The following is a 57,671-nucleotide window of genomic DNA, read 5'->3' as shown; positions in this document are numbered from 1 at the left end:
ACGGCCGAGGAACAGGCTGTGCTGCTTGTCGGCAAACTCTTCGGCCAGCGTCTCGATCTGCTTGGCCAGCGCCAGGCTCTCTTTAATGCGCTGGGGCAGGGCGTGGAGCGCCTTGACCAGCTCGGCTTCGGCAGCCGCACTCAGGTTGCCGCGGCAGTGACCGACAGATGCCACCAGCATCAGCAGGCCAGCCAGCTGGGTGGTGAATGCCTTGGTGGAGGCAACGCCGATTTCGGCACCGGCACGGGTCATAAAGGCCAGCGCCGATTCACGCACCAGCGAGGAGCCCGGTACGTTGCAGATGGCCAGCGAGCTCATATAGCCGGACTCCTTGGCCAGACGCAGGGCGGCCAGGGTATCGGCGGTCTCACCGCTCTGGGAGAGGGTGATCAGCAGGCTGTTGGGGCGCACCACGGATTTGCGGTAGCGGAATTCGGAGGCGATCTCCACGTCGCAGGAGACGCCGGCGATCTCTTCAAACCAGTAGCGGGCAACCATGCCGGAGTGGTAGGAGGTGCCGCAGGCGACGATCTGTACGTGCTCCACCTTTTCGAAGATGGCGCGCGCGCCGTTGCCGAACGATTCGACCACCACGTGATCGCTGCCCAGACGCCCTTCAAGAGTGTTGGTGATCGCCTTGGGCTGCTCGTGGATCTCCTTGAGCATATAGTGGCGATATTCGCCCTTGTCACCGGCATCGTGGGAGATATCGGACTCTTTCTCCTCACGCTCAACCGGATTGCCGCTTACATCGAAAATGCGCACGTCGCGGCGAGTCACTTCGGCCACATCACCCTCTTCCAGGAAGATGAAGCGACGGGTTACCGGCAGCAGGGCCAGCTGGTCGGAAGCGATAAAGTTCTCGCCGATGCCGCGGCCAATCACCAGCGGCGAGCCGGAGCGGGCAACGACCACGCGGCTGTCGTCGCGGCAGTCCATCACCACGGTACCGTAGGCGCCGCGCAGCTGCTTCACCGCCTTTTGCATGGCAGCCAGCAGGGAATCGGCGGTTTTCAGCTCGTGATGCACCAGATGGGCGATCACCTCGGTATCGGTATCCGAGTTGAACTCGTAGCCCAGCCCCTTGAGGGTTTCACGCAGCTCTTCGTGGTTCTCGATGATGCCGTTGTGTACCACCACGATATGGTCGGAGACATGGGGATGGGCATTGCGCTCGGAGGGCTCGCCATGGGTTGCCCAGCGGGTGTGGGCGATGCCGGTACCACCGTGGACGGACTGCTCGTCGAGCGCCTTGGCCAGCTCGGCCACCTTGCCCAGACGGCGTACCCGCTGCAGCGGTTGGCTGGCGCTGAACACCGCCACACCGGCCGAGTCGTAACCGCGGTACTCGAGGCGGCGCAGCCCCTCTACCAGAATTTCAGCCACATCACGTTGGGCGACGGCCCCGACGATGCCACACATACACTTCTCCTTGAGATGCAAATCGTAAATTCGGTTGGATGGTTCAGAGCTCGATGTCAGCAAGTGACCGGGGCGCAGATAAGCGTCACCCCTTGGGCTTGAATCTGTTCTCTGGCCTCGCTGGCCAGCCCCTCGTCAGTCACCAGGGTGTGGATGCTTGACCAGGGCAGTTCGAGATTGGGGATCTTGCGGCCGATCTTCTCCGACTCGACCATGACGATGACCTCCCGCGACACCTCGGCCATCACCCGCGACAAGCCCACCAGCTCGTTGAAGGTGGTAGTGCCGCGATCCGGGTCGATGCCGTCAGCCCCGATAAAGAGCTGATCGAAGTCGTAGGAGCGCAGCACCTGCTCCGCCACCTGACCCTGAAAGGATTCGGAGTGGGGATCCCAGGTACCGCCGGTCATCAGCAGGGTAGGCTCGTTCTCCAGCTCGCGCAGGGCGCCCGCCACGTTGAGGGAGTTGGTCATCACGATGAGGCCGCGCTTGTTGCCAAGCAGCGGGATCATGGCGCTGGTGGTGCTGCCGCTGTCGATGATGACGCGGTTGTGGTCACGCAGCCGTTCGGCTGCCGCACGGGCAATCGCTAACTTTCGATTCGAAACTTGTTCGGGGTTCGACTCCACCACCATCTCGGAGGGGAGGGGGACGGCGCCACCGTAGCGACGCAGCAGCAGACCACCGGTCTCCAGCACGGCCAGATCTTTACGGATGGTCACTTCGGAGGTAGAAAAGTGTTTGGCGAGGGCGTCGACGCTCACTTCACCCTGCTCTTGTACCAGGGTCACTATGGTGTGTCGGCGTTGTTGAGTATTACGTTTGGTCATTTTTAAGTTTCGATTCGAAAGAACATCGAAATATTAGCCCCTTTTTCGGAAAAATAAAACAGCAAATAGGATCCGATTTGGTTCGATGCCAGAATGGGGTGCCAATTTGCGACGAGGATGCCATGCAAAAGAGAGTCATCTGGCTGGTGGAAGATGAGGCCAGCATCGCCGATACCCTGATTTATGCCCTGCAGACCGATGGCTTCGAGGTGGAGTGGTTCACTCTGGGCCAACAGCTGCTGAGCCGGTTGGCCCAGAGCCGGCCCGACTTTCTGATCCTCGATGTGGGGCTGCCCGACATCAGCGGCTTCGAGCTCTGCAAGCAGGTCAGAACGCTGACCGACACTCCCCTGATGTTCCTCACGGCCCGCAGCGAGGAGATTGATCGGCTGATCGGGCTGGAGATCGGCGCCGACGACTATGTGGCCAAACCCTTCTCACCACGGGAGGTGTGTGCCCGGGTGCGGGTCATCCTGCGCCGCAGCCAGCCCTCGGCCCAGCCAGCCCCGCTACTGGCACTGGATGAGGAGCGAGCCCGTATTCACTTTCGCGGTCAACCGCTGGCCCTCACCCGTTACGAATATCTGCTGCTCAAGACCCTGATGCAGGCGCCGGGCCGGGTCTACTCCCGCCAGCAGCTGATGGATCTGGTGTGGCAGGATGCCGAAGAGAGTCTGGATCGCACCGTCGATACCCACATCAAGACAATCCGCGCCAAGCTGCGCGAGCATGATCCCGAAGCCAACCTGATCCTCACCCACCGCGGACTGGGCTACAGCCTGGAGCTGGCATGAGACTCGGACTGCAACTGCTGTGCGGCCTGCTGCTGATCTTCGCGCTGGCCGCCTGGTTCGTGCTGGAGATCTTCGTCGAGGAGATCAAACCGGGGGTGCGCAGCGCCACCGAGGATACCCTGGTCGACATGACCCAGCTGCTGGCACCGCTGGCGCTCGATGATCTGCAAGAGAGCAATATGATGAACGGGCGGCTGGCCAGCGCCTTCGCCCGCCTCAACCAGAATCCCATCAATGCGATGATCGACGGCCACCTCAAACAGCAGGCGGAGTACCGCATCTATGTGACGGATCGGCAGGGGGTGGTGATTTACGACTCCGACGGCACGGATCTGGGCAAGGATTATTCCCGCTGGAACGATGTCTACCGCACCCTGCGCGGTCAGTATGGCGCCCGTAGCACCCGCACCGATCCCGACGATGCCGCCAGCTCGACCATGTATGTGGCGGCACCGCTGCGGGAGGGGACAGAGATCATCGGCTCCCTCACCGTCGCCAAACCCAATCGAACCCTGATGCCCGCCATCGAGCGGGGTGAACGGGAGCTGCTGCAGGCCGCCGGCCAGATGCTGTTCATCTCGCTATTGATCGGCAGTCTGCTGGTTTGGTGGCTCAACCGCTCCATCGGCAAACTGGTGCACTACGCCGAATCGGTCAGCAAGGGGGAAGCAGCGCCACTGCCGCAACTGCACACCGTCGAACTGGATCGGCTCGGCCACGCCCTTGAAACCATGCGCCACCAGCTCGATGGCAAGAGCTATATCGAGGGCTATGTCCACAGCCTGACCCACGAGCTGAAGAGCCCGCTGGCCGCCATTCGCGGGGCAGGGGAGATCCTGGCCGAAACGCCGCCGCCCGAGGTGGCCAGGCGCTTTATCGGCAACATCAATCAGGAGAGTGCCCGCATGCAGCAGCTGATCGAGCGGATGCTGCAGCTGGCGCGGCTGGAGTCGGGGCAGGGGCTGGATCGGCAAGCGGTAGAGCCAGCCGGGCTCGGCAAGCGGGCGCTCGATGCCCGCCAGATTATCGCCCAGCGCCGGCAGTTAGCGCTGGTGGCCGAGCTGGCCAGCGCGCCGAAACAGAAGTGGGACCCGCTGCTGGTGGAGCAGGCCATCGGCAACCTGCTGGACAACGCCATCGATTTTTCACCGGCTGGCGCCTGCGTCACTCTCAGCGGCATCCTGCAGGAGGATGGCTACTGTTTTCGGGTCACCGACAGCGGCCCCGGCATTCCCGACTACGCATTGCCACGGATCTTCGAGCGCTTCTACTCCCTGCCGCGCCCTGACAAGGGCAAGAGCAGTGGTCTCGGGCTCAGTTTTGCCCATGAGGTGGCCCACCAGCATGGCGGCCGTCTGACCCTTGCCAACCGACCGGAAGGGGGCGCCATCGCCGAACTCTGGCTGCCGCTCATCTAGCAACGGCCACTTCACATTCACCACACAGAGCGGCGCTATCCTGCCGCTCTTTCACTTATCAACCCAAGGAATCGCCCCATGTCTCGCCTGCTTCTTTCCGGCCTGCTGGCTACCGGTCTGCTCTGCGCAATGCCGGCCTCCGCCGCCAGCGGCTGCTTTCTCTATGCCGATGGCAACGGTCAGACCCTCTCCAGCGAAGGGGACTGCTCCAGCCAGCTGCCGCCCGCATCCACCTTCAAGATCCCGCTCGCGCTGATGGGTTACGACAGTGGCTTTCTGGTGAATGAAGAGCATCCGGCGCTGCCCTACAAGCCGAGCTATGACGGCTGGCTGCCCGCCTGGCGCGAAACCACTACCCCGCGCCGCTGGGAAACCTACTCGGTGGTCTGGTTCTCCCAGCAGATCACCGAGTGGCTGGGGATGGAGCGCTTCCAGCAATACGTCGACCGCTTCGACTACGGCAACCGGGATCTCTCAGGCAATCCGGGCAAGCATGACGGTCTGACTCAGGCCTGGCTCAGCTCCAGCCTCGCCATCAGTCCGGAGGAGCAGGCTCGCTTCCTCGGCAAGATGGTGAGCGGCAAGCTGCCGGTCTCGGCGCAGACCCTGCAATACACCGCCAATATCCTCAAGTTGAGCGAGATCGACGGCTGGCAGATCCACGGCAAGACCGGCATGGGCTACCCGAAGAAACTGGATGGCAGCCTCAACCGCGATCAGCAGATCGGCTGGTTCGTCGGCTGGGCCAGCAAACCGGGCAAGCAGCTCATCTTCGTCCATACCGTGGTGCAGAAACCGGGCAAGCAGTTCGCCTCGCTCAAGGCGAAAGAAGAGGTGCTGGCCGCCCTGCCGGCGCAACTCAAGAAGCTCTGATCCCCACATAACCTGACGACAGGGCTGGAGGCCAAAGCTTCGCAGCCCGCTCCGATCATCAGGGTCAGCCCGCCGACACCGGGCTGACCGCCATCCGCACAAGAGACAAAAATGAAATTATTCCTGTGGCTGCTCTGGCTTCCGGCCAGCATGGCGCTGGCCGCCTGCGACCTCTCCGATCGCCTGAGTCGGCAAGGGGGAGTCATCCATGATCGGCTCAACCAGCTCGAATGGCAGGCGTGCAGCCTGGGCAGCGAGTGGCAGGAGGGGAAAGGGTGCGTGGGCACACCGGCCCTGCTGACGCTGCTTGAAGCCAAGGATGAAGCGGCCCGCCTTGGCGAGGGGTGGCGACTCCCCACCATCGAGGAGCTCTTCACCCTGCTCGACGAAGATTGCCGGGCGCCGATGACAGACCCCAACTTCTTTCCGGACATCCATGACAACGGGGAAAATGCCGCTCCCTACTGGACATCCAGCACCATCGAGGAGATGCCGGAACTGGTCTACTACATCGACTTTATACACGGAGTGATCGATGGCCATACCGATCGCTTCGCGCAAGCCGCCCGGCTGGTGCGCTCCCGCCCCTGAACAATCCACGGCGCCTGATGGCGCCGTTTTGCTCAGTTCACAGCCACTTCACACAAGCCCATCACCACTTCACGCCAGACTGACAGACTCGCTCCACAGAACAAGGAGACGTGTCATGGTCAAACAGATATTCACCCACAAGATCTTTCTGCTGCTGTTGCTCAGCCTGCTACTGATGGTACCGGTGCAATCCATCATGGAGCTGAACCGGGAGCGGCAGATTTACCGCAATCAGGCGATCCAGAGCATCATGGCCAGCAGCAGTGGCCCGCAACGGCTGATGGGGCCGGTTATCGTGCAGCCCTATACCCGTTCGGTGACGGTCGAGCAGGATGGCAAGCGCTTCGTCCGTCAGGAGCAGACCTATCGCTACCTGCTGCCGGAACAGCTCGACGTGCAGGCCACCATGGAGGTGACCCCGCGCAAGCTCGGTATCTATCAGGCGCAGGTCTATCAGACCCGGCTCTCCCTCTCCGGCCGTTTGCCGACAACGGCTCAACTACAAGAGAGCACGCCGCTCGCCGGGGATGATGAGCTGGTGGCAGGCAAACCCTACCTGAGTCTGGTGCTCTCCGATGCCCGCGGCATCAACAGCGTGCCCGAGTTGCAGCTCGGCAAGCAGCGCACCCCCTTTGCTCCGGGAGCCCGCCTCGGCAGCACCCAGGCCGGGATCCATGCTCCTCTCGATAGCCTGCCGCAACATGATGGCACCTTCCATCTGGAGCTCAATCTGCAGGGGATGAACGAGCTGGAAGTGGTGCCGCTCGGGCGGGAAAGCAAGCTGCAACTGGCAGGCAACTGGCCCCACCCCAACTTTATCGGTGACTTCCTGCCGGCCAGTCGCAGCCTCAATCAGGAGGGGTTCAGCGCCAACTGGCAGACCAGCTGGTTCGCCACCGACATGGAGAGCCGCTTCAACCGGGCGATGAACGGTGGGGAGGGTGTGTTGCCGACCTTCAGCGTCAGTCTGGTGCAACCGGTGGATCACTATCAGCTCAACGAACGGGCGGCCAAATATGCCCTGCTCTTCATCGGTCTTACCTTTATCAGCTTCTTCATGTTCGAGCTGCTCAAAGGGCTGCGGGTTCACCCGATCCAGTACGCGCTGGTGGGCATGGGGCTGGCCATCTTCTATCTGGTGCTACTGGCCCTGACCGAGCACCTCGGCTTTGGCTGGGCCTATCTGGTGGCCGCGCTGGCCAGCGTGCTGCTCAACGGCTTCTACCTCAGCCATGTGCTGGGTGGCCGGAAGCAGGGGATCGGCTTTGCTGCGCTGCTCGGGCTGGTCTATGCCATTCTCTACAGCCTGCTGCAGGCCGAAGAGATAGCTCTGCTGCTCGGCGCCCTGCTGCTGTTCGCCACCTTGGCGCTGATCATGCTGCTGACCCGCAAGCTCGACTGGTATCAGGTGATGGGGCAACAGAGTGTCGAGTCCCGCCCAGCCGGACATGAAAATGACGACTGAGGGCACAACCTCCGTCAATCTCTGACCTAGACAACAAAGGCTTCAGTCGGTTCTTCTCGAAAACAGCGGAACCGGCTGGGCCTTTGTCCGCCAATTTCCTAGCATGCAATCATGTTCCACTGGCGGACGATCACATGAAAATGCATCCGGGCAGGATCCTGCTCTATTCCGGCTTGCTATGGGCTCAGGGAGCTCTGGCCGGTACCCTCACCATTCATCCCGAACCGGTCGACGACCTCTTGCACAATCCCGGCGTCGGTATCGAAGAGTTTCACAACAGCTGGGGTCATCCCCTCTCTCTGGCCGAACATCCGGTCAGCACGGTCGACTACTTCCGCTTCTACTGGAGCGAGCTGGAACCACGGGAGGGCGAATACAACTTTGCCCTGATCGACAGGGCCATCGATCAGGCACAGCACGCCACCCCGAAACAGTCGATCGCCCTCAGGGTCATGACCCTTGATGAGCCCTTCTCTGGCAGCAAGATTCCGGAGTGGCTCATCAACAAGGGGATTCGGGGAGAGTGGGTGAACAACCACCAGACCTTTGTGCCCGACTACAGCGACCCGCAGTTCCTCGCCCGTGCCACCCGGCTGTTTCAGGCGCTGGGCGCCCATTACGATGGCAACCAGGCGCTGAGTCATGTCGACATCGGCATGATAGGTTCATGGGGAGAGTGGCACATGAGCAACTTCCCCGGCCCGACGCTGGAGCAGCGCTACAGCAGCGAGCAGCTCAAACCCTATGTTGATCTGCAGATGGCCGCTTTTCCGCGAACCCCCAAGCTGATGCTGATTAACAACCTGCCCATGTTCGAGTATGCCGTGGGCAAGGGAGCCGGCTGGCGGGCAGACTGCCTCGGCGACTGGCACCACTTCTCCCAAAGCTGGAGCCACATGCGCAATGCCTACCCGGAACGACTGGCGAGCGCCCGCGCCGATGTGGCGAACTTCGATTCCAGCTGGCAGCGGGCACCGGTCAGTTTCGAGGTGTGCGGCAAGCTGAGCGAGTGGCCAGGCCAGCAGCAGTACACCATGGAGGAGGTCAAGGCCACCTTTGACTGGGCGCTGGCCCAACACGCCTCCACCATCAATCTCAAGTCGGATCCGGTTCCGCCCCAATATCGACCCATCGTCGACAATGCCCTGCGCAAGATGGGCTATCGCATCGTGCTGGACCAGCTGACCCTCAAGGGAACCATGAAGCCGGGGGCTCCCCTTGCCCTCAACGGTGACTGGCACAACGACGGGGTAGCGCCGGCCTATCGCAACTGGCCACTCACCTACCGGCTGGTCAACGAGGAAGGGCAGGTCGGCGCCATGCTGGTGACCCGCAACGACATGACCCGCTGGATCCCGGGCCTCAAGGCTACCACTCGCGACAGCCTGACCCTGCCGGGCCGGATGGCACGCGGTCACTACTATCTCGAGCTGGCCTTCATCGGTCAGGACAAGCAGCCCGCTTTGCAGCTCGGCATTGCCGGTCTGGAAGAGAGTGGCTGGTATCGTCTGGCCGAGATCGACATCCAGTAACGCAAGAGGGCTCCCGCAGGAGCCCTCTTTCATCACATCAGCACGCTCTTTTTGAACAGGTCCCACACCCCGAACGAGAAGTGCTTGAAAATGTCGATGCCAAGGGCCGACTTCACCAGATAGAGCAGCAGCACCATGCCGCAAATCGCCAGCAGCAACAGCAGGGTGGTCAGCAGCACCTTGAGGTGAAAGCGAAAGCCGCTTTCCCGCCCGCGGTGACGGCGATCCCGTCCCATCAGCACCACCAGATAGAAGCGCCAGCGACCGATGCCGAAGGCGCTGTTGACGTTGATGGCGTGCGACTTGCCATCACTCATCAGCCACAGCGCCTGCTCGATACCGTTGCGCTGGGTTTCACTCAGGCTCTCGGCCACCTCGGGGGAGAGGGCACGGTAGAAGCGGTCTATCGCCCCCTGCGGTTTCTGCGGTAATTGGCTCATTGGTTTTCTCCTGCGGGTAGGCCCAGAGCCTTGTTGTAGACCGCCATGGTCTGGCCGGCGATCCGCTGCCAGTCATACCGCTGCAGATAGTCGCTGTAATCGACCTTGCCGCGAGTCAGCTGGGCGTTGAGTCGCTCTGCCAGCGCACTCACATCGCCGACCGGGAAATAGCACTCCTGTTGCAGCGCCACCGCCAGATTGGCGGGAATGTCGCTCACCACCACCGGCAGGGAGAAGGAGAGCGCCTCCAGCAGGGCGATCGGCAACCCCTCGTGATAGGAGGGCATGGCAAACAAGGCGGCTTGTGAAAAGACGCTGATCAGCGCCTCGCCATTGAGGAAACCGGTGCGGATCACCCCCGGTGTTTCATCCGCTATCCGCTGCAAGCGCTCACTGTAGGGAGTCGGGTGATCCGTATCCCCCACCAGCACCAGCGGCAGCTCGGTATCGAGCTGGCGATAGGCTGCGATGAGATCGTGCAGCCCCTTCTCTTCGACGAAGCGGCCCACCGCCACCAGATAGCTGCCAGCGGTCAGTCCGAAACGGGCCAGCGTCAGCTCCCTCTTGTCCGCTGCCGGTAGCTCGACCCGTTTCACCCCGTTGTAGATGAGGTGGGCATCCTGGCGATCGTACTGGCGGCGGATCGCCTCGTTGATCACTTCGGAGATGACTATCACCTCGCTGGCATAACGTACCGCCCAGCGCTCGCCAAGGTGTAATACCCACTTGGCCAGCGCCCCCCACTTCTGGCGATCATAGTCTGGGCCGTGATGGGTAAAAACCACCCGCTTGCCAAGCAACCTCAGCAGCGGTACCACCAGACCCGGGCCGATGGCATGGACATGCACCAGATCGCAGGCATGACGGCGGCAGTAAAAAGCCGCGAGCAGAGAGTGGAGGATTGCCTCCAGCGACTTCTTTTTGGGGGCGGGCAACGCCTTGAGAGCCACCCCTTCAAACTCGCCGCTTCGGTAATTCACATAAGGGGCGCGAGCCAGCACGGTCGCCGCCACTTCGAACTGGCGGTGCAGCTCCGGATAGAGGGACTGACAATGGGTTTCGACACCGCCCAGTACATGGGGGATCCCCCGGGTACCGAGTACGGTCACACTAATCTGCTTCATGATCTTCTCGAATGATTCTGGCGGGATTGCCCGCAACAACGGCGCGAGCCGGGACGGAACGAGTAACGACGGCGCCGGCACCGACACAGGCATGATCACCAATGGCGATGGCCCCGATGACGATGGCGCCGGTGCCGAACTCGACCCCGTCCCCCACGGTGGGCGAGAGGAGCTGGCCGCTTTGGCGATCAGGCTTGTTGCCCAGGGTGCAGTTGTGGCGCAGGGTGCAGTCACGCCCCATCTGCACGCCGTCACCGATGACGATATTCTGCGGGTGATAGAGGCGCAGACCCCAACCCAGCCGGGCTCTTGGCGAGATATCGAGGCCGCACAGCAGCTTGAATCCCTTGAGCAGCAACAAGCCGGGCAACCTCATAAAGCGGCCTCCCTGTGCCAGCCGGTAGCAGAGCAGGAACAGGCGCGCCGTCTTGCTCGGATTAAGCGCCAGTTCGGCTTTCAACTCGTGCCAGAAATTCATCTCTGTTTCTCCTCCAGCAACGACTGGTAGAGCGCCAGCAGAGCTTGCTGGTGGTTGGCGAGGGAGTAGTTGTCGATCAGCCGCTGGCGGGCCGAACGCCCCATGGCCGCCGTCTGCTCCGGCTCGGCCACCAGCCTGTCCATGCAGCGGGCCAGCTCGTCGGCATTGCCCGCCTCGAACAGCAGGCCATCGAGACCGTCGCGGATCTGCTCCGGAATCCCGCCAATTCGAGCCCCGATCACCGGTTTGCCATAGGCCATCGCCTCCAGTACCGACATGGAGCAGTTCTCGTACCACTCGGACGGCACCACCACGGCCTTGGCATGACGCAGCAGATCGAGCAGCTCCTCCCCCTGCTTGAACCCCAGCAGCTCGGCATTGGGATAATGCTGCCCGAGGTGCGCCAGCATCGGGCCACCGCCCACAATTTTGAGGCCCGCCGGCCGCGTCATGCGCTGATGGGCATGGGCAAGCGTCTCGACCCCTTTCTCGGCCATCAGGCGGCCGAGGAACAGAAAGTACCCCCGATCCTCTCCGCTTTCGCGGCTCGACTCGACATCTATGCCATTGAGGATCACCTCGATGCGGGAAGCGGGCAGCCGGGTACGAAGCATCCCGGCCATGAAGGCGCTCGGCGCCACCAATGCATCGACCTGCTCATAGTTGCGGCGCCACTGTTGCCAGGCCGCCTCGGCAGAGAGCAGCAGGCTCTTGCCCCATGACCCCTCCTGCCACTGATGGCGAAACAGCTTGAGCCAGGAACCCTCGATCCGGGTCAGATCGAACGGCTCGCCATCGACCAGCATGCTGTAGTTGGGACAGGCCACCTTGTAGTCATGCGCCGTCAGCACCGTCTTGCAGCCCAGGGATTTGGCCACCCGGATGATCGCCGGGGTGAGCTGGTGGTAGATGTTGTGAAAGTGAACGATATCGGGCCGCTCGGCACGGATAAGCTCCGCCAGCCGATCACAGGCCTCCTGATTGTGAATGAAGCGAGCGGCAATCTTCAGCCGATCGAAGAGCCCGTGCCGCTGGTGATAATCGACGTTGGCCGGAAAGTAGCCGCTCTGGGGCGAGGGGAGGTTATCCGGATGCTGCATGGCAAAGTCGATCACCTGATGACCCGCCTGACGCACCATCTCCCGTTCCTGAAAGAGGACGGTCTCGGCACCTCCCTTCATGAAAAAGAACTTGTTGGCAAAGAGCACCTTCACGGCAATGACTCCTGGATCAGACGATGGGCGGGCGCCTCGCGCGGGGAGCGCTGGGGCAACAGCAGGCCGCGCACCAGCCCGGCTGCATAGATGGAGAGGTTCATGACACTGCGCAGGGCATCTTGCAGGGAGCGGTTCTTCAACCACTTGAGAGCGATGAAGCCACCCAGCGGTGCCAGCGCGGGCAGCGGCAACCAGAACGGCAACCCGGCTACGAAAAGCAGCACGCAGAACAGGAGTGCCAGCAGGTAGAGCCCGAACAGCAGTTCGGAGCGGATCACCGACAGCACCTCGCGAAAATAGGGCTGCCCCCACGCCGAGCGCACCAGCTCGCCGCTGGCAAACAAATACCCCATGCGCCAGCGGTAACGGATCAGGGCAAGGGAGTCCATGGTGTGGGAGGTGTGAAAGAAGAAGGGAACATCAAGCCGCTCCAGCCGATAGCCCGCCTGACGCAGCCGGATACCCAGCTCCGCCTCTTCGTAACCATGCAGGTTGTGATTGGTGAGATAGCCGATCTGCTCGATGGCGCTGCGTCGAAACAGACCGCCGCCACACAGCCAGCGCGACTCGCCCAGCGGATAGATCTGGTTGATGCGCTGCTTGCGCGACTTGAACTCATAGCTGTGGGCATCATCCATCTCGGCCCGCCCGGCCACGCCACCGCACTCGGGATGGGAGTGCATATGCGCAATGGCGGCCGGCACAAACTCCGGCTCCAGCTTCATGTCGCCATCGAGCAGCAGCAGGAATTCCCCTTCGCTGAAGAGGTAGCCAAGCTGTGGCCCCACGCCACAACAGCGATCGGCCGGGTTGGTCAAGCTGACGACAGTGACTCCCAGCTGGCAGGCGATCGCCTGGGTACGGTCGGTCGAAAGACTGTCCGCCACGATAATCTGGTGGGAGTAGTCGGCCAGAGCGCTTCTGATGCTGGCAATGGTGTCGGCAATCCCTGCCTCCTCGTTGTAGGTCTTGATGATGACAGAGATAAGGGGGGATGGAGTCATGACACCTCACAGGAACGGGTGGCCTGCCGAACCGAAGAACGGATCACCAGGGCGGCACCCAGCACGAAATAGAAGAGGAACTGCTGCACCGGGATCAGCATTAGCAGCTGGCTGTAAGGCAAGCTCAGCAGACAGGCGATCCCGAACGCGATGAAAGCGGGTTGGTAGCTGAGCAGACGCACATCTGCCGCGCTCAGCAGCTGGCGATCCAGCAACGGACGGGGACGGCAGCACCAGAGCAGCAGAACGATCAGCACGATGAAGATCAGGGTGCCCATCAGTCCCACCTCCCACAGCAACACGCTGAGGGAAGTGGAGTCGAGCAGCACGTTGAACAGGGGGTTGAGAAAACCGGGCAGGGTGCTGCCATGGTTGGTGGTGTTGAGGCCATAACCAAACAGCAGATTGCTGAGACCGTGGTGATCACCGTTGCTGGCCCAGAAAAAGAGCGTCGTCACCCGCCCCAGCTCGCCGGTTTCCGGGTTAATGTGGTTGGGATCGAAGATATAGCCGAGGGAGTCGATAAACAGCGCAATGGCCCCCTGTTGTTCGGCCCCCTCGAACGCGGATGAGTAGGAGGCAGCCAGCACCAGAACGGCCACTGCCACCAGCGCCGTCATCGCCAGCGCAATCAGCAGCAGACGCTTGAGGTCATAGCTCTTCATCCCCCTGACATAGCTTGGCGAGAGCCAGACCCAGGCCAGCAGCAAGGGGGACAACAGGATGACGAACTTCACCTCGGCCAGCACGCAGATGGCAAAGGCGGCAAGAATGTGAAAAGCGACCGAACGACGCGAAATGAGGCCGTGGCGAAACTCGGAGAGCTTGATCAGCATAACCAGCAGGCAGAAGAAGCCGAGTGCACCGGTATTGCCGCCACCCATGGGATCCCCCCCGAAGGTACCGACCACAGAGTCCCACTTCTCAAACTCGCCGCGCATTGCCACCCGCTTCGGCACCACCACCAGCACCTGAAACAGCACCACCGGGATCTGCAAGTAGAAGACCCACTCCACCAGCTTCATGATGCGGTAAATCTGTGACTCGCGGCAGAAGCCGAGCAACAGACAGGGGAGCAGCAGAGAGAGCGCCAGCTCGTTCTTGAAACCGATGATAGTCACCATGCCCCCCTGCTGAAGCAGGGTGCCCAGCAGCGCCAGCACCAGCAAGCCGCAGTAGAGCAGCAGCAGCACCTTCTCCTGATAGTCGAGCCGCAGCGGGCTGTAACGCGTCTGCAGCGGCAGCAACATCAAGGTGGCAATCGCCAGCAGGAAGGGCAGCCAGAAGAAGGCTGTAATACCGGTGACGTACTGGGCCAGGCCGCAGATCACCAGCGACAGCAGCAGATTGGCCTGCATGATGAGGGCACTGTTCACGAGGCCAGCCCCATCCGCCCCTGCAACTCGGCAGCCCGGCGGTTGACCCGCAAAAAGACGAAGCCGTAGCGCACCGCAGTCAGCAGAGAGAAGGCCAGCACGCAGAGAGCGTACTCCTGCTGCAACCAGGGCAACAGCACGAAGGCAATCACTACGACCAGCAGCTGCTCAAGCTGGATCCGCAAAAAGTAGCGGGGCGAGCCAAACACCAGCTCGATTACGGTCAACGGGCAAATGGCCACCGCAGTAAAGACATAGGGCAACATGTAGCGGGAGGTATCGATGGAGGCGATCCACTCCGCATTGAAGAACCACTTCATCACCAACGGATAGCAGATGAGGATCCCGAGGGTGGCCGCACTGCCCATCGCCAGCAGCAGCCGCTTCACCTTGCGAAACTCCTCCCCGTTGAAACGGCGCTGGCGAAAATCCTCCGACCATCGCGAGAAGATGGAGTGGCGGATGGCGTTGCCGACAATCACCACGGGCGCCAGACAGAAGCGGTTGACCACGGCAAAGTAGCCCGCCACCAGAGGGGAAAACCAGAAGTTGATCAGCACGGTCGGCAGATTGGCCGTCACCATCGCCAGCACCTCGGCACTGCCAACACCAGCCAGATGAGCTTTATGGCGGGAGAAGAAGTGCTGCAAGCGACGCGGGGCAGCCTCTCTCAGCATGGAACTGTGCCAGGCAAAGGCAGACCACAACCAGCCCCCGATCACCAGCAGCAGCAGACAGGCCCATAACTGATAGAAGTGCGCCATGTCAGGGGCCAACAGCAGACAGAGCAGCACCACGGCGGAGGCCGAGATACGCTGCAGACCGAGCCGCTGGTAGTGGCCGGCCCGCAGGGCCAGATTCTCGGCGATGAGGATCAGCCCATGGGTCACGGTCAGCAGGTAGAGCGGCCAGAGCGGCAGCGAGAAAAAGCAGACCACCACCAGCACATAGGGGATGGGGAGCAGCCAGACCTGCAACAGGGAAAAGATCAGGTTGCCGGGCAGCTCGGTCTCCTCCAGCTTGGGTAACAGCAGTTGCGAGGCAAAGGTGGCAAGCTGAGCACCGATCAACACCAGACTGTAGCTGAGGGCATAGAGCCCGACCGCAGCCATGTCGAACTTGTGCGACAGTGACCAGACCGAGAACGCCCCGATCAGCTGGGATAACACGGAAGCACCCCCTATGGTGGTGATGCTGCGCAGCAGTTTCATAGCGCGCCCCGGGTGGGTGCACCACAGAATCTCAGGTTCTCCGCCCCTTCCAGATCGCGCTCGGCGACCTGGGTCAGCACTGTCCCCAACACCGCCACTCTGGCATCCCGCAGCTGTGCCAGCACGCTCAGCACCCAACTGGCCGGCAGCTGGCCGGACTGGATCACATGAATGGCCCCATCCAGCGGCTGCCCCAGCAGCAGGGCATCCTTGCCGACTTCCAGCGCAGGGGTGTCCACTATGATGCGGTCAAACTGCCCGGCAAGGGTTGCCAGCAGTTCGCTCCAGCGTGGCGAGCCAAGCAGTGCCAGCGGGGAGGAGACCGGCTGGCCAGCCGGCAGCAGGGTCAATCCCTCTTTTGGCACCAGACAGGCAGCCAAATCGGCTTCGCCTGCAAGCAGCTCGGCCAACCCCGGTCTGCCTGCCTGCCCGAGCAACTGGCGACCAAGGGAGCCCCGGCGCAGATCCCCATCCACCAGCAGCACCCGCTCATGGCGGGCAAAGCTGGCGGCGCAAAGTGCCGCCAGCGTCGACTTGCCCTCACCAGCACGGGTCGAGGTGATCATGATGCGCTGCAGCTGACCCGGTTCCAGCCGCATAATGGCGTAGAGGTCATCGGCACTGGCCCCTACTCTGGGATTGGCCGCCCCCACCCGCAGCAGGGCACTCTGATCTTGCAGGGCTGCCAGCCGCGGGATTTCACCAAGCACCCGCCCACCGAGCTGGGAGACCAGCTGGCTCAGACGATCCAGGGTATTGCGCAGAGCTCCGGCAGTGATGACTACCAGCACGGCAACCATGCCCGCCACGATCACCACCATCAGCAGAAACAGCATCTTGTTTGGTTTGGCAGGCAGCAAGGGCACCGATGCCGCGTCGTAGAGGATGGCATTCGACTCGTGCAGCTGAGCGTTCAGGCGGGTCTCTTCCTGACGGCGAAACAGCTCGTTATAGAGCTGACGGGTCTTGTCGATATTGTTCTTCAGGTTGTTGTACTCATCCTTCTTGACCGCCAGCGAGGAGAACTCCCGCTTCTTCTCGTCAAGCTGGGCGAGGTACTCCTGCTCCTTGCGCTGGCTGCTCTGGTAGCGATCCTCGATACCGTCGGCAATCTCCCGCATCAGCTGGTTTGACTGGGTATTGAGTGCCTTGATGCGCGCCTCTGCCTGCAGGATGCGGTCATGCTTGGGGCCATAACGCTTGGCCAGCTCGGAGAGCTCCTGCTGGGCCTTGATGAGGGCGATGCGCAGATCCTGCATCTGGGGGTGGTTGGAGACCTCGGGCAGGGAGGCCAGCGCCGCCGGATTGCGGCCGTACTCCTGAATGGACTGGAATTCGGCCTGCGCCGCCAGCCGCCGCTCGCGGGCATCCGCGTACTTGTTGGTGATGATACCGAGCTCTTCGGTTTGCAGACCATCTACGCCGCGAAACGTCAGCAGATCATTGCGGGCAAGAAAATCGCCGAGCTGCTTCTCCTGCTTTTCCAGACTGGCCTTTATCTCCACCAGCCGGCTCTGGTTCCAGTGCGATGCCGTTGTGTTGGCATCGACCCGCTCCTCCACATTGAGATCGATGTAGGTCTGGGCCACCTCATTGGCGACGCTGGCGGCCAGCTCGGGAGAGCGGGATTCGAACCCTATGCTGACCAGCTGGGTATCGCGCACCGGCGAGACGGTCAGGTGTCTGGCCAGATACTCCAGCGCATGCTGGTGGCGTGAGGAGGCATCCTCCTGATGTCCGGCACTCCAGAGCCCCTTGATGCGGCTCAGCCAGCTGTCCGGATTGGGCTGCCCGTTGAATTCCGGCAGCTCGGCCAAGCCCAGATGAGTAACCACCTTCTCGGCCACCCGGCGTGACTTGAGCAACTCGAACTGGGTGTTGTAGTACTCGCGGCGGCTGGTATCGACCCGATAGACGGGCTCGATAGGGGAAGCGCTGTTGGCATCTGCCTTCAGCAGCAGGGTCGCACTGGATTGATAATAGGGCGGCATGCTGAGGATAAAGGGGGCTGCAGCCAGGGTCACCACGGCGGCAAACAATACCACCTTCCACCAGTTCGCCTTGAGCACCCGCCAGGGGCCGCTGAAATCGAGGCGACTCTCTAGCGCACGGCCATTTTCAACCAACAATGAAGTCATGAAGAGCGTCCTGGATCAGAAGAAACTTTGTTCGATGGTGATGATGTCGCCGGGATTGAGCTGCCGTTGCAGGCTCACCTCTTCCAGCAACTGATCGCTGCCATTGAGGCGCAGGTTGATATCCCGTCTGGCGGCGCGATCGGTGAAACCACCCGCCAGCGCGACGGCCTTCTCCACCGTCAGGCCGGGCTGGTATTCGTAGCCACCCGGGTGAGCCACCTCGCCAGCAACAAACACCTGGCGGAAAGTGGTCACGTTGACCGTCACCATGGGGTCGAGCAGCACGCCGTGCTTGAGCCCTCTGGTCAGCAGCTCGGCCACCTCAGTGGTGGTATGGCCCATCAGCAGCACCTGACCCAGATAGGGGTAATTGACGTGGCCACCGGTATCGACCTTGAACTTCATCGACAGATCCGGCTCGCCATACACCCGGATTTCGACCTCGTCCCCCGGCGCCAGCCGGTAGGCGGAATCGTTGCCTTGCGGGCTCTGGCCAGCCCAGACCGACAGGCTGAACAACCAGCCAAGCAGAATCACCATCACGCTTTTGTTCATGTTAAATGGCTACCTTGAGTGAAAGAGAAAGCTGTTGTTTGTCGTAACCTAGGGCACGGCCATAGCAATTGCCGCCGATGTCGATGGGCTGCCCGGCAAAGCTGGAGCCGGAGTCGGCCTGCAGGTAGTGGAGCCCCAGATTGACGGAGGGACGAATGTCGTAGCTGATGTCCATGCCCCAGCGATGGATATCGTCCTGACGGTGGCGGTTGTCGTTACCACAGACCACCGACTGGTGATAATCATCCCGGATATCGTGATAAGAGAGCGTGGTCGCCACTCCGGGTGACCAGTGGTGCTGCCACTCGGCGCCATATAGCTGGCTGCTGACATAGCCGCCGTCACCACCCGGATCACGAATGGTCCGGCTGGAGAGCAGCGCGAGCTTGCTGTAATCGAGCGGTTGCCACTCCAGACGCAGATCCCAGTTCAGCCCTTTGAAACTCTCTGCCTGTGGATCATTGACGAAACGCTTGTAGATCCCGCCGATATTGGCATCGATCCGGGTCTTGCCGGTCAGCTGGCTCATCACCCCGGTGATAAGGAAAAATTCGTCGGAATCCTTGCGCGGATTGGCCGGATAGCGTCGCAGATTGGTCTGCAGGGTGTAACGAAAACGGCTGACATGACTCACCTGATCGAACAGCTCGACAATGGCGGTGTTCTCCTGCCACTCCTGCTCGGCCATATAGCGTTCAAAGTCATGCAGGTAGAGGTGCTTGTCGAGATAGCCCAGATCCTTGTGGGAGAGCGCCAGCTCCAGCTTGCCTCTGGCATCGGGAGCGCCGTAACTGTAGCGGCCACCCACTTCGCTGCGTTTGAAGCGCAGCGGCTCATTTATCTGAAATCTGCCGAATGTGGCATCACCACAGAGCGCACGACCTTTCTTATCAGCGTCGCTGGGACAAGGAGAGGCATCTCCCTGCAACATAAAGCCTTCGGTCAGCCCCTCGCCACGCGCCTCATGGCCCAGCCGATACTGGTACATCAGTTTGAAGGCATTGCGCAGGGAGAAGCGCCAGCTGCCGTCAAACTGGAACTGGTGATCGGTATAGTCATCCGCATGGCTGCTGCCATAGCGACGATAATCACCCAGATAGCTGAACTGATAACGATCCAGGCCGCGTTCGCCCACCATGCGAAATTCCGGGGTGATCCCGACGAAATCGGAGCCAATCGCCTGACCATTGTCACGCTGCCACAGCAGGTTGCTGTCGTGGCCGTAACGGCTCTCCACCTCGGTCTGGATCTCCAGACCAAGCGGCCCCTGATGGGATACGGGGGTGACCTCGGCGCGGACTGAAAGAGAGGGGGAGAGCAGCAGTCCGGCGCAAACGAGGCTAGTAAGCGGATGCACCGACAAACCCCTTGAATACAGTCAGGAAAATGACTTTGAAATCCAGTCCGAGCGACCAGTACTGGATGTACTTGAGATCGAACTTGACCCGCATCTCCATCTTGTCGAGGGTGTCGGTTTCACCACGAAATCCATTTATCTGGGCCAGCCCGGTAATCCCCGGTTTCACCTTGTGCCGCAGCATGTAACGCTCCACCAGTGAGCGGTACTGCTCGTTGTGCGCCACGGCATGGGGACGCGGCCCAACGATCGACATGGAACCCTGAATCACATTGAAAAACTGCGGCAGCTCATCCAGCGAGGTACGACGCAAAAACGCACCGAATGGCGTCACTCTGGGATCGTCTCTGGTTGCCTGAGTCACCACGGCATCATTCTCCATGACGCGCATGGAGCGGAATTTCCATACCTGGATCCGTTTTCCCCCCAGGCCGTAGCGATCCTGCTTGAAGAGCACAGGTCCGGGTGAAGAGAGACGCACCCCGAGCGCCACCAGCGCCATGACCGGAGAGATGAGCAGCAGGATGAGTGAACCCAGCACCAGATCTTCAATCCGTTTGAGCAGGGCGGCGCCCCCTTCAAACGGGGAATCGAAAAAGCTGAAGGTATAGATATCGCCCACCCGATCGATGTGGGATACGGTCAGGCCGTACTCGTAAAAATCGGGTACCAGATAGGTATCGACCGTGGTATCGGAGAGTTCGTAGAGGTAGTGATTTATGCGCTCCCGGGCAGTCAGGGGCAGCGCCAGATAGACTTCGTCGACCAGCCCTTTGCGGGCCAGCTCGAGCAGCTCGTCAACATCACCCAACAGAGGACTGCGAGTCGGGTAACCGAAGCGCTCTTCGCTGCGGGCATCGAAAAATCCGAGCATCTGGATAGCGTGACGCGGACTCTCCCAGAGGGATTTCTCCAGCGCTAGTCCAGCCGGAGTCACGCCAATAATGGCCACACGACGACAACAGGAAGTACCGCTGAACCAGAGGGTCACCAGTCGGTAAAGCACCCGATAGCCGGTAGAAATAAGGCAGGCCATGGCAAGCCAGAGCACAGCCAGCTCCAGCGGGAAAGGGTGGTAGGGTTTGAAGATGGGAACCAGATAGACCAGCAGGTAGAGCAGGGTAGCTGTTACCAACCAGGAGAAGATGAGGCGCAGCAGAGACTGCGCCAGATGTTTACGAACCCGGCTGCAATAGAGCCCGGTATTCTGGGAAACCAGAAAGAAGACCACCATGCCCAGCGTGGCCAGTGACATCTCGTCCAACCCATGAAACAAACCAAAGTGCCGCGAAAGCAGCACCATTGAGACTGAAATTCCCACCAGATCGACAAAGCGGGAAAACAGACTGTGGCTCGCGTCTGCGAGCTTGATGATTCGTTTGTTCATGGGTCGCCTTCATACTGATATCACTTATCAGTTTTCTTGACCGGACGAGCCCAGTTCTTGATGTGACGCTGGGGTACCCGGGTTATCACGAGTTCATTTTCACCCACGTCCTTGGTAATAGTAGAGCCGGCACCCAGGGTGGCCCCCTTGCCGATGCGAACAGGCGCTACCAGTTGGGTATCAGAACCGACGAACACATCGTCCTCGATGATGGTCTGGAATTTGTTGACCCCGTCGTAATTGCAGGTGATGGTACCGGCACCGATATTCACCCCGGCACCGATCTCTGCATCCCCCAGATAGGTCAGATGACCGCACTTGGAACCAACCCCAAGGCGGGCCTTCTTCATCTCGACGAAGTTGCCAACGTGCGCATCCTGCTCCAGAACCGCCCCCGGACGCAAGCGGGTAAACGGGCCCACTGAGCACTGATCTGCCACCTGTGCACCTTCGATAACCGAGTAGGGTTTCACCTCGGTGTGATCGCCAATGACGCAATCTTTCAGTACGCAACCGGCTCCTATACGAACGTGATTGCCGAGAGTCACCTTGCCCTCAATGATGACGTTTGCATCAATAACGACCTCTTCACCAATTTCCAAAACCCCACGCAAATCAAAGCGTGCGGGGTCGATCATGGTTGCACCTGCAATCATCAACTTCTCGGCCTGCATCTGCTGATAGCTGCGCTCAAGTTGGGCCAATTGAACCCGATTATTAGCCCCTTCCACTTCAGCGGCGCGCTCCGGATGAACGGCGGCAATCGGGCAATTATCGCCGTGAGCCATCGCGATCACATCGGTCAGATAGAACTCGCCCTGAGCGTTTTTGTTGTCGAGACGAGACAACCATTGACGCAACTGGCCCCCATTGGCCACCAGCACGCCGGTGTTTACCTCACGGATCGCCAGCTGCTCGGCATTGGCATCTTTCTGCTCGACGATGCCGACCACCTGACCATTTTCACGGACGATACGGCCATAGCCGGTGGGGTTGTCCAGCACCACGGTCAGCAGTGCCATCCCGTTTTCCGCTTTGGCGGCGAGCAAGCGCTGCAGGGTCTCGGGCTGGATCAGCGGAGTGTCGCCGTACAGCACCAGCACGTCGTCCTCATCCTTCCAGAACGGGATGGCCTGGGCGACAGCGTGACCGGTTCCCAGCTGCTGGGCTTGCAGCACCCAGTTGACATCAGCCGCCACGATCCGCTCTTTCAGCAGCTCGGCACCGTGGCCATAAACCAGATGCAACTGCTCGGCGCCGACCTGACGGGCGGTATCGATCACATGGGAGACCATGGGTTTGTTGGCAACCGGGTGCAGTACCTTGGGCAGGGAAGAGCGCATGCGGGTGCCTTTACCCGCAGCCAGGATCACGACGTTGAGGGACATAAATTGACCTTTGGAACATGAGGAAATACTCGGCGGAGTCTATCCAACGGGCAAAAAAAAAGCGACCCGAAGGTCGCTTTTTACATCACCGTTATTAGCGGTAATTCTTTTTGACGATATCGATGACTCGCAGTTGAGCCATCGCCTTGGCCAGCTCGGTAGCGGCCTGGGCGTAGTCCATATCGCCATGGGAGCTGTGGATCCGCTCTTCGGCTGCGCGCTTGGCTTCCTGGGCTTTCGCCTCATCCAAGTCGTCGGCACGAATCGCGGTGTCCGCCAGCACGGTCACGGCTTCGGGTTGTACTTCCAGCATACCGCCGGAGATGTACAGCACCTCTTCAGTTCCATTCTGCTTCACCAAGCGGACCAGGCCCGGCTTGATGGCAGTCAGCAACGGAGCATGACCGTGGCGGAGACCCAACTCACCTTCGGAGCCTGATACCTGAGCGGATTGCACGCGACCGGAAAACAGTTTTCCTTCGGCGCTCACCACGTCCAGGTGAAAGGAGATCATCTCAGCCATGGGCCCTCCAGTAGAGGCTTACAGTTTCTTGGATTTCTCGACGACTTCGTCGATACCGCCAACCATGTAGAACGCCTGCTCGGGCAGATCGTCATACTCGCCTTTCAGGATGCCCTGGAAACCACGGATGGTCTCTTTCAGCGGCACGTATTTACCCGGAGAACCGGTAAACACTTCTGCTACGAAGAACGGCTGGGACAGGAAACGCTCGATCTTACGGGCACGGGCTACGGTCAGTTTGTCTTCTTCTGACAGTTCATCCATACCCAGGATGGCGATGATGTCCTTCAGCTCTTTGTAGCGCTGCAGTACGGTCTGAACGCCACGAGCGGTCTCGTAGTGCTCTTTGCCAACTACCAGCGGATCCAGCTGACGAGAAGTAGAGTCCAGCGGGTCAACGGCCGGGTAGATACCCAGTGCCGCGATCTGACGGGACAGTACGACGGTCGCATCCAGGTGGGCGAAGGTGGTCGCCGGAGACGGGTCAGTCAAGTCATCCGCAGGAACGTAAACGGCCTGTACGGAGGTGATGGAACCGGTCTTGGTGGAGGTGATACGTTCTTGCAGAACACCCATCTCCTCGGCCAGAGTCGGCTGGTAACCTACTGCGGAAGGCATACGGCCCAGCAGTGCGGATACTTCAGTACCGGCCAGGGTGTAACGGTAGATGTTGTCCACGAAGAACAGCACGTCACGACCTTCGTCACGGAACTTCTCGGCCATGGTCAGGCCGGTCAGCGCTACGCGCAGACGGTTTCCAGGCGGCTCGTTCATCTGACCGTAAACCAGAGATACTTTGTCCAGTACGTTGGACTCCATCATCTCGTGGTAGAAGTCGTTACCCTCACGGGTACGCTCACCTACACCGGCGAACACGGAGTAACCGCTGTGCTCGATCGCGATGTTACGGATCAGCTCCATCATGTTTACGGTTTTGCCTACACCGGCACCACCGAACAGACCCACTTTACCACCCTTGGCGAACGGACATACCAGGTCGATAACCTTGATGCCGGTCTCCAGCAGCTCGGTGCTGTTGGACTGATCTTCGTAGCTGGGGGCTTCACGGTGGATTGACCAGCTCTCTTCTTCACCGATCGGGCCTTTCTCGTCGATTGGCTCGCCCAGTACGTTCATGATCCGACCCAGAGTCGCAGTACCGACCGGAACCTGGATGGATTTACCGCTATTCATTACTTCCAACCCACGACGCAGACCGTCGGAGGAACCCATGGTGATGCAACGAACGACGCCGCCACCGATCTGTTGCTGAACTTCCAGCACCAGACCCTGGCCTTGACCTTCGCTAACGACCTTCAGTGCATCGTACACCTGGGGCACGGCATTCTGCGGGAACTCGATGTCCACTACAGCGCCGATGATTTGGACGATGAAACCGTTACTCATGTCAAATCCTCTAAACCTTTGATAACCCTTGCCTTACACCGCAGCAGCACCGGATACGATCTCTGTCAGCTCCTGGGTAATACTGGCCTGACGGGCCTTGTTGTATACCAGTTGCAGATCGTTAATCAGGTTACCGGCGTTGTCAGTCGCGGCTTGCATGGCAACCATTCGGGCTGCCTGTTCACTGGCCAAGTTTTCCACTACACCCTGGTAAACCTGAGATTCGACATAGCGAACCAGCAGGGTATCCAGCAGCTTCTTGGGATCCGGCTCATAGAGGTAATCCCAGTGGTGTTTCTTGGCGAGCTTGCTGTCTTCAGTTACGGGCAAAGGCAGCAGTTGATCGACCCGTGGTTGCTGCACCATGGTGTTGACGAACTTGTTGTACACCAGATACAGCTTGTCAATCTCACCGTTGTCGTAAGCCTTCAGCATGACCTTGACTGAACCAATCAGGTCATTGACGCTCGGGTTATCGCCCAGTCCTGCGACATGAGCTTTCACCTTGGCGCCGTGCCGTTCAAAGAAGTTGGAGGCTTTGTTGCCGATCAGAGCCAAGTCAACCTTGGCACCTTTCGCGCTCCATTGCTTCATATCATTGAGGGCAGCCTTGAACAGGTTGATGTTCAGACCACCACACAGGCCACGGTCGGTGGAGACGACGATGTAACCCACTCGCTTGACCTCACGTTCGATGAGGTAGGGGTGCTTGTATTCCAGGTTCCCCTGAGCGATATGGCCGATCACCTTGCGCATGGTTTCAGCGTACGGACGGCTGGCAGACATGCGATCCTGCGCACGGCGCATCTTGCTTGCTGCCACCATTTCCATAGCGCTGGTGATCTTCTGAGTGTTTTTCACACTCCCGATCTTGTTACGTATCTCTTTTGCGCCGGCCATCTCTTCTCTCCATCAGGTGGCAGCTTGCGCTGCCACACACGCTTACCAGGTCTGGGTTGCCTTGAAGTTGTCCAGCAACGCAGTCAGCTTGCCAACGATCGCGTCGTTGTAGTCAGCCTTGGCATTGATTTCAGCCATCAGCTCGGCATGCTGGGTATCGGCGAAAGAGAGCAGAGCGGCTTCGAAATCGAGGATCTTGTTCAGCTCGACATCGGAGAGATAGCCTTTTTCCGCGGCGAACAGCACCAGAGACTGGTGAGCAACGCTCATCGGAGAGTACTGCTTCTGCTTCATCAGCTCGGTCACTTTCTGACCGTGGTCCAGCTGCTTGCGAGTCGCATCGTCCAGGTCGGAAGAGAACTGGGCAAACGCAGCAAGTTCGCGGTACTGAGCCAGCGCGGTACGGATACCACCGGACAGCTTCTTGACGATCTTGGTCTGGGCGGCACCACCCACACGGGATACGGAGATACCCGGATCAACCGCAGGACGAATACCTGCGTTGAAAGACTGGGAAGTCAGGAAGATCTGACCATCGGTGATGGAGATCACGTTGGTCGGAACGAACGCGGATACGTCACCAGCCTGGGTTTCGATGATCGGCAGCGCGGTCAGAGAACCGGTTTTGCCCTTCACTTCACCCTTGGTGAACTTCTCTACGTACTCGTCGTTGACGCGAGCAGCACGCTCCAGCAGACGGGAGTGCAGATAGAATACGTCGCCCGGGAATGCTTCACGTCCTGGCGGACGGCGCAGCAGCAGGGAGATCTGACGATATGCAACGGCCTGCTTGGACAGGTCATCATAAATGATCAGGGCATCTTCACCGCGGTCACGGAAGTACTCACCCATGGAGCAACCGGAGTACGGAGCCAGATACTGCAGGGCAGCAGCTTCGGAAGCAGAGGCAACCACCACGATGGTGTTGGCCAGAGCACCGTGCTCTTCCAGCTTGCGCACCACGTTGGCGATGGTGGAGGCCTTCTGGCCAATCGCAACGTAGACACACTTAATGCCGGAGTCTTTCTGGTTGATGATGGTGTCGATCGCGATGGCAGTTTTACCTACCTGGCGGTCACCGATGATCAGCTCACGCTGGCCACGACCGATAGGGATCATGGCGTCGATGGCTTTCAGACCGGTCTGGACAGGCTGGTCAACAGACTTACGCTCGATAACGCCCGGGGCAATCACTTCTACCGGGGAGAAGCCATCGTGCTCGACCGGACCTTTACCGTCGATAGGCTGACCCAGGGTGTTGACCACCCGGCCCAACAGACCACGACCAACCGGCACTTCCAGAATGCGGCCAGTACCTTTTACTTTCATCCCTTCGGCCAGATCGGCATAGGGACCCATTACTACGGCACCAACGGAGTCACGCTCCAGGTTCAATGCCAGAGCGTAGCGGTTGCCCGGCAGCTCGATCATCTCACCCTGCATGGCATCGGCCAGGCCGTGGACACGAATGATACCGTCGCTTACAGAGACGATGGTACCTTCGTTACGCGCTTCGCTCTTTACATCAAACTGCGCAATGCGCTGCTTGATCAGCTCGGCGATTTCAGTGGAATTCAGTTGCATGCTCTAATACCCCAATCAAGATTGCAGCGCGTCAGCCATGCGATCCAGCTTACCGCGGACAGTTCCGTCGATAACCAGATCACCGGCCTTGATGAGCACCCCGGCCATCAAGGACGCATCGATGCTGCAATTCAGCTTCACTTTGCGCGCGAGACGTTGTTCCAGAGAAGCCTGAATATTGGCTTTCTGCTGGTCGGTCAGTGCAATCGCCGATGTCACGTCAGCCTGAACTTCTTTATCCAGTTCAGCCTTGAACACCACAAATTCGGCAACGACCGCCGGCAGCACACCCAAGCGACCATTCTCAGCCATTACCCGGATCAGGTTCTGGCCATGCTCGTCGAGTTGCTCACCGCAGATGCTGACAAACAGTTTTGCCAGCTCTTCGGCAGCCACAGAGCCGTTTACCAGGGAGTGGATGGTCTCGTTCTTCGCTACTTCCGCAGCGAAGCTGAGCATCCCCAGCCACTGATCAACCGCCTTGTGCTCAACGGCAAACTCGAAAGCAGCCTTGGCGTAGGGGCGAGCGATTGTAGTCAGTTCAGACATAGCCCCGTTCCCGTTACAGTTCTGCTACCAGTTTGTCGACGATGTCGCTGTTGGCAGCCTGGTCGATTTGGCGCGCCAGGATCTTCTCTGCACCAGCAATGGCAAGAGCAGCAACCTGCTTGCGCAGTTCTTCTTTGGCACGATGACGTTCAGCTTCAATCTCGGCACGGCCTTGAGCCAGGATTTTTTCCCGCTCAGACTGGGCTCCGACAGTTGCCTCATCAATGATCTGGGCCTTGCGTTTGTTGGCCTGTTCAATGATTTCAGCAGCCTGGAGCTTGGCTTCTTTCAGCTGATCGACGGCGTTGGCCTTGGCCAAATCCAGATCTTTCTTGGCACGCTCAGCAGAAGAGAGACCATCAGCAATAGCTTTCTGACGGGCTTCGATGGCAGCAATCAACGGCGGCCATACGTACTTCATGCAAAACACTACGAAGAAGAAAAAAGCAATTGCTTGGCCGAGGAGGGTGGCGTTGATATTCACAGCCGATGTCCTCTTTAGTTAGTTAATGGGTTATGCCTGGAGATGTCGTAACGACTTAGCCAGCAACCGCAAACATCACGTACAGACCCAGACCAACGGCGATCATCGGGATCGCATCGACCAGACCCATTACGATGAAGAACTGGGTACGCAGAACAGGGATCAGGTCAGGTTGACGAGCAGCACCTTCCAGGAATTTACCACCCAGAATACCGATACCGATGGAAGCGCCGATAGCAGCCAGACCCATCATCATTGCAGCAGCGATGTACAGCAGGTCCATGTTCAAGTTTTCCATGAGGATCTCCATTTATTTAGATGTAATTGATTGTATAAAAAGGATTATTTGAGTCGCATCATCAATGGTCTTCCTGCGCCATCGACAGATAGACGATGGTCAGAACCATGAAGATGAATGCCTGCAAAGTGATGATCAGGATGTGGAAAATTGCCCAAGGCACGGACAGAATCCACTGTGACCACCAGGGTAGCAAACCCGCAATCAGGATAAAGATCAGTTCGCCAGCATACATGTTGCCGAACAGTCGAAGACCCAGAGAGACCGGTTTGGATACCAGCGTAACAGTTTCCAGGATGAGGTTAACCGGGATGGCAGCCGGGTGATTGAAAGGCTGAAGAGTCAGCTCCTTCACAAACCCGCCGATACCCTTGACCTTGATGCTGTAGTACAGGATCAAGAAGAACACGCCCAAAGCCATGGACATGGTGATGTTAACGTCAGCGGAGGGAACCACACGCAGATAGGGAATACCCATCAATTGTGCAGCGTGAGGGATAAAGTCAACAGGGATCAGATCCATCAGGTTCATCAGGAAGATCCAGACAAACACCGTCAGCCCCAAAGGTGCGATGACCTTGTTGCGACCGTGAAAGATGTCTTTGACGTTACCATTCACAAACTCGACCAGCATCTCCACAAAGCACTGCAGCTTACCCGGCACCCCGCTGGTAGCGTTGACGGCTACTTTGCGGAACAACAGGATAAACAGGGCGCCTAGCACGACGGAAAATACCATTGAGTCGATATTGACCGTCCAGAACCCGGACCCGACTTGCAGGTGGGTCAGGTGGTGGGAGATATATCCCTGAGGAGTCAGGACTTCTCCGGTTGCAGACATGAGTTTTCCTAATAGTGGTTGTTAAGCGTGAATGAGACTATCCACTGTACAACGAGGGCGAGGATATAAGTGGCGAAAAACGAGACGGTAACGACCTCGACTCCCGCACCAAACATCAGGGCGAATAGACCTGTTGTAGTAATGAGCTTAATCCCTGCCCCACCATAAAAGTCCCGCAGAACCAGACCCACACTCTCGGCCGTTACCTTGCGGCGCAGTACCCAGAGAGTGAACAAGGCCTGAGGAACCCAGTACATCCCCCCTCCGTAAAGGGCGGAATAACCGGCGCTGGCACCAGTCAGGTAATACCAGACGGCACTCATCGCCAGGATCAGGACCAGCTGACAAACGAGCATAACCAAGGCCAGTGTCAAACCTTCCAAGGCTATTTTCTGCTTCACCAACCTACCCCTGAACATTACAGAACTGTAAAAAATCGGGATCCGAAGACCCCATGTTAACAGCTCTAAAAGCCGGTCAAATTATACCCTTGAGGGCCACTATTGCAATATGACAAAAATCCTTAATTTTTGCGGCTTTCAGCGCAAAATCAGGGTTATGCCCATATCAAAAGGAATGGATGTTTTATTACTACAAAAAGCGTAAAAATCACGATTCCGACACGCCAAAATAGCCCAATATGCGGTCCAAATCGGACAAGTTCTCGTAACTAATTACTAACTTTCCGCTATCCCGCTTGCCAGGCTGAAGTTGTACCTGATTGCCAATTTTTTCAGCCAGCTGACGCTCCAGGTAACCGATCTGCGGATCGCGGGCCGGTTCGACCCTGGCTTTTGCCGGCTCCAGCGCCTTTTGCACCAGCTTTTCGGTATCACGCACAGTCAGCCCTTTCTGGGCAACCAGCTTGGCCAGTTCGGACTGGGCCTGGCCACTCAGGGCCAGCAGGGCACGGGCATGGCCCATGTCGAGATCGCCATGCTCGACGAAACGCTTCACGTCATCGTTGAGCTGGTTGAGACGCAACAGGTTGGTCACAGTGGTGCGGGACTTGCCCACCGCCTCGGCCACCTGCTGGTGGGTGAGTTCAAATTCGGTCAGCAGTCGCTGCAGGGCGACCGCCTCTTCGATGGCGTTGAGATCTTCGCGCTGGATGTTCTCAATCAGCGCGATGGCCACCGCAGCTTCGTCAGGAACATCCTTGACGATGCAGGGCACCACTTCAAGCTGTGCCAGCTGGGACGCGCGCCAGCGCCGCTCGCCAGCGATGATTTCAAAAGAGTGTTCGGCGACCGGACGTACCACGATGGGCTGGATCACCCCCTGAGCACGGATGGAGTTGGCCAGCTCTTCCAGCGCATCCTGCGACATGTCCTTGCGCGGCTGGTACTTGCCCGAGTGCAGCCACTCGACCGGCAGCTTGCGCAGCTCACCCTGATTGGTGGGGGCCATGGCCTGCTCGGTACGTTGATCGCTCATCACCTGTTTCTGGCGGGCAGCCGTGCTGGTACTGAGCAGAGCATCCAGCCCCTTGCCCAGTCCACGTTTTTTCGGAGTCATACGCTCTCTCGGTCTGCGATGGTCGCCTGACGTTCCTGCTCCTGGCGGCGCAGGATCTCGCCAGCCAGAGCCAGGTAGGCCTTGGCGCCCACCGATGATTTGTCATAGTGCATGGCTGGCGCACCGAAGCTCGGCGCCTCCGCCAGTCTGACGTTGCGGGGAATGATGGTGCGGTAGACCTTGTCGCCAAAGTGCTGTTTTAGCTGATCGGACACATCATTGGCCAGCCGGTTGCGGTGATCGTACATGGTACGCAGCACCCCTTCGATCTTGAGATCGGGATTGACCACGGCGGCCAGCTTGCTGATGGTATCGACCAGGGCGGTGAGCCCCTCCAGCGCATAGTATTCGCACTGCATGGGCACCAGCACGGAGTCGGCGGCGGCCATGGCATTCACGGTCAGCATGTTGAGGGAAGGGGGACAGTCGATGAAGACGTAGTCGTACTTGTCCCGTACCGAGGCCAGCGCATTGCGCAGGCGGATCTCGCGGGCGAAAAACTCCATCAGGCGGATTTCGGCCGCGGTCACGTCGGCGTTGGCGGCGATCAGGTGATAGCCACCGGAAGTTTCGGGGATGATCACCTCGCTGATGGGGGCATCTTCGATCAGCAGCTCATAGGCGGTGCGCTCGACTTCGTACTTGTCGACACCGCTGCCCATGGTGGCATTGCCCTGCGGATCCAGATCGATCACCAGCACCTTGCGCCGGGTGGCGGCCATGGAGGCGGCCAGGTTCACACAGGTGGTGGTTTTACCCACTCCACCCTTCTGGTTGGCTATGGCAATGACTTTTCCCACACTATCCCCTAAATGAAACTGCGACCCTATTCGGGCTGGATATGTTTGAATTCCAGCAGATGACGTTCGCCTTCCAGCTCCGGCACCCGCAACTCATGACAGGCTACCAGACGGATATTGGCAGGCAACTGGGCCAGTTCCTCTGCGGGATATTGTCCCTTGAGCGCGAGGAAGCTGCCCTGTTCTGACGGCAGGTGGTGACACCAGCTCAGCATGTCCTCCAGCGAAGCGAACGCTCTGCTGAGTACACCATCAAACCCGACTTCGGGTTGATACTCTTCCACCCGGGATTTGATCGGCGTCACATTGGTCAACCCCAGCTCCAGAATGACCTGGCGGATGAAGTTGATCCGTTTGCCCAGACTGTCCAGCAGAACGAACTGCTTGTCCGGGTTGATGATGGCCAGCGGCAGTCCAGGCAAGCCGGGACCGGTCCCCACATCGATGAAGCGCTCCCCGTGCAAGTGGGGGCTTACCACCAGACTGTCGAGGATATGCTTGACCAGCATGGCGTCCGGATCACGAACAGAGGTGAGATTGTAAGCCTTGTTCCACTTGTGCAGCAACTCGACCAGCTGCACCAGTTGGCTCTTTTGGGTATCGGTGATAACAATTCCGGCCTGCATGAGCAGGCCGTTCAATCTTTCCAGCATATTTTCCAACGGTAAGAATCCTCAGGCGGTTTTACGCAGCAGGCCGTGTTTTTTCAGGTGCACCAGCAGAATGGAGATGGCCGCCGGGGTGATGCCGGAGATGCGGGAAGCCTGACCGATGGTCTGCGGTTTGGCATCGTTGAGCTTGGCTTTCACCTCGTTGGAGAGGCCATTCACATCGCGATAGTCGAGATCCAGCGGCAACAGGGTGTTCTCGTTGCGCAGCTGCTTCTCAACTTCGTCCTGCTGACGATCGATGTAACCGGCGTACTTGATCTGGATTTCCACCTGCTCGGCAGCGGCAGGATCCGCCACAGCAGGGCCGATCCCGTCGATGGTCATCAGGGCATCGTAGGTCACTTCCGGACGGCGCAGCAGCTCTTCCAGGCTCTGTTCGCGGGTCAGCGGGGTATTGACCAGGGCGTTGACCGCCTCCAGTGATGGATGCTGCGGGTGGATCCAGGTCGAGCGCATGCGCTGACGCTCCAGCTCAACCTGTTCCATCTTGGCGTTGAACTTGCTCCAGCGCTCGTCATCCACCAGACCCAGCTCGCGACCGATGGTGGTCAGGCGGATATCGGCGTTGTCTTCACGCAGCAGCAGGCGATATTCGGCACGACTGGTGAACATGCGATAGGGCTCGCGGGTACCCAGGGTGGAGAGATCGTCCATCATCACGCCCATGTAGGCCTGATCCCGACGTGGATGCCAGGGATCCTTGTCCTGCGCACGCAGGGCCGCGTTCAGACCAGCCATCAGGCCTTGTGCCGCCGCCTCTTCGTAACCGGTCGTCCCGTTGATCTGGCCAGCGAAGAACAGGTTTGGAATGCACTTGCTCTCCATGTTGGCCTTGAGATCCCGCGGATCGAAGAAATCGTACTCGATGGCATAACCCGGGCGGGTGATGTGGGCATTCTCGAAGCCACGCACGGAGCGAACGATCTGCACCTGCACGTCAAACGGCAAGCTGGTGGAGATCCCGTTCGGGTAAAGCTCATGGGTGGTCAGGCCTTCCGGCTCGACGAAGATCTGGTGTGCAGTCTTGTCGGCAAAGCGGGTGATCTTGTCCTCGATCGACGGGCAGTAGCGCGGGCCAATCCCTTCGATCACCCCGGCGTACATGGGGCTGCGATCCAGGTTATTGCGGATCACATCGTGGGTGCGCTCGTTGGTATGAGTAACGTAGCAAGGCACCTGACGGGGATGCTGGCTGGCATCACCGATGAAAGAGAATACCGGACGCGGATCGTCACCGTGCTGCTCCTGCATTACGGAGAAATCGACGCTGCGGGCATCGATGCGGGGCGGAGTGCCGGTCTTGAGGCGATCGATGCGTAGCGGCAGTTCGCGCAGGCGCTGGGCGAGGGCGATCGAGGGAGGATCTCCGGCACGGCCGCCCTTGTAGTTCTCCATCCCGATATGGATCAAACCATTCAGGAAGGTGCCTACGGTCAGCACCACAGTCTTGCCGCTAATGCGGATCCCGCTCTGGGTCACCACACCGGCAACACGATCCCCGTCCATGATGAGATCGTCACAGGCTTGCTGGAAGATCTTCAGGTTGGGGTAGTTCTCCAGCATCTGGCGCACGACAGCCTTGTAAAGCAGGCGATCCGCCTGGGCGCGGGTAGCGCGTACTGCCGGCCCTTTGGATGAGTTGAGAGTGCGGAACTGGATCCCGCCAAGATCGATGGCACGCGCCATGATCCCGCCGAGAGCGTCAACTTCCTTGACCAGGTGTCCCTTGCCGATCCCGCCGATCGCCGGGTTGCAGGACATATGCCCCAGCGTATCGATATTGTGGGTCAGCAACAGGGTATTCATGCCCATACGAGCTGCCGCTGTTGCTGCTTCGGTTCCGGCATGACCGCCACCGACGACGATCACATCAAATTGTTCATGGTATTGCATTGGGATCACCTTGATCTGCACGCCTGAAGATCTGTATTTGCCTGGGCTAAAAGGCGGAACATTCTATCTGTTTCACGCCCTAAGGGGAACGTCTACTTAACGTTCAGTATGAAGAGAGGATCCACTAAATAGATCTTAAGGATCTTTAGATCGATCTTTTACTGGATCTTTTATTAGGATCAGCCAGATCTGTTGATAAGCACTTTTTGATCATAAAGATCATTCAGTTAAAGGCGATCCCAGCTTGTGGAAAAGCTTGGATCCTGGCTCCTTGAACCGTGGGACAACCCTGACTTTTATGCACAGTGCAAACCTGCACAAGATCTCATTCATAGGATAACTATAGGTTTTACAGAGGTTAAACCTGTAGTTATGCACATTTATATGGATTGCTGTGGGTAACCGTGTAGAACAACTTGGCAAGATCCAGCGGTTAATAACCTGGTGGATAGCCGATCTGGGGATAAGTCGGGAGATCGCACTTTTATTGCGGATCTCCCGTGAGTGATCAGGCGATCATGGTCATCCAGTTATGGATCCAGGCTTCTGCGGCATCTTCCGGTATCTCGTAACGGGTTACATCGATGTCGAGCCGTTGGCCGATCCGGCTGGCACCACACTCGGCCAGCAGCAGATCCACTGTCTTGCCGCCCTGACAGAAGGTGTCATAACTGCTGTCACCAAGGGCGATCACTCCATATTTCAGTGAGTTAAGATCCGGATGCTGCTCGGCAAGATCCTTGGCGAAGGGCTGCAGGTTGTCGGGCACATCCCCGGCACCATGGGTGGAAGTGACCACCAGCAGGATGGATCCGGGCTCATCCAGTACCTCGGTCAGCGACGCTGGGTTGTGGATCCGGGTCTGGTGACCCGCCTGTTCCAGCAGATTGGCCACATGATCGGCGACATATTCGGCGGCCCCCAGCATGGAACCGACGACGATATTGAGTTTTGCCATGGAATGGATCCTGATTCAGAGAAAAGAGGCGAAGCCGGATTCTAACTCCAAAGGATGTGGATAAATATGGATAAAGCTTGGGGATAATGGATCCAGTCAGATAATGCCGCCGGATCCATCCCGCCGATCATTTTTCAGCTTCTTTATATTCCTCTTCATTTTCTTCTCCGCTCATGGCTCTCCTGATGACTCCCACTCCCCGCGAAATTTTGCCAACGATGCAGATAGATAACAATGCAGATGCAAATGATTAGCAATTATTGAATCGATTCGATCACAGCTCCTGTAGTAGGATTGCGCTGCTTTATTCGCCCATGGAACAGGGTGATGTCGTGACAAACGACCACAAACAACAATTAAAACAACATAACTCATTGATAAACGAGACTTTAATATGATTGCGCAAAAATACACTACAGGACCCGGCAAGAAGGGCGCCTTCGGCGTGCTTTCGCTCTCCGGTTTGCTCGTCTCCCTGCCGCTGATGGCAGAACAAACCACCGCTGAGCTGCCCAAAGCCAGCGAAACCATGGTGGTGACAGGTACGGCTATGAAGGTGGAAGTGCCGATGGCCGAGACACCTCGCGCCGTCTCCGTGGTTAATCGCGAGGAGCTGGATCAGCACGCCGTGTTGCAGCTGGATGAAGCGATTCGCTACCGTTCCGGCGTATTGACCGGGCTCTATGGCTCAGACAACAACACTGACTGGTTCAAGGTGCGTGGCTTCGATGCCGCCTCTTATCTGGATGGCAACCGCTTGTTTGGCACCGGCTATTACGTCTGGACACCGGAACCGTTTGGTCTGGAGAGTGTGGAAGTGCTGAAGGGGCCAGCCTCGATCCTTTACGGTGAGGCGCCTCCGGGCGGGGTGATCAATGCCATCAGCAAGCGGCCGACCGCCACGCCGCAAGGGCAGGTGGATCTGCAGCTTGGCAGCCGGGATCATCGCCAAGTCGGGGTGGACGTCTCTGACGCGCTCTCCGACAACAGCCGTTACCGCATGGTTGCTCTTTATAAAGAGCGTGATGGTGTGCTCACCGGCACCTACAACGATCGGGTTTATCTGGCACCGAGCGTCACCTTCGATCTTTCGGATCGTACCAGCCTGACCCTGCTGGCCAGCTTCCTGCACGACGAAGGGGTCCCGACCAACGGCTTCTTCCCGGTCTATGGCACCCTGAATACGTCAGGTGGCCAGATTGATCCATCCACCAACCTGAGCCAACCGGATTACGATCGCAACCGCAATACCCAGATCTCCACCGGTTATGAGCTGGCCCACCAGCTCAACCAGACCTGGGAGTTCAAGCAGAACGTCCGCTTCAACTACAACGATCTGCTGCTGCGCCAGACCTATATCTTCCCGACCTATGAAGGCACAACTGCCAGTCGTGGCCTGGTTTACCGTGATGGCAATACCAAGAGTGCCACCATGGATAACCAGATGGTGGGCTACTGGAACACCGACAGCACCGAGCAGACCTTGCTGCTGGGGGTAGATCTGCAGCGTCACGTCAATGAAGGGGTCGAGGCCGACAACTACGGTATGGGCTCAATCAATACCATGAACCCGGATTACAGCGGCTTCCCCGGTTTTGATGAGTCGACCGCCACTCATCAGAAGAGCAGCAAGGGCCAGAGCGGCCTCTATGCCCAGCACCAGATCCGCTGGGATGATCGCTGGTTGCTGACTGGCGGTGGTCGTTTCGACTATGTGGAGACCCACAACATCAATACCAGCAAGGACGAGCGCCAGTACGATCACGAGCTCTCCCTCTCGGGCAGCCTGATGTATCTGGCTGACAACGGCCTCTCTCCCTACTTTGCCTATGCCGAGTCGTTCGAGGTGCTGCCGGGGATCGATCCTAACACCCGAAACTCCTACAAGCCGCTCAAGGGCAAGCTCTACGAGACCGGCGTGAAGTATGTGCCTGCCTTCCTCGACGGTTACATCAATCTGGCGCTGTTCGATCTGGCCCAGACCAACTCGCTGGTCTCTACCGGTTCCGGCCAGCAGACCCAGGCGGGTGAAGTGACCTCTCAGGGGGTTGAGCTGGAAGGGAGCGTGCAGGTGACAGATGCGCTGCGTCTGACCGCTGCTTATACCTATACAGATGCCAAAACCAACGACACCGGCAGTGGCGATCGCCGTGCCAGCCTGATCCCGCGCCACCTGGCCTCCTTCTGGGGCAACTACAAGGTGCAGCAAGGGGTGGCTTCGGGTCTGGAGCTGGGTACCGGTGTGCGTTATATCGGTTCCAGCGTGGGTATTGGCGCCGTGAATGCGGACTACACCCCCATCTACGGCTCTGCCGAGGTGCCGGCCCATACCGTGTTGGATGCGATGATCGGGTATGACTTTGCCAAGAACTGGCGTGCCCAGCTCAACGTCAACAACCTGCTGGGTGAAACCTACGTGGCCAGTTGTGACTACTACTGCTACTACGGCGAGCCGCGCAGCGTAGTGGGCAGCATCAACTACCGCTGGTAATGGAAGTCGGGCGGGAACCGGATTCCCGCCCTTCTTTTCACCCGCAGTTGTTCTGATCTCTCTGGAATACCGGTCCGTTATGGAACTCTTGTCTCTGGTTTATCGCCAATATCGTTGGCCTTTTATCGCCATTACCCTGCTCAGTCTGCTCAGTGCCGTCAGCGGGATTGGCGTCATTGCTTTTATCAATCAGTCTCTTATCGAATCTATAGGTGATCCGCTGCCGATCCTCGGTCAGCTGGTCGGCCTGATTGTGTTGCTGCTGGTGATCACGCTCGGATCTCAGCTGGCCCTGACCACTCTCGGTCACCATTTTGTCTACCGGTTGCGAGGCCGTCTGCTCAAGCAACTGCTGGATAGCGATGTCGCCCGCATCCGCCAGATTGGTCAGGGGCCGCTGCTGGCCTCCCTCTCCAGCGATATCGGCCAGATCACCATTGCCTTCGTACGCCTGCCAGAGTTGGTGCAGGGGCTGGTGCTCACGCTGGGTTCAGCCCTCTATCTTGGCTGGCTCTCTCCGGCCCTGCTCGGGGTGACCGCGCTCTGGGTCACCGTCACCATGGTGGTGGGCTGGTTGCTGGTGAACCGTGTTTATCGCCATCTCTCCCACATGCGTCAGGCCGAAGATCGGCTCTATCAGAACTATCAGGCCATCATCGCCGGCAGCAAGGAGCTGGCGCTCAACCGCGAGCGGGCTCACTTCGTCTATCACCAGCTCTATGAGCAAAATGCCCGTGACTATCGCCAGCAGATCATTCGCGCCGACACCTATCACCTGAGCGCGGTGAACTGGTCGAATATCATGATGCTGGGGGCGATCGGTCTGGTCTTCTTTCTGGCCAACGGCCTTGGCTGGGCCAACACCAATGTGGCCGCCACCTTCGCCCTGACCCTGCTGTTCCTGCGCACCCCTCTGTTGCAGGGGATTGGCGCCCTGCCGACCCTGCTTGCCGCTCAGGTGGCGTTCGACAAGATCGCCGCGCTCAATCTGGCCGAGCCGGATGCGGACTTCCCGCTGCCGCCCGCCATTCGCTCCTGGCAGCGTATCGAGCTGGAGCAGGTGAGCTTTCACTATCAGGGGGAGGGCGGCTTTGCCGTTGGCCCCATCGATCTGCTCATCGAAAAGGGGGAGCAGATCTTCATCATCGGTGGCAATGGATCCGGCAAATCGACGCTGGCCATGCTGCTGACCGGCCTTTACCAGCCGGTATCGGGCCGGATCCTGCTGGATGGTGAGCCGGTCTCTGATCGCAACGGCTATCTGGCGCTCTTCTCCGCCATCTTCACCGACTATCACCTGTTCCAGCACCTGCTGGGGCCGGAACCCAAAGATGAGCTGGTGGCCGAGTGGCTGGGGCGGTTGCAGATGGGCAGCAAGCTCACCATCGAGGATGGCTTTATCGCCGATATCGATCTCTCCCAAGGGCAGCGCAAGCGGGTCGCCCTGCTACTGGCGCTGGCCGAGCAGCGCGAAGTTATGCTGTTTGACGAGTGGGCTGCGGATCAGGATCCCCAGTTCCGCCGCATCTTCTATCAGGTGCTGCTGCCTCGCCTCAAGGAGATGGGCAAGACGGTAATTGCCATCAGTCACGATGATCACTATTTCCCGCTGGCCGATCGCCTGCTGGAGATGCGTCAGGGCCAGCTCACCGAACTGACCGGGGCACGCCGCGCCGAAGTGAGCCGTGATGCGATCGCCCATCTGGATTGCGAGGTGCCAGCTTGATGCCGGCACCGATGAGACTGGCGGCAAGCCAGCACAGGAATTGCTTATGTTTGAGATGAAATCAGCCAGCTTCACGGTCAATGACCGCACGCTGCTGCACCCCACCGACCTGCGTTTCGAGCAGGGACAGGTCTATGGCCTCATCGGCCACAATGGGTCGGGTAAATCGACCCTGCTCAAGCTGCTGGCACGCCAGCAACCTCTCAGCGACGGCGAGATCCTGTTCGATGGCAAGCCGCTGCCCGACTGGGGCAATCGGGAGTTTGCCCGTCAGGTGGCCTATCTGCCCCAGCATTTGCCGAGCGCCGAGAATCTGCTCGGGCGGGAGCTGGTGGAGATGGGCCGCTACCCCTGGCGCGGCCTGCTGGGCCGGATGGGGGCGGAGGATCACCGTCAGGTCGAGCGGGCCATCGCCCTTACCCATACCGAACGCTTTGCCGATCGGCTGGTGGATACCCTCTCCGGCGGCGAGCGGGGCCGGGTCTGGCTGGCGATGCTGCTGGCCCAGGAGAGCCGCTTCATCCTGCTGGACGAGCCGCTGGCCGCGCTGGATGTGGCCCATCAGGTGGAGGTGCTGACGCTCGTCAAGCAGTTGAGCCGTCAGCTAAACCTTGGGGTCATCATCGTCATTCATGACATCAATATGGCCTCCCGCTTCTGTGATCGGCTGGTGGCGCTCCACTCCGGCCGCCTGCTTACCCACGGCGAACCTGAGGGGCTCATGACCAGCGAGACCCTGCACGCTATCTATGGCATTCCGATGGAGGTCATTCGCCACCCGGCTCATGCTCATCCCATCGCCATCGTCTGACCGGGGGGCTCTCTTGAACCGTTTATTGAAGAAGATGGCACCCTGCCTTATTAGCCTGCTGCTGCCACTAGCGGCGCAGGCCGACACATCCCCGATCGCCTCTACGCCGCTACCCCGTATCGCCACCGTCGACTGGACCATAGCCGAGACCCTGCTGGCACTCGGGGTGACTCCGCTGGCGGTGGGGGATGTTGGCCCCTATCAGGCATGGGTTGGCGAGCCACGGCTACCCGCCGGAGTGGTGGATATCGGCCTGCGCACCCAGCCCAACCGTGAGCTGCTGGCAGAGCTCAAACCCGATCGCATCCTCATCTCGCCGCTGGCGGCCTCGCTGGCGCCAACTCTTTCCCGCATTGCACCGGTGAGCACCATCGCCTTCTATGATGGGCAAACCGATCTATGGCAGCGGCTGCACGAGGTGACCCTGACTCTCGCCCGTATGGTGGGCAAAACCGCCGAGGGCGAACGGCTGCTGGCCGGGCTGGATCGGGATCTCGCCAGTATGCAGGCCGGATTGCCTGCGGATCTGCCGCCCCTGTTGGTGGTGCAGTTTATCGATGAGCGCCATGTGCGGGTGTTTGGTCGCCACAGCCTGTTCGATGCTGTGATGACGCGGCTTGGGCTGCGCAATGGCTGGCAGAATCAGACCAATAACTGGGGTTTCTCGGTGGTCAGCATCGAGCAGTTTATGACCTTGCCAACCGCGCGGCTGGTGGTGGTCGATCCCATCCCGGTAGGGGTGAGCGAACGGCTGCAGGAGCCTGGGCTGTGGCAGCATCTGCCGCTGGTACGGCAGGCGCCCGTGCTGCATCTGCCTGCGGTCTGGAGTTTTGGCGGCGTATTGGCCGCCCGCCGTTTCGCAGGTCTGCTCAGCGATGCATTGTTGCAAGATGTCGAGCGTATGGAGGCTAGCCGATGAAGCGACTGCTCACATCGCCGCTGCTGCGGCCGGTCTCGATCCTGCTGGGGTTGACCCTCTTGCTCGCGTATTGGGAGCTGGCTCGCCAGCTGCCCGGTGCGCTCTGGTGGCAGAGCCTCTTCGCCCCCAATCTGGATGATGTCAGCCAAGCGGTGGTGCATTTCAGCTGGCTACCCCGCTTGGCTGTCACCCTGTTGGCCGGGGCGGCGCTCGGGCTGGCGGGCACCCTGATGCAGCAGGTGCTGCGCAACCCGCTCGCGTCACCGACCACCTTGGGGGTGGCCTCCGGTGCCCAACTGGCGTTGATGATGGTGACCCTGTTTGCCCCCTCCTGGTTGCTGCTGGGGCGGGAGTGGATCGCCATGGTTGGCGGTAGCCTTGCGATGGCGCTGGTGTTTGCCTTGGCCTGGCGTCGTCAGCTCAATCCGGTGGTCATCGTCTTTGCCGGGCTGGTGATCAACCTCTATCTGGCGGCCATCAGCATGGGGCTCTTGCTGTTCTTTCAGGAGGAGCTGAAAGGCTTGCTGGTGTGGGGCGGTGGCTCGCTAGTGCAGAACAGCTGGAGCGGGGTGAGTTATCTGTTGCCCCGCCTGCTGGCAGCTGCTGCGCTGGCTGCGGTGCTGGTACGCCCGCTGGCGGTGCTGGAGCTGGATGATGCCAGCGCCCGCAGTCTGGGGGTCTCCCTTCAGCATCTGCGTTTTGCCGGACTGGGGCTGGCGGTGTTTGTCACCGCTTGCGTGGTGAGCGTGGTGGGGCTGATCGGCTTTATCGGGTTGGCGGCGCCCGCCATGGTGCGGCTGCTCGGGATCCGCCAGCTCGGCCAGCGGCTGCTGTGGGCTCCGATCCTCGGCGCCCTGCTGCTGGCGGCGACCGATCTGCTGCTGCAGAGTCTGAGCCGCTTCTGGCCGGTATTGATCCCCACCGGCGCAATGACCGCCATGCTGGGGGCGCCACTGCTGCTCTGGCTGATCCCGCGCCTTGGCATCAAGTCGGGTACGCCGAAGGCAAACGCCGCTCTGCCGGTGGCCCGCCATCCGGCACCGGCTCGCCTTGTCGGCCTGTTGCTGGTCGGGCTGATGCTGGCCATGGTCGCCTCCCTGCTGGTTGGTCAGGGAATGACGGGCTGGAGCTGGCCAAGCTGGCTCCGCTGGCAGGCCCAGCTGGAGTGGCGGCTGCCGCGCACTCTGGCTGCGGGGGCGGCTGGCGTGCTGCTGGCGCTGGCGGGCACCCTGTTGCAGCGGGTCAGCAACAATCCTATGGCGAGCCCAGAGCTGCTGGGGGTGAGCGGCGGCACCTTTATGGGGGTGATAGCCACGGCGCTGTTGCTGCCTGCGTTGCCCCTGCCGCTGGTCGGTGGCCTGCTCGGTGCTTTTGGTTGCCTGTTGCTGCTGGTGGTGGTCAACCACAAGCACGGCTTCCAGCCGGAGCGGATCCTGCTCTCCGGCATCGCCATCACGGCACTGTTTGAGCCGCTGCAGGCCATTGCGCTGGCCAACGGCGACATGCGGGTGCAGCAACTGCTCTCCTGGATGTCCGGTTCCACCTACTACGTCACCCTGCCGGTGGCCTATGGGTTGGTGGGGCTGGCGCTGTTGATGCTGTCCGCCTGCCTGCTTGTCAGCCGCTGGCTCGATCTGTTGCCGATGGGGGGGGCGATGGCGACCGCACTGGGCATTCGCCTCAACCGTGCCCAGCTCGCCATCCTGCTGCTGGTGGCCGTGCTCACTGCCAGCGCCACCCTGGTGGTGGGGCCGCTCTCGTTCGTCGGCCTGTTGGCGCCACACATGGCCAAGCTGATGGGGTTGGTGCGGGCACGCTGGCACCTGCTTGGGGCCGCCGCTTCCGGCGCCCTGTTGATGGTATCGGCGGACTGGGTCGGCCAGCAGATCCTCTTCCCGCAGGAGGTGCCGGTCGGGCTGGTCTCCACCCTGTTAGGGGGCGCTTACTTCATGTGGTGTCTGCGCCGCCTCTAGGTTTGTGGACGAAAAATGCGCAAAAAAGCCCGGGATGAACCCGGGCTTTTTATTGTCTGCCGAACCAGCTTATTTGCCGATGCAGAAGCTGGAGAAGATGCGGCCCAGCAGATCGTCTGAGCTGAATTCGCCGGTGATCTCGGAGAGGGACTCTTGCGCCAGGCGCAACTCTTCGGCCACCAGCTCGCCAGCCACGAACACTTCCAGCTGCTCCTTGGCCACCAGCAGGCGCTCAGCGGCGCGCTCCAGTGCATCCAGATGGCGGCGGCGGGCCATAAAGCCCCCTTCGGTGTTGCCCTGGAAGCCCATGCAGGCTTTCAGGTGCTCGCGCAGGGCAGGCAGTCCCAGCTCGGTCTTGGCGGAGATACGGTAGACGGCATGGCCCTGCTCCTGACTCGGTGCCAGATCCTCGCCGGTCAGGTCGGCCTTGTTGCGAATGACGGTGAGGCCGATATTTTTTGGCAACCGATCAACAAATTCCGGCCAGATCTCCCGCGGGTCAACCGCGTCTGTGGTGGTGCCATCCACCATAAACAGCACCCGGTCGGCCTGTTCGATCTCGGCCCAGGCGCGCTCGATACCGATCTGCTCCACCTTGTCCTGGGTGTCGCGCAGGCCGGCGGTGTCGATGATGTGCAGCGGCATGCCATCGAGATGGATGTGCTCGCGCAACACGTCGCGGGTGGTACCGGCAATCTCGGTAACGATGGCTGACTCACGGCCTGCCAGAGCGTTGAGCAGGCTCGATTTGCCGGCGTTGGGACGACCGGCGATCACCACCTTCATCCCTTCCCGCAGCAGGGCGCCCTGCTTGGCTTCACCACGCACGTCGTCCAACTCGGACATGATGGCGTAGAGGTCGCCCGCCACCTTGCCATCGGAGAGGAAGTCGATCTCCTCGTCCGGGAAGTCGATGGCCGCTTCCACATAGATGCGCAGCCGGGTCAGGTTTTCCACCAGCTGCTGGATCTTGCTGGAGAACTGCCCCTGCAGGGAGTGCATGGCGCTGCGGGCAGCCTGTTCGCTGGAGGCTTCAATAAGGTCGGCAATCGCCTCGGCCTGGGCCAGATCCAGCTTGTCGTTGATGAAGGCGCGCTCGCTGAACTCGCCGGGGCGGGCAGGGCGGATCCCTTCAATTTGCAGAATGCGGCGGATCAGCATGTCCATGATGACGGGGCCGCCGTGGCCCTGCAGCTCCAGCACATCTTCGCCGGTGAAGCTGTTGGGGGCCTTGAACAGCAGGGCGATGCCCTGATCCAGTACTTCGCCTTGCTCATCCCTGAACGGCAGATATTCGGCGTAGCGTACCCGCGGGCACTTGCCGAGCACTATCTCGGCTACCTGTTCGGCGGCGGGGCCGGATACCCGGACTATGCCGACGCCACCACGGCCGGGGGCGGTGGCCTGGGCCACGATCGTATCTGTAGTCATCTTGCTTGGCTCGTTTGTTCGCTGATAGGAAAACGTAGTGGGAGACATTGTAATAAAAAAGGCGGCCCGAAGGCCGCCTCTTTTGTCATCACGGGAAGATTAGCTACGCATCAGTTGCGAGTGTGCAGGCCTTTCTTCTCCAGCTGACGATAGATGATGGTCTGCTGGGTGATGGAGATAACGTTGCTCACCAGCCAGTAGAGAGTCAGGCCAGCCGGGAACCAGAGGAACATGAAAGTGAAGATGATCGGCATGAACTGCATCACTTTCTGTTGCATCGGGTCGGTCACGGTGGTCGGGCTCATCTTCTGCAGATACCACATGGAGGCACCCATGAGGATTGGCAGCACGAAGAAGGGGTCCTTCACTGACAGGTCGGTGATCCACAGGGCGAACGGCGCGTGGCGTAGTTCAACAGACTCCATCAGTGCCCAGTAGAGGGCAATGAAGATGGGCATCTGAACCAGGATCGGCAGACAGCCACCCAGCGGGTTGACCTTCTCCTTCTTGTACAGCTCCATCATGCCCTGAGACATCTTCTGGCGATCGTCGCCGAAGCGCTCGCGCAGGGCCGCAATCTTGGGTTGCAGCATGCGCATCTTGGCCATGGAGGTGTACTGGGCCTTGGTCAGCGGGAACATGATGCCGCGCACCAGCAGGGTCAGCATGATGATGGCCACACCCCAGTTCTGGACGAAGCCGTGGAACACGGTCAGCAGCCAGTGCAGCGGTTGGGCGATGAACCACAGCCAGCCGTAGTCGACGGTCAGGTCGAGGTGGTTTGCCACCTTGGCCATCTGGTCTTGCAGCTTGGGACCAACCCACAGTTTGCTGGTCACTTCGGCCTGTTGACCGGCTGCCACGTCAACCATCGGCGCCTTGTAACCGATGATGGCCTGGCCTTTGCCCGGGATCACTCGGCTGTAGAAGCTGTTGGTATCGTTTGCGTTCGGAGCCCAAGCAGAGACGAAGTAGTGTTGCAGCATGGCGACCCAACCACCCTTGGTGGTCTTGCTCAGGTCGGCATCCTTCATCTCGTCGAAGGTGTACTTCTTGTAGCGGGTATCTTCAGTGGAGAAGGCACCGCCGCGGTAAGCACTGGCTACCATGGCATGGCCTTGCTGGTCTTTCGGAGTCGCCACGGTCTGCTTCAGCTGACCGTAGAACTGCACCTGTACCGGCTTGGCGGATTTGTTGTCGATCTTGTAGTCGACGCCAACGGCATAGTCACCGCGCTTGAGGATGAACTCCTTGGTGAAGACAACGCCCTTGCTGTCGGTCCAGGTCATCGGAACGACGACTTGATCCTGACCATCAGCCAGCTGGTAGCTGGTCTGGGCTGCTTCATAGGTGGGACGACCCTGGGCCTGGCTGTCAGGACCATCGCGACCAACCAGACCGCTCTGGGCAACATAAAGATGCTCAGGCTGGCTGGTCAGCAGTACGAACGGTTGATCCTTGCCTTCTTCCAGCTTGTGGGCCAGCAGTTCAGCAGAGACGATGTCGCCACCCTGGGTATCCAGAGTCAGCTTGAGCACGTCGGAGGAGACGGTGATCAGCTTGCGTGCGGCAGTCGCATTGGCTTGCTCGGAAACCTGAGGAATATCACCGGATTGACCGGCTTCAGGTACGAAATGTTCGGTTTGGGCCACGGTAGTCGGGGCCGGCTTGGGAGCCTTGTCGGACTCCCACTGTTGCCAGAGCAAAAAGCTCACGAACAGCAAACCGATCAGGAGTAGATTGCGTTGTGATTCCATAGTCTTCAGTTTCTTCGCTTTGGTTGCGGAACCGGGTCATAACCACCCTCGGATAAGGGATGGCATTTTAATAGACGTTTGCTGGCTAACCAAACGCCTTTTATGAAACCGTGAAGTCGGATTGCTTCTATCGCAAATTGGGAACAAGTCGGGGTAAAACGGCAGCGCGGCCCCAGCAGGGGACTAATGATTAGCTGATACAGACGTATCAGTTTGATAGCTACCCATTGCAACGGCGTGACAGAGTGCGCCATAGCTTTTCCAGTAACTTGAACAGTTCCTCGTTATCCATCTCTTTCACACCGGCCTTGGCGATCACCACGATGTCGATAGCGGGCAGCTGATGTTGTTTGAGGCGGAAACTTTCCCGAACCACCCGTTTGACACGGTTACGCCAAACGGCACGCTTGAGTGCTTTTTTGGGCACAGCGAGACCAAGACGAGGGTGTTCGAGCGAATTGGGAGAGGCGAGAAGAGTAATCTGCGGAGAGGCGGCCCGGACAGGCTCGGCGAAAACGCGTTTGAAGTGTTCGGGAGTTAACAGACGTAACTCCCGAGAGAAGGTGTGCTGGGTAGGCATTAGACTACCAGGCGGGCACGACCCTTGGCACGACGAGCGGCCAGAACTTTACGACCGTTGGCAGTTGCCATGCGGGCGCGGAAACCGTGAGAGCGCTTGCGCTTCAGGTTGGACGGTTGAAAAGTACGTTTCATGATTCGATTCCGTATTACTGTACAGTTTTGATTGTCACACTTAGCCGACGCGCCAGCTATAGCGTGTGACGACTAGCAAAAGAGGCCGAATTCTAAACAGAGTTCGGCTTTTAGTCAATCCGCCGTTCCCTCTCATCCTGCGGTGGTCTTGAAAAGGCCACTGCCGAGCGTGAGGATCCAGAGGATCGAGGGCTCCGGATTATACTGGCAACCCTGTGTTAAACAAGGGATCCCTCAATAAAAAAGGCGGCCAGGCCGCCAAAGAGAGAGCTATTTAAGGACTTTCCGCAAGAACTCCCGGGTACGGGGATCCTTGGGATCGACCAATATCTGATCCGGCGGGCCTTGCTCCACGATCCGGCCACCTTCCATGAAGATCACCCGATCGGCCACATCCCGTGCGAATTCAATCTCGTGGGTCACCACCACCATGGTCTGGTGCTGGCTAGCCAGCTTTTTCATCAGTCCGAGCACTTCATCGACCCATTCCGGATCGAGTGCCGAAGTGGGCTCGTCAAACAGGATCACCTTGGAGTGGGCCGCCATGGCCCGACCGATGCCGACCCGTTGCTGCTGGCCACCGGAGAGGGAGGCCGGATAGGCGTCCTTCTTGTCGGCAAGACCTATATCCTCAAGGATGCCGAGGGCGGTAGCACGGGCTTCCGCCTTTGGCTGTTTCCAGACGGTGATCAGCCCTTCGGCGATGTTGTCCTGCGCCGTCTTGTTGGCAAACAAGGCGTAGTTCTGGAACACGAAGGAGGCGCGCTTGCGCAGCTCGATGGCCTGCTGCTCGCTGGCATTTGCCAGATTGAGCTGCAGATCGTCGATGGCAAGCGAACCCGCATCCGGGGTCTCCAGCAGGTTCAGGCAGCGCAGCAGAGTCGACTTGCCGGTGCCGGAGGGGCCGATAATGACCACTATCTCCCCCTTCTTTACCTCCAGATCGATGCCGTTGAGCACCTGATTGCCGTGATATGCCTTGGAGAGGCCGGTTAGCTTGATCATGAGAGCCCTCCTTTAATAGGCACGGTTGAGGTGTACTTCCAGCAGATGCTGCAAGCGGGTGAAGAAGATGACCACTACCCAGTAGATGAGCGCCACCGCCATAAAGCTCTCGAAGAACTTGAAGGAGGAGGAGGCTTCCATCTGCGCCTTGCCCATGATCTCGGCCACGCCGAGGGTAAAGGCCAGCGAGGTGCTCTTGATCATGTCGATGAAGTAGTTCATCAGCGACGGAGTGGCGATGCGTGCTGCCTGCGGCAGAATGATCCGCTGCATCGCCTGCAGCCGGCTCATGCCGATGCTGAGCGCCGCCTCCATCTGGCTTTTGTGGATACCCAGGATCGACGCTCTGATTGACTCGGCCATGTAGGCGGCAAAGTGGAGGGTCAGACCTATGATGGCGGCGGTAAAGGCATCCATCCCGGAAAATACGTGGAACAGTTGTGGCAGCCCGTAATAGAGCAGAAACAGCTGGACGAGCAGCGGTGTACCCCGAAAGAACGAGATATAGAGCATCGCCAGCCAGTGGATCACGGGGATGCGAAAGACCCGTACTATCGCCAGGGCCAGCGACAGTACGAGTGCCAACGCGAATCCCCACAGGGCCATCTCCATCGTGGTGCCCAGATATTTGAGCAGGATGGGAAACAGCCCCAGGGTGTACTCGATATCGAAGTGCATCATTTATTTGTCGGTGATGTCGGACGCGAACCATTTCTCGGAGATTTGACGCAGGGAGCCATCCTTGCGCATGGCGGTCAGAGCCTCATCGACCTTCTTCAGCAGCGCCTGCTTCTCCGGGGTCTTCAGGAAGGGCAGGGCGTTCTCGATGGTTTCGAACGGTGCGCCAGCCTGTTGCAGCGGCAGCTTGGACTCCTTGATCAGCTGGGCGGTGGAGACGCGGTCCATCACGAAGGCGTCGATGCGGCCCAGCGCGACATCCTGCTCGAAGGCGGAGTCATAGGTGCGGATATCGATCTTGTGGTTCGGATCGTTCTTGCGCAGCAGCTCTTCAAAGTTGGAGCCCAGGTTGACCGCGACTTTTTTGCCTTCCAGATCCTTGATGCCGTGGATGGTGTTGTTGCCCTGACGGACCACGATCTGGGCGCCGTCATAGACGTAGGGCTGGGAGAAGTCGTACTTCGCCTTGCGCTCGTCGGTGATGGTGATCTGGTTGGAGATGGTATCGACACGGCCGGTTTCCAGCATGCCGAACAGGCCGGAGAAGCTGGCGGTAACGAACTCGACCTTGTAGCCGGTGCGCTCGCCGATCTGGTTCCACATATCCACTTCAAAGCCCTGCAGCTTGTCCTGCTTGACGAAAGTGAACGGGAAGTACTTGCCGGACATACCGACCTTGATGGTCTCCTGGGCGATGGCCTGACCAGACAGGGTAGCCAACAGGATGGCTGCGCCGGAAATAAGCTTGATGGAAGTTTTCATGGGGTTTCTCTCTCTAAATGTCTTGTATTTGTAGTTGTAATAACTGCTTTGGCGCTGATGTTATTGGAATAAAATTTAAAAAATAAATGACATTTGGTTATATGAAATAACAGGAGTGCAGCACGAGATCCGCCAGTTGCAGCAGTGGATCAAGCTGTGGGTAACTTTGGGGATGAAAGATGATCCGGAGGCGCTGGATCCTTGAAAGTCAAGGATCTTATTTGCTGGATCCGCGGGGTCACGGCTGGAGATCCGGCGGCTAAAAACGTAGAATAGCCGGTCTTTAGTTAATCAATCGACAGGAGTTTAGAGTGACTGCTTCGCTATGGCAGCAGTGCCTTAACCGGCTGCAAGATGAGTTGCCCTCGGCAGAATTCAGCATGTGGATCCGGCCGCTTCAAGCGGAGTTGAGTGACAATACTCTGACCCTGTATGCACCGAATCGCTTCGTTCTGGACTGGGTACGAGACAAGTACCTCATCCGGGTGAACGGTATCATTAACGAACTTTGCGGGGTCGATGGCCCCGCCCTGCGTTTTGATATTGGCAATCGTCCCCACCCCGTCACCGTCGCTGCAAGCAGAGCGCCGGCGCAGGGTGCTGCGCCTGTGAATAACTTGCAGAAGAGCTGGGAAAGCAAGCCCGAAACCAAGCCTGAGCCGAACCACAAGAGCAACACCAACGTGAACTATACCTTCGAGAATTTCGTCGAGGGTAAGTCTAACCAGTTGGCTCGTGCGGCGGCCCGTCAGGTGGCGGACAATCCGGGTGGCGCTTACAACCCGCTGTTCCTCTATGGCGGCACCGGCCTGGGTAAAACCCACCTGCTGCACGCCGTTGGCAATGCCATCAAGGAGAGTAAAAAAGATGCGAAAGTCATCTATATGCACTCCGAGCGGTTTGTTCAGGACATGGTGAAAGCGCTGCAAAATAACGCCATTGAAGAGTTCAAGCGTTACTACCGCAGCGTCGATGCCCTGCTCATCGATGACATCCAGTTCTTCGCCAACAAGGAGCGCTCCCAGGAGGAGTTCTTCCATACCTTCAACGCCTTGCTCGAAGGCAACCAGCAGATCATCCTCACCTCGGATCGCTATCCGAAAGAGATCAACGGCGTCGAGGATCGCCTCAAGTCCCGCTTCGGCTGGGGCCTGACCGTGGCGATCGAGCCGCCTGAGCTGGAGACTCGCGTCGCCATCCTGATGCGCAAGGCGGACGAGAACCAGATCCACCTGCCGGACGAAGTGGCCTTCTTCATCGCCAAACGGCTGCGTTCCAACGTCCGTGAACTGGAAGGAGCCCTCAACCGGGTGATCGCCAACGCCAACTTTACCGGTCGCGCCATCAACATCGACTTCGTACGCGAAGCGCTGCGCGATCTGCTGGCGTTGCAGGAGAAGCTGGTCACCATCGACAATATCCAGAAGACGGTGGCGGAGTACTACAAGATCAAGCTTGCGGATCTGCTCTCCAAGCGCCGTTCCCGCTCCGTGGCCCGCCCGCGCCAGCTGGCGATGGCACTTGCCAAGGAGCTGACCAATCACAGTTTGCCGGAGATAGGTGATGCCTTTGGTGGCCGTGACCATACCACCGTTCTTCATGCCTGCCGCAAGATCGAGCAGCTGAAGGAGGAGAGTCACGACATCAAGGAGGACTACTCCAACCTGATCCGTACCCTTTCTTCCTGATAACGGAGAGCACAGATGCAGCTCGAAATTAGCCGTGAGGCCCTGTTACGTCCTCTGCAACTGGTGTCCGGTGCCCTGGGTGGCCGACCGACCCTGCCGATCCTCGGCAACGTGCTGCTTGATGTCAGCAACGGTCTGCTGTCGCTGACCGGTACCGATCTCGAAGTAGAGATGATCGGTCAGGTCTATCTGAATGGTGCCAGCGAAGATGGCCGCACCACTGTGCCGGCGCGCAAGTTGCTGGACATCTGCCGTGGTCTGCCGGAAGGCGCCGAGATCCGTCTCAATACCGAAGGCGATCGCCTGATCATCCGTTCCGGTCGTTCCCGTTTCAATCTGTCGACCCTGCCGGCAACCGAGTATCCGAACATCGAGGATTGGGAATCCGTGCTCGAGTTCGATATCAGCCAGCTGGAGCTGAAGAAGCTGATCGATGCGACCCAGTTCTCCATGGCCAGCCAGGATGTGCGTTACTACCTGAACGGCATGCTGTTCGAGAGTGAAGGTCACGGTCTGCGTACCGTGGCGACCGACGGTCACCGTCTGGCCACCTGCCGCCGCGAGGTTGTGGGGGAATCGCTGCCCGATCATCAGGTTATCCTGCCGCGCAAAGGGGTGCTGGAGCTGGTGCGTCTGCTGGAAGCGGAAGACAAGCCGGTACGGCTGCAGATCGGTCGCAGCAACCTGCGTGCCGCTCTCGACGGCTTCATCTTTACCTCCAAGCTGGTGGATGGCCGTTTCCCGGACTGGCGCCGGGTCATTCCGCGCAACAGCGACAAGGCCCTGATCGCTGGTCGCGAGGATCTGCGTCAGGCGTTTGCCCGCGCAGCGATCCTCTCCAACGAAAAATTCCGTGGGGTGCGTCTCAATCTGCAGGAAAACCTGCTGCGCATCACCGCCAACAACCCGGAACAGGAAGAAGCGGAAGAGCTGCTTGACGTACAATACGCTGCTGGCGAGATGGAGATCGGATTCAACGTCTCTTATGTGCTGGACGTGCTGAATACGTTAAAATGTGAGCAAATCCGGGTTAGCCTGAGCGATTCCGTCAGCAGCGCCATTATTGAGGATTTTGAAAATCAGGATGCTCAGTACGTGGTAATGCCGATGCGGATCTAGTCGTGTCTCTGGTCAAACTCCAGCTCAGCGACTTTCGCAATATCCAGCAAGCCAGTCTCGCGTTGTCACCCGGCCTCAATATTTTGGTCGGGTGCAATGGCAGCGGCAAGACCAGCGTGCTGGAAGCCATTCACTACCTTGGTCTGGGGCGCTCCTTTCGCACTCATCTGACCGGGCGGGTTATCCGCCAGGGGGAGAGGGCGTTTACCCTGTTTGCCCAGTGCGAACTGGATGGGCGTCAGGTGCCTATCGGTCTTGCCAAGGACAAGAGTGGCGAGACCCAGCTCAAGATTGCCGGAGCGCAGGCGCAGCGATTGGCCGATCTGGCCGAACTGCTGCCGGTGCAACTCATCCATCCGGATGGCTTCAATCTGTTGACCGGGGGGCCGCAGGCTCGTCGGGCCTGGCTCGATTGGGGGGTGTTTCATCAGGAACCCACCTTCTTCGCACTGTGGGGGCGGGTGCGGCGGCTGCTGAAACAGCGTAATGCGCTGCTGCGCCAGAGCACCCAATATCGCCAGCTGGCGTTCTGGGATCAGGAGCTGGTGCGGTTGGGTGGTGAACTGGCAGGCTTTCGCGCCAGTTATTGTCAGGCCATTACGCCCCTGATCAAGGAGATGACGGCGGATTTTCTGCCGGAATTCGATATCAGTCTTGGTTTTTACCGGGGCTGGGAGAAAGATACCCCCCTCAACGAACTGCTGGAGGCGGGGTTTGAGCGGGATCGGGCGCTGGGCTACACCGGTGTCGGTCCGCAGAAAGCCGATGTGCGCCTCAAGGCGAACGGGGTGCCTGCTCAGGATATTTTGTCCCGGGGTCAGCTCAAGCTGCTGGTTTGTGCCATGCGCTTGGCCCAAGGGCTCTATTTGAATCAACATAGCAGCCGTGGCTGTATTTTTTTAATTGACGATTTTGCCTCTGAACTGGATGTCGAGAAGCGTCGCCTCCTGGCCGCAAGGCTGAAGCAGTGCGCGTCCCAGGTGTTTATCACCGCTATCGATACCGGTCAGCTCGCAGACATGATGGATGCGAATGACTGCAAGTTGTTCCACGTGGAACAAGGCAAGATCTCCGAAACGTTAGAGAAGGCAGAGAGTAAGCTATGAGTGAAAATACTTACGACTCCTCGAATATCAAGGTGCTGAAGGGCCTGGATGCGGTCCGCAAGCGCCCGGGGATGTATATCGGCGATACGGATGATGGCTCGGGTCTGCACCACATGGTGTTCGAAGTCGTCGATAACTCCATTGACGAGGCGCTCGCTGGCTACTGCTCCGATATTCAGGTCAAGATCCATTCCGATGGCTCCGTCTCCGTGCGCGATAACGGCCGTGGTATTCCAGTCGATATTCACCCGGAAGAGGGCCGCTCCGCTGCCGAAGTCATCATGACCGTGCTGCACGCTGGCGGTAAGTTCGATGACAACTCCTACAAGGTTTCCGGTGGTCTGCACGGCGTCGGCGTCTCCGTAGTTAACGCGCTCTCTGACAAGCTGCTGCTGACCATTCGTCGTAACGGCCACGTTTACGAACAGACCTATCATCTGGGTGAGCCGCAGGCTCCGCTCAAGCAGATCGGTGACAGCACTGGCACCGGTACCGAAGTACGCTTCTGGCCGAGCCCGACCATCTTCAGCGACACCCTGTTCCACTACGAGATCCTGGCCAAGCGTCTGCGCGAACTCTCCTTCCTCAACTCCGGTGTTTCCATCCGTCTGATGGATGAGCGTGATGGCCGTGAGGCGCACTTCTGCTACGAAGGCGGCATCAAGGCGTTCGTTGAGTACCTGAACCAGAACAAAACCCCGATCCACCCGAAAGTGTTCCACTTCACAACCGAACAGGATGGCATCGGCGTGGAAGTTGCCATGCAGTGGAACGACGCCTATCAGGAAGGGGTCTACTGCTTCACCAACAACATTCCGCAGCGCGATGGTGGTACCCACCTCGTTGGTTTCCGTACCGCGTTGACCCGTACCCTCAACTCCTACATGGAGAAAGAGGACTACAGCAAGAAGGCCAAATCTGCCGCCAGCGGTGATGACGTGCGTGAAGGTCTGATTGCCGTTATCTCCGTCAAGGTGCCGGATCCCAAGTTTTCCTCCCAGACCAAGGACAAGCTGGTCTCTTCCGAAGTGAAGACTGCTGTCGAGCAGGCGATGGGTGAGAAGCTGGCCGACTTCCTGCTGGAAAACCCGGGCGATGCCAAGATCGTGGTCAACAAGATCATCGATGCGGCCCGTGCCCGTGAAGCGGCCCGCAAGGCCCGTGAACTGACTCGCCGCAAAGGCGCGCTGGATATCGCCGGTCTGCCCGGCAAGCTGGCTGACTGTCAGGAAAAAGACCCGGCTCTCTCCGAACTCTACATAGTGGAAGGGGACTCTGCTGGCGGTTCCGCCAAGCAGGGTCGCAACCGTAAGAACCAGGCCATCCTGCCGCTCAAGGGCAAGATCCTGAACGTAGAGAAGGCCCGTTTCGACAAGATGATCTCCTCACAAGAGGTAGGCACCCTGATCACCGCACTGGGTTGCGGTATCGGTCGCGACGAGTACAACCCGGACAAGCTGCGTTATCACAACATCATCATCATGACCGATGCGGACGTCGATGGTGCGCACATCCGAACCCTGCTGCTGACCTTCTTCTATCGTCAGATGCCGGAAATCATCGAGCGTGGCTACGTTTATATCGCCCAGCCGCCGCTCTACAAGGTGAAGAAGGGCAAGCAGGAACAGTATCTGAAAGACGAAGATGCGCTGCTGCAGTACCAGACCGCCATGGCGCTGGATGGTGCGACCCTGCACGTCAACGAGTCTGCCCCGGCCATCGGTGGCGAGGCGCTGGAGCGTCTGGTCAACCAGCATCGCTCGGTGACTCACCTGATCACCCGCATGTCTCGTCGTGCGCCGGAAGCTGTACTGACCCAGCTGATCTATCAGCCGGAGCTGAACGAAGCGCTGCTGAACAGCGAGAGCGATCTGCTGGCCTGGTGTCAGGGTATGGAAGCCGTGCTCAACGAGAGCAACCAGGGCATCCAGTACCAGATGCAGGTTCGCCGCGATGAAGAGCGCCGCCTGTTCGTGCCGCATGCCGTGGTACGTCAGCACGGTGTCGACCGCGAATACCCGATCAGCTACGATTTCCTGCAATCCTCCGAGTACCGTCAGCTGGTCTCGCTGGGCAAGGAGATCGCCAACCTGATCGAGGAAGGTGGTTACATCAAGCGTGGCGAGAAGGTGAAGCCGGTCTCCAGCTTCGTCGAAGCGGTCGAGTGGCTGATGGGCGAAGGCAAACGCGGCATCTACATCCAGCGCTATAAAGGCTTGGGCGAGATGAACCCGGACCAGCTGTGGGAAACCACCATGGATCCGGAAGCCCGCCGGATGTTGCGCGTCACCATCGACGATGCGGTTGGTGCTGACCAGCTCTTCTCCACCCTGATGGGTGATGCTGTAGAGCCGCGTCGCGACTTTATCGAGACCAACGCCCTGCGCGTAGCCAACCTCGACGTCTAATCAGACTCGCTGATTGCAATAAAAAGCCGCTCACAAGAGCGGCTTTTTTACATCTGCAGTCTGCTTTATCAGAGCATTTTGCTCATGATGACCAGGTTGTGGGGTAGCACAGCGCCATCGCTAGCCGTGCGATGACGCAACGCTGGCACTATGTGGTGGATAACCCCGAACCCCAGCTTGGTATAGAAAGGCTCGGCGGTCTGGGTACCGAGATTGACCTCGTAAACCCCTTGCTGCGTCAGGTACTCCAGCACGGTATTGGCGAGCAGGGTGCCGGTTCCTGCGGGTTGCCCAGGTTGCACCACCACAGTGCCGATATAGGCGTATCGCCGATTGTCTGTGGAGTAGATAGACCCGGACATACCTCCCTGCAGTTCACCATTCTCATCATGCAGCATCAAGACAAAGGTCGGCCGGATTTTGGGATCCTGCTCGTTGACGGCTTCGATGTAGAGGGTTTTGCCTGCTGGCTGAGAACCGTAATACGCTCTGAATATTGCAGTGTGATCCGGGCCTGCGGGCATATGAACGGCTTCGTGCAGATAACCGCTTTGAGTGAGAGGGGAATAGAGCTCCTGATACGTGGTGAGTATCACCACCTCATTGATGAGGTGGCCCTGCTGCCGTTGTTCATCGATCAGCTGATCCAGATAATCGAGCGGAGTATCGAGAAAGCTGGCTTCCGGGTAGTGGACGATGACGTTGGGGTTGAAGCCAAACTCCTGCTCACGCAGTTGCAGCAGGGAAAAAAGTGCCAACTGCTTCTCGCTCAGTTCATCGGCTGTGCAGTTATCTGGCTGATACAGTTTGAGTGGATTATGTCGAGTGGTCATTGTTTATCCATAAAATGATGCGCGCAGATGATAACACAGCCGATCGGATAGGGTCGTTCCACGTGGAACATTGAACCGGGTTACCTCAGCTCAGGTGCCGGGCAGTAGAGGCGCAGACGATGGCCATCCGGGTCGAGGGCCATGCAGGTGTAGCCAAACTCCATCTTGGTCGGCGCCTGGATCAGGGTGAGCCCGCGCGCCAGCCACTCGGCAGACAGGCGATCGACGGCATCATCATCGGGGAGGGCGAAGGCCAGCTCCATCGCTCCGGCCGTTTGGGTCACGGCAGGTTCAACTGTGGCGCTGGACCAGAGTGCCAGTCTGGCGCCCGATTCGAACACGAACATGGCAAAGGTAGGTGACTCCTCCACCGGTTCACGCTCGAACAACTCGCGGTAGAAGAGCGCGCTGCGGGTCGGATTGGTAACGTAGAGGATGGTGAACTGGGGGACTAACATGGTGATGCTCCTTGCTGATGAGATGGCGCATCGGCGCCGACCCCGTCAGCATGGCGCTACCTGCTGTCAGTTTCTGTCAGCAATGAATTTCGGCTGCGGGATCTGCTGGGTGGCGCGCCACTCCTTCAGCAGGCTCTCTCTGCTTTTTGGATAGCGGCAATCTTGCGGTTGCATCCGGGTGATGCGATCCACCCGAAAGTGGCGAAAGCCCTGACGCAGTTCGCACCAGGCCACCAGTACCCGTACCTGTTCGAAGTAGCCGAGGGCAAAGGGCCAGACGGTGCGCTCAGAGGCCTCATCCTTGAGATCGCGATAGATCAGGGTCACCTTGCGTTGCTGGCGGATGGCGCTGCGCAGTGGGGCTTCATCGGTGAGGCTGTCGCTGCGGGAGGTACCGATCAGCAGGGCATTGCTCTGGAGCTGCTGGCGATAGTCGGCGGGCAGCACGGCTTCTATCTTGGCCAGCGCACTGCTGGCCGATGCACTCAAGGCTCCGTCACCGTGGGCGACGACCCAACGCGACCCCAGCACCAGCGCATCCAGCTCCTCTTCACTGAACATCAATGGCGGCAGCATGAAGCCGGGACGCAACACATAGCCGATCCCGGGTTCACCCTCGATATGGGCGCCTTGTGCCTGCAGGGTGGCGATATCCCGGTAGAGGGTGCGCAGGCTGATGCCAAGCTGGCTGGCCAGCTCCGCACCTGTGATGGCGTAGCGATGGCCGCGCAGCAACTGGAGCAGGGCCAGCAGGCGTTCGGAACGG

Annotated in this window: 54 protein-coding genes (2 of these 54 cut by a window edge); 15 read left to right on the top strand and 39 right to left on the bottom strand. The window is 59.2% G+C overall.

From position 1 onward, the window contains the following. Together glmS and NOM67_RS20345 are read right to left on the bottom strand one after the other, a co-directional pair. Nucleotides 1–1,422 carry the 5' portion of a glutamine--fructose-6-phosphate transaminase (isomerizing) gene (gene glmS / locus NOM67_RS20350; protein ID WP_139394394.1) on the bottom strand. The gene continues 411 nt to the left of window position 1, outside the view, so only the first 1,422 of its 1,833 coding nucleotides appear in the window; its start codon is at nt 1,420–1,422; its stop codon lies beyond the left edge, outside the window. Between the two features lie 56 nt (nt 1,423–1,478). Next, on the bottom strand, nt 1,479–2,252 hold the full coding sequence (locus tag NOM67_RS20345) for a DeoR/GlpR family DNA-binding transcription regulator (RefSeq protein WP_041210464.1): 774 nt from the start codon (nt 2,250–2,252) through the stop codon (nt 1,479–1,481). Between the two features lie 122 nt (nt 2,253–2,374). On the opposite strand from NOM67_RS20345, the gene blrA reads away from it, so the two are divergent. From blrA to NOM67_RS20315, 6 genes are all read left to right on the top strand, one after another. Continuing rightward, nucleotides 2,375–3,046, top strand: coding sequence for a beta-lactam response regulator transcription factor BlrA (gene blrA, locus NOM67_RS20340; protein ID WP_041210465.1), 672 nt, complete (start codon nt 2,375–2,377; stop codon nt 3,044–3,046). Further along, nucleotides 3,043–4,464, top strand: a complete 1,422-nt coding sequence (blrB, locus tag NOM67_RS20335; protein WP_255939765.1) for a beta-lactam sensor histidine kinase BlrB — start codon at nt 3,043–3,045, stop codon at nt 4,462–4,464. Before blrA ends, blrB begins: the two co-directional genes overlap by 4 nt. Before the next feature lie 78 nt (nt 4,465–4,542). Continuing rightward, nucleotides 4,543–5,337: an OXA-12 family class D beta-lactamase gene (gene blaOXA, locus NOM67_RS20330; protein ID WP_255939763.1), complete on the top strand. Its 795-nt coding sequence runs from the start codon at nt 4,543–4,545 to the stop codon at nt 5,335–5,337. A gap of 111 nt (nt 5,338–5,448) precedes the next feature. Beyond that, a complete protein-coding gene (locus NOM67_RS20325; RefSeq protein WP_104016724.1) occupies nt 5,449–5,928 on the top strand; it encodes a DUF1566 domain-containing protein in 480 nt (159 codons plus the stop codon). A gap of 115 nt (nt 5,929–6,043) precedes the next feature. After that, complete coding sequence (gene creD / locus NOM67_RS20320) at nt 6,044–7,393, top strand: cell envelope integrity protein CreD (RefSeq protein ID WP_255939759.1); 1,350 nt, start codon at nt 6,044–6,046, stop codon at nt 7,391–7,393. A gap of 134 nt (nt 7,394–7,527) precedes the next feature. Then, nucleotides 7,528–8,925, top strand: coding sequence for a DUF4832 domain-containing protein (locus tag NOM67_RS20315; RefSeq protein WP_255939756.1), 1,398 nt, complete (start codon nt 7,528–7,530; stop codon nt 8,923–8,925). Nucleotides 8,926–8,957: 32 nt separating this feature from the next. Here the strand turns inward: NOM67_RS20315 and NOM67_RS20310 are convergent, their stop codons facing one another. From NOM67_RS20310 to mioC, 26 genes are all read right to left on the bottom strand, one after another. Beyond that, entirely contained in the window at nt 8,958–9,365 is a 408-nt protein-coding gene (locus NOM67_RS20310) for a hypothetical protein (protein ID WP_255939753.1), read from the bottom strand. Continuing rightward, nucleotides 9,362–10,489, bottom strand: coding sequence for a glycosyltransferase family 4 protein (locus tag NOM67_RS20305; protein ID WP_255939750.1), 1,128 nt, complete (start codon nt 10,487–10,489; stop codon nt 9,362–9,364). Before NOM67_RS20305 ends, NOM67_RS20310 begins: the two co-directional genes overlap by 4 nt. Next, on the bottom strand, nt 10,476–10,967 hold the full coding sequence (locus tag NOM67_RS20300) for a serine acetyltransferase (RefSeq protein WP_255939747.1): 492 nt from the start codon (nt 10,965–10,967) through the stop codon (nt 10,476–10,478). Before NOM67_RS20300 ends, NOM67_RS20305 begins: the two co-directional genes overlap by 14 nt. After that, complete coding sequence (locus NOM67_RS20295; protein WP_255939744.1) at nt 10,964–12,181, bottom strand: glycosyltransferase family 4 protein; 1,218 nt, start codon at nt 12,179–12,181, stop codon at nt 10,964–10,966. The genes NOM67_RS20300 and NOM67_RS20295 overlap by 4 nt, the downstream gene beginning before the upstream one ends. Beyond that, nucleotides 12,178–13,188, bottom strand: a complete 1,011-nt coding sequence (locus NOM67_RS20290) for a glycosyltransferase family A protein (protein WP_255939741.1) — start codon at nt 13,186–13,188, stop codon at nt 12,178–12,180. Before NOM67_RS20290 ends, NOM67_RS20295 begins: the two co-directional genes overlap by 4 nt. Continuing rightward, nucleotides 13,185–14,564 carry a capsular biosynthesis protein gene (locus tag NOM67_RS20285; protein ID WP_255939738.1) on the bottom strand — a complete coding sequence of 460 codons (1,380 nt, stop codon included), beginning with the start codon at nt 14,562–14,564 and terminating at the stop codon, nt 13,185–13,187. The genes NOM67_RS20290 and NOM67_RS20285 overlap by 4 nt, the downstream gene beginning before the upstream one ends. Next, a complete protein-coding gene (locus NOM67_RS20280; protein WP_255939736.1) occupies nt 14,561–15,775 on the bottom strand; it encodes a lipopolysaccharide biosynthesis protein in 1,215 nt (404 codons plus the stop codon). The genes NOM67_RS20285 and NOM67_RS20280 overlap by 4 nt, the downstream gene beginning before the upstream one ends. After that, nucleotides 15,772–17,913 (bottom strand): polysaccharide biosynthesis tyrosine autokinase, encoded by a 2,142-nt coding sequence (locus tag NOM67_RS20275; protein WP_255939734.1) that lies wholly within the window; start codon nt 17,911–17,913, stop codon nt 15,772–15,774. The genes NOM67_RS20280 and NOM67_RS20275 overlap by 4 nt, the downstream gene beginning before the upstream one ends. Nucleotides 17,914–17,928: 15 nt before the next feature. Further along, nucleotides 17,929–18,468: a polysaccharide biosynthesis/export family protein gene (locus NOM67_RS20270; protein ID WP_203974101.1), complete on the bottom strand. Its 540-nt coding sequence runs from the start codon at nt 18,466–18,468 to the stop codon at nt 17,929–17,931. 1 nt (nt 18,469) lies between these two features. Next, nucleotides 18,470–19,825 carry an outer membrane beta-barrel protein gene (locus NOM67_RS21755; protein WP_255939732.1) on the bottom strand — a complete coding sequence of 452 codons (1,356 nt, stop codon included), beginning with the start codon at nt 19,823–19,825 and terminating at the stop codon, nt 18,470–18,472. Further along, entirely contained in the window at nt 19,809–21,212 is a 1,404-nt protein-coding gene (locus NOM67_RS20260) for an undecaprenyl-phosphate glucose phosphotransferase (protein WP_255939730.1), read from the bottom strand. The genes NOM67_RS21755 and NOM67_RS20260 overlap by 17 nt, the downstream gene beginning before the upstream one ends. Nucleotides 21,213–21,232: 20 nt before the next feature. Further along, nucleotides 21,233–22,600: a bifunctional UDP-N-acetylglucosamine diphosphorylase/glucosamine-1-phosphate N-acetyltransferase GlmU gene (glmU, locus tag NOM67_RS20255; RefSeq protein ID WP_069555138.1), complete on the bottom strand. Its 1,368-nt coding sequence runs from the start codon at nt 22,598–22,600 to the stop codon at nt 21,233–21,235. 94 nt (nt 22,601–22,694) lie between these two features. After that, on the bottom strand, nt 22,695–23,123 hold the full coding sequence (locus tag NOM67_RS20250) for a F0F1 ATP synthase subunit epsilon (RefSeq protein ID WP_033115239.1): 429 nt from the start codon (nt 23,121–23,123) through the stop codon (nt 22,695–22,697). Nucleotides 23,124–23,141: 18 nt separating this feature from the next. Continuing rightward, a complete protein-coding gene (gene atpD / locus NOM67_RS20245; protein WP_026455856.1) occupies nt 23,142–24,530 on the bottom strand; it encodes a F0F1 ATP synthase subunit beta in 1,389 nt (462 codons plus the stop codon). A gap of 33 nt (nt 24,531–24,563) precedes the next feature. Beyond that, on the bottom strand, nt 24,564–25,430 hold the full coding sequence (atpG, locus tag NOM67_RS20240; protein WP_041210471.1) for a F0F1 ATP synthase subunit gamma: 867 nt from the start codon (nt 25,428–25,430) through the stop codon (nt 24,564–24,566). A 42-nt stretch (nt 25,431–25,472) separates the two neighbouring features. Continuing rightward, nucleotides 25,473–27,014 (bottom strand): F0F1 ATP synthase subunit alpha, encoded by a 1,542-nt coding sequence (atpA, locus tag NOM67_RS20235; RefSeq protein WP_042031086.1) that lies wholly within the window; start codon nt 27,012–27,014, stop codon nt 25,473–25,475. Between the two features lie 15 nt (nt 27,015–27,029). Next, nucleotides 27,030–27,563 (bottom strand): F0F1 ATP synthase subunit delta, encoded by a 534-nt coding sequence (atpH, locus tag NOM67_RS20230; protein ID WP_033115241.1) that lies wholly within the window; start codon nt 27,561–27,563, stop codon nt 27,030–27,032. A gap of 13 nt (nt 27,564–27,576) precedes the next feature. Continuing rightward, nucleotides 27,577–28,047, bottom strand: a complete 471-nt coding sequence (gene atpF / locus NOM67_RS20225; RefSeq protein WP_005342350.1) for a F0F1 ATP synthase subunit B — start codon at nt 28,045–28,047, stop codon at nt 27,577–27,579. Between the two features lie 55 nt (nt 28,048–28,102). After that, complete coding sequence (atpE, locus tag NOM67_RS20220; protein WP_005307205.1) at nt 28,103–28,345, bottom strand: F0F1 ATP synthase subunit C; 243 nt, start codon at nt 28,343–28,345, stop codon at nt 28,103–28,105. Nucleotides 28,346–28,406: 61 nt separating this feature from the next. Further along, nucleotides 28,407–29,186 (bottom strand): F0F1 ATP synthase subunit A, encoded by a 780-nt coding sequence (gene atpB, locus NOM67_RS20215; RefSeq protein WP_033115242.1) that lies wholly within the window; start codon nt 29,184–29,186, stop codon nt 28,407–28,409. An 8-nt stretch (nt 29,187–29,194) separates the two neighbouring features. Beyond that, the gene (locus tag NOM67_RS20210) at nt 29,195–29,605 is read right to left on the bottom strand and encodes an ATP synthase subunit I (protein ID WP_033115243.1); all 411 of its coding nucleotides are present in this window, start codon (nt 29,603–29,605) and stop codon (nt 29,195–29,197) included. A gap of 190 nt (nt 29,606–29,795) precedes the next feature. Continuing rightward, on the bottom strand, nt 29,796–30,704 hold the full coding sequence (locus NOM67_RS20205) for a ParB/RepB/Spo0J family partition protein (protein ID WP_255939719.1): 909 nt from the start codon (nt 30,702–30,704) through the stop codon (nt 29,796–29,798). Continuing rightward, the gene (locus tag NOM67_RS20200; RefSeq protein ID WP_033115245.1) at nt 30,701–31,504 is read right to left on the bottom strand and encodes a ParA family protein; all 804 of its coding nucleotides are present in this window, start codon (nt 31,502–31,504) and stop codon (nt 30,701–30,703) included. Before NOM67_RS20200 ends, NOM67_RS20205 begins: the two co-directional genes overlap by 4 nt. 26 nt (nt 31,505–31,530) lie before the next feature. After that, nucleotides 31,531–32,157 (bottom strand): 16S rRNA (guanine(527)-N(7))-methyltransferase RsmG, encoded by a 627-nt coding sequence (gene rsmG, locus NOM67_RS20195; RefSeq protein ID WP_033115246.1) that lies wholly within the window; start codon nt 32,155–32,157, stop codon nt 31,531–31,533. A gap of 21 nt (nt 32,158–32,178) precedes the next feature. Continuing rightward, complete coding sequence (gene mnmG / locus NOM67_RS20190; protein WP_255939713.1) at nt 32,179–34,068, bottom strand: tRNA uridine-5-carboxymethylaminomethyl(34) synthesis enzyme MnmG; 1,890 nt, start codon at nt 34,066–34,068, stop codon at nt 32,179–32,181. Between the two features lie 508 nt (nt 34,069–34,576). Then, nucleotides 34,577–35,026, bottom strand: coding sequence for an FMN-binding protein MioC (gene mioC / locus NOM67_RS20185; protein WP_156854563.1), 450 nt, complete (start codon nt 35,024–35,026; stop codon nt 34,577–34,579). A 394-nt stretch (nt 35,027–35,420) separates the two neighbouring features. Between mioC and NOM67_RS20180 the strand changes: the two genes are divergently transcribed. From NOM67_RS20180 to fhuB, 5 genes are all read left to right on the top strand, one after another. Beyond that, nucleotides 35,421–37,517, top strand: coding sequence for a TonB-dependent siderophore receptor (locus tag NOM67_RS20180; RefSeq protein ID WP_156854561.1), 2,097 nt, complete (start codon nt 35,421–35,423; stop codon nt 37,515–37,517). A 79-nt stretch (nt 37,518–37,596) separates the two neighbouring features. Continuing rightward, nucleotides 37,597–39,243 (top strand): multidrug ABC transporter permease/ATP-binding protein, encoded by a 1,647-nt coding sequence (locus NOM67_RS20175; RefSeq protein WP_255939708.1) that lies wholly within the window; start codon nt 37,597–37,599, stop codon nt 39,241–39,243. Nucleotides 39,244–39,289: 46 nt separating this feature from the next. Further along, nucleotides 39,290–40,054 (top strand): ATP-binding cassette domain-containing protein, encoded by a 765-nt coding sequence (locus tag NOM67_RS20170; protein WP_113740549.1) that lies wholly within the window; start codon nt 39,290–39,292, stop codon nt 40,052–40,054. A gap of 34 nt (nt 40,055–40,088) precedes the next feature. Continuing rightward, on the top strand, nt 40,089–40,973 hold the full coding sequence (locus NOM67_RS20165) for an ABC transporter substrate-binding protein (protein WP_255939800.1): 885 nt from the start codon (nt 40,089–40,091) through the stop codon (nt 40,971–40,973). Beyond that, a complete protein-coding gene (fhuB, locus tag NOM67_RS20160) occupies nt 40,970–42,946 on the top strand; it encodes a Fe(3+)-hydroxamate ABC transporter permease FhuB (RefSeq protein WP_156854557.1) in 1,977 nt (658 codons plus the stop codon). Before NOM67_RS20165 ends, fhuB begins: the two co-directional genes overlap by 4 nt. Nucleotides 42,947–43,015: 69 nt before the next feature. Here fhuB and mnmE read toward each other — a convergent pair whose 3' ends face one another. From mnmE to NOM67_RS20120, 8 genes are all read right to left on the bottom strand, one after another. After that, nucleotides 43,016–44,377, bottom strand: a complete 1,362-nt coding sequence (gene mnmE / locus NOM67_RS20155) for a tRNA uridine-5-carboxymethylaminomethyl(34) synthesis GTPase MnmE (RefSeq protein WP_071914522.1) — start codon at nt 44,375–44,377, stop codon at nt 43,016–43,018. Between the two features lie 110 nt (nt 44,378–44,487). Continuing rightward, nucleotides 44,488–46,134, bottom strand: coding sequence for a membrane protein insertase YidC (gene yidC / locus NOM67_RS20150; RefSeq protein ID WP_255939701.1), 1,647 nt, complete (start codon nt 46,132–46,134; stop codon nt 44,488–44,490). A 5-nt stretch (nt 46,135–46,139) separates the two neighbouring features. Next, nucleotides 46,140–46,388 (bottom strand): membrane protein insertion efficiency factor YidD, encoded by a 249-nt coding sequence (gene yidD, locus NOM67_RS20145; protein ID WP_010672280.1) that lies wholly within the window; start codon nt 46,386–46,388, stop codon nt 46,140–46,142. Continuing rightward, nucleotides 46,355–46,714, bottom strand: coding sequence for a ribonuclease P protein component (gene rnpA / locus NOM67_RS20140; protein WP_005342318.1), 360 nt, complete (start codon nt 46,712–46,714; stop codon nt 46,355–46,357). Before rnpA ends, yidD begins: the two co-directional genes overlap by 34 nt. Further along, nucleotides 46,714–46,848: a 50S ribosomal protein L34 gene (gene rpmH / locus NOM67_RS20135; protein ID WP_005307156.1), complete on the bottom strand. Its 135-nt coding sequence runs from the start codon at nt 46,846–46,848 to the stop codon at nt 46,714–46,716. Before rpmH ends, rnpA begins: the two co-directional genes overlap by 1 nt. A gap of 270 nt (nt 46,849–47,118) precedes the next feature. Next, complete coding sequence (locus tag NOM67_RS20130) at nt 47,119–47,853, bottom strand: amino acid ABC transporter ATP-binding protein (protein ID WP_071914524.1); 735 nt, start codon at nt 47,851–47,853, stop codon at nt 47,119–47,121. Between the two features lie 12 nt (nt 47,854–47,865). Next, nucleotides 47,866–48,534, bottom strand: a complete 669-nt coding sequence (locus NOM67_RS20125; protein ID WP_124242552.1) for an amino acid ABC transporter permease — start codon at nt 48,532–48,534, stop codon at nt 47,866–47,868. After that, the gene (locus NOM67_RS20120; RefSeq protein WP_033115252.1) at nt 48,535–49,293 is read right to left on the bottom strand and encodes an amino acid ABC transporter substrate-binding protein; all 759 of its coding nucleotides are present in this window, start codon (nt 49,291–49,293) and stop codon (nt 48,535–48,537) included. It abuts the gene before it with no gap. A 311-nt stretch (nt 49,294–49,604) separates the two neighbouring features. On the opposite strand from NOM67_RS20120, the gene dnaA reads away from it, so the two are divergent. The 4 genes from dnaA to gyrB are packed head-to-tail and all read left to right on the top strand — an operon-like array spanning nt 49,605 to nt 55,614. Continuing rightward, nucleotides 49,605–50,981 (top strand): chromosomal replication initiator protein DnaA, encoded by a 1,377-nt coding sequence (gene dnaA, locus NOM67_RS20115; protein WP_033115253.1) that lies wholly within the window; start codon nt 49,605–49,607, stop codon nt 50,979–50,981. A gap of 15 nt (nt 50,982–50,996) precedes the next feature. Beyond that, the gene (gene dnaN / locus NOM67_RS20110; RefSeq protein WP_033115254.1) at nt 50,997–52,100 is read left to right on the top strand and encodes a DNA polymerase III subunit beta; all 1,104 of its coding nucleotides are present in this window, start codon (nt 50,997–50,999) and stop codon (nt 52,098–52,100) included. Between the two features lie 2 nt (nt 52,101–52,102). Further along, a complete protein-coding gene (gene recF, locus NOM67_RS20105) occupies nt 52,103–53,206 on the top strand; it encodes a DNA replication/repair protein RecF (RefSeq protein ID WP_033115255.1) in 1,104 nt (367 codons plus the stop codon). Next, nucleotides 53,203–55,614 carry a DNA topoisomerase (ATP-hydrolyzing) subunit B gene (gene gyrB, locus NOM67_RS20100; protein WP_042031093.1) on the top strand — a complete coding sequence of 804 codons (2,412 nt, stop codon included), beginning with the start codon at nt 53,203–53,205 and terminating at the stop codon, nt 55,612–55,614. The genes recF and gyrB overlap by 4 nt, the downstream gene beginning before the upstream one ends. A 68-nt stretch (nt 55,615–55,682) precedes the next feature. Here gyrB and NOM67_RS20095 read toward each other — a convergent pair whose 3' ends face one another. The 3 genes from NOM67_RS20095 to NOM67_RS20085 form a co-directional block, all read right to left on the bottom strand. Continuing rightward, on the bottom strand, nt 55,683–56,447 hold the full coding sequence (locus tag NOM67_RS20095; protein ID WP_156854518.1) for a GNAT family N-acetyltransferase: 765 nt from the start codon (nt 56,445–56,447) through the stop codon (nt 55,683–55,685). A gap of 80 nt (nt 56,448–56,527) precedes the next feature. Next, nucleotides 56,528–56,905 (bottom strand): VOC family protein, encoded by a 378-nt coding sequence (locus tag NOM67_RS20090; RefSeq protein WP_255939653.1) that lies wholly within the window; start codon nt 56,903–56,905, stop codon nt 56,528–56,530. A gap of 66 nt (nt 56,906–56,971) precedes the next feature. Then, nucleotides 56,972–57,671, bottom strand: the 3' portion of a protein-coding gene (locus NOM67_RS20085) for a YafY family protein (protein WP_127007981.1). It continues 5 nt past the right edge of the window; only the last 700 of its 705 coding nucleotides appear in the window; its start codon lies off the right edge, out of view; its stop codon occupies nt 56,972–56,974.

It is taken from the genome of Aeromonas sp. SG16 (assembly GCF_024436135.1).
Lineage (GTDB): Bacteria > Pseudomonadota > Gammaproteobacteria > Enterobacterales > Aeromonadaceae > Aeromonas > Aeromonas jandaei.
Note: the sequence above shows the minus strand (reverse complement) of the source record. Positions and strands in the feature narration are given on the sequence as shown.

Bases quoted from the DNA above. Each gene is read 5' to 3' on its own strand.
- NOM67_RS20345 (WP_041210464.1), bottom strand. From the start codon at position 2,252: ATGACCAAACGTAATACTCAACAACGCCGACACACCATAGTGACCCTG.
- blrA (WP_041210465.1), top strand. From the start codon at position 2,375: ATGCAAAAGAGAGTCATCTGGCTGGTGGAAGATGAGGCCAGCATCGCC.
- blrB (WP_255939765.1), top strand. From the start codon at position 3,043: ATGAGACTCGGACTGCAACTGCTGTGCGGCCTGCTGCTGATCTTCGCG.
- blaOXA (WP_255939763.1), top strand. From the start codon at position 4,543: ATGTCTCGCCTGCTTCTTTCCGGCCTGCTGGCTACCGGTCTGCTCTGC.
- NOM67_RS20325 (WP_104016724.1), top strand. From the start codon at position 5,449: ATGAAATTATTCCTGTGGCTGCTCTGGCTTCCGGCCAGCATGGCGCTG.
- creD (WP_255939759.1), top strand. From the start codon at position 6,044: ATGGTCAAACAGATATTCACCCACAAGATCTTTCTGCTGCTGTTGCTC.
- NOM67_RS20315 (WP_255939756.1), top strand. From the start codon at position 7,528: ATGAAAATGCATCCGGGCAGGATCCTGCTCTATTCCGGCTTGCTATGG.
- NOM67_RS20310 (WP_255939753.1), bottom strand. From the start codon at position 9,365: ATGAGCCAATTACCGCAGAAACCGCAGGGGGCGATAGACCGCTTCTAC.
- NOM67_RS20305 (WP_255939750.1), bottom strand. From the start codon at position 10,489: ATGAAGCAGATTAGTGTGACCGTACTCGGTACCCGGGGGATCCCCCAT.
- NOM67_RS20300 (WP_255939747.1), bottom strand. From the start codon at position 10,967: ATGAATTTCTGGCACGAGTTGAAAGCCGAACTGGCGCTTAATCCGAGC.
- NOM67_RS20290 (WP_255939741.1), bottom strand. From the start codon at position 13,188: ATGACTCCATCCCCCCTTATCTCTGTCATCATCAAGACCTACAACGAG.
- NOM67_RS20280 (WP_255939736.1), bottom strand. From the start codon at position 15,775: ATGAAACTGCTGCGCAGCATCACCACCATAGGGGGTGCTTCCGTGTTA.
- NOM67_RS20275 (WP_255939734.1), bottom strand. From the start codon at position 17,913: ATGACTTCATTGTTGGTTGAAAATGGCCGTGCGCTAGAGAGTCGCCTC.
- NOM67_RS20270 (WP_203974101.1), bottom strand. From the start codon at position 18,468: ATGAACAAAAGCGTGATGGTGATTCTGCTTGGCTGGTTGTTCAGCCTG.
- NOM67_RS20260 (WP_255939730.1), bottom strand. From the start codon at position 21,212: ATGAACAAACGAATCATCAAGCTCGCAGACGCGAGCCACAGTCTGTTT.
- glmU (WP_069555138.1), bottom strand. From the start codon at position 22,600: ATGTCCCTCAACGTCGTGATCCTGGCTGCGGGTAAAGGCACCCGCATG.
- NOM67_RS20250 (WP_033115239.1), bottom strand. From the start codon at position 23,123: ATGGCTGAGATGATCTCCTTTCACCTGGACGTGGTGAGCGCCGAAGGA.
- atpD (WP_026455856.1), bottom strand. From the start codon at position 24,530: ATGAGTAACGGTTTCATCGTCCAAATCATCGGCGCTGTAGTGGACATC.
- atpG (WP_041210471.1), bottom strand. From the start codon at position 25,430: ATGGCCGGCGCAAAAGAGATACGTAACAAGATCGGGAGTGTGAAAAAC.
- atpA (WP_042031086.1), bottom strand. From the start codon at position 27,014: ATGCAACTGAATTCCACTGAAATCGCCGAGCTGATCAAGCAGCGCATT.
- atpH (WP_033115241.1), bottom strand. From the start codon at position 27,563: ATGTCTGAACTGACTACAATCGCTCGCCCCTACGCCAAGGCTGCTTTC.
- atpE (WP_005307205.1), bottom strand. From the start codon at position 28,345: ATGGAAAACTTGAACATGGACCTGCTGTACATCGCTGCTGCAATGATG.
- atpB (WP_033115242.1), bottom strand. From the start codon at position 29,186: ATGTCTGCAACCGGAGAAGTCCTGACTCCTCAGGGATATATCTCCCAC.
- NOM67_RS20210 (WP_033115243.1), bottom strand. From the start codon at position 29,605: ATGTTCAGGGGTAGGTTGGTGAAGCAGAAAATAGCCTTGGAAGGTTTG.
- NOM67_RS20205 (WP_255939719.1), bottom strand. From the start codon at position 30,704: ATGACTCCGAAAAAACGTGGACTGGGCAAGGGGCTGGATGCTCTGCTC.
- rsmG (WP_033115246.1), bottom strand. From the start codon at position 32,157: ATGCTGGAAAGATTGAACGGCCTGCTCATGCAGGCCGGAATTGTTATC.
- mnmG (WP_255939713.1), bottom strand. From the start codon at position 34,068: ATGCAATACCATGAACAATTTGATGTGATCGTCGTCGGTGGCGGTCAT.
- mioC (WP_156854563.1), bottom strand. From the start codon at position 35,026: ATGGCAAAACTCAATATCGTCGTCGGTTCCATGCTGGGGGCCGCCGAA.
- NOM67_RS20180 (WP_156854561.1), top strand. From the start codon at position 35,421: ATGATTGCGCAAAAATACACTACAGGACCCGGCAAGAAGGGCGCCTTC.
- NOM67_RS20175 (WP_255939708.1), top strand. From the start codon at position 37,597: ATGGAACTCTTGTCTCTGGTTTATCGCCAATATCGTTGGCCTTTTATC.
- NOM67_RS20170 (WP_113740549.1), top strand. From the start codon at position 39,290: ATGTTTGAGATGAAATCAGCCAGCTTCACGGTCAATGACCGCACGCTG.
- NOM67_RS20165 (WP_255939800.1), top strand. From the start codon at position 40,089: ATGGCACCCTGCCTTATTAGCCTGCTGCTGCCACTAGCGGCGCAGGCC.
- fhuB (WP_156854557.1), top strand. From the start codon at position 40,970: ATGAAGCGACTGCTCACATCGCCGCTGCTGCGGCCGGTCTCGATCCTG.
- mnmE (WP_071914522.1), bottom strand. From the start codon at position 44,377: ATGACTACAGATACGATCGTGGCCCAGGCCACCGCCCCCGGCCGTGGT.
- yidC (WP_255939701.1), bottom strand. From the start codon at position 46,134: ATGGAATCACAACGCAATCTACTCCTGATCGGTTTGCTGTTCGTGAGC.
- yidD (WP_010672280.1), bottom strand. From the start codon at position 46,388: ATGGCGCACTCTGTCACGCCGTTGCAATGGGTAGCTATCAAACTGATA.
- rnpA (WP_005342318.1), bottom strand. From the start codon at position 46,714: ATGCCTACCCAGCACACCTTCTCTCGGGAGTTACGTCTGTTAACTCCC.
- rpmH (WP_005307156.1), bottom strand. From the start codon at position 46,848: ATGAAACGTACTTTTCAACCGTCCAACCTGAAGCGCAAGCGCTCTCAC.
- NOM67_RS20130 (WP_071914524.1), bottom strand. From the start codon at position 47,853: ATGATCAAGCTAACCGGCCTCTCCAAGGCATATCACGGCAATCAGGTG.
- NOM67_RS20125 (WP_124242552.1), bottom strand. From the start codon at position 48,534: ATGATGCACTTCGATATCGAGTACACCCTGGGGCTGTTTCCCATCCTG.
- NOM67_RS20120 (WP_033115252.1), bottom strand. From the start codon at position 49,293: ATGAAAACTTCCATCAAGCTTATTTCCGGCGCAGCCATCCTGTTGGCT.
- dnaN (WP_033115254.1), top strand. From the start codon at position 50,997: ATGCAGCTCGAAATTAGCCGTGAGGCCCTGTTACGTCCTCTGCAACTG.
- gyrB (WP_042031093.1), top strand. From the start codon at position 53,203: ATGAGTGAAAATACTTACGACTCCTCGAATATCAAGGTGCTGAAGGGC.
- NOM67_RS20095 (WP_156854518.1), bottom strand. From the start codon at position 56,447: ATGACCACTCGACATAATCCACTCAAACTGTATCAGCCAGATAACTGC.
- NOM67_RS20090 (WP_255939653.1), bottom strand. From the start codon at position 56,905: ATGTTAGTCCCCCAGTTCACCATCCTCTACGTTACCAATCCGACCCGC.